Annotated in this window: 51 protein-coding genes, 1 tRNA gene and 3 rRNA genes (1 of these 55 running past the window's edge); 22 read left to right on the top strand and 33 right to left on the bottom strand. The window is 46.3% G+C overall.

Annotated features, from left to right (window positions below):
• From gpsA to RA178_RS00265, 3 genes are all read right to left on the bottom strand, one after another.
• A protein-coding gene (gpsA, locus tag RA178_RS00275; RefSeq protein WP_105250843.1) for an NAD(P)H-dependent glycerol-3-phosphate dehydrogenase crosses the window boundary here: on the bottom strand, window positions 1-825 show its 5' portion. 192 nt of this gene lie to the left of the window's left edge; only the first 825 of its 1,017 coding nucleotides appear in the window; it begins with the start codon at window positions 823-825; its stop codon lies off the left edge, out of view.
• 4 nt (window positions 826-829) lie between these two features.
• Window positions 830-1,315: a protein-export chaperone SecB gene (gene secB / locus RA178_RS00270; protein WP_006083777.1), complete on the bottom strand. Its 486-nt coding sequence runs from the start codon at window positions 1,313-1,315 to the stop codon at window positions 830-832.
• 295 nt (window positions 1,316-1,610) lie between these two features.
• Complete coding sequence (locus RA178_RS00265; RefSeq protein WP_105253030.1) at window positions 1,611-2,045, bottom strand: rhodanese-like domain-containing protein; 435 nt, start codon at window positions 2,043-2,045, stop codon at window positions 1,611-1,613.
• A 267-nt stretch (window positions 2,046-2,312) separates the two neighbouring features.
• Here RA178_RS00265 and gpmM point away from each other — a divergent pair, with 267 nt between their 5' ends.
• The 4 genes from gpmM to RA178_RS00245 are packed head-to-tail and all read left to right on the top strand — an operon-like array spanning window position 2,313 to window position 7,007.
• The gene (gene gpmM / locus RA178_RS00260) at window positions 2,313-3,857 is read left to right on the top strand and encodes a 2,3-bisphosphoglycerate-independent phosphoglycerate mutase (protein WP_306684028.1); all 1,545 of its coding nucleotides are present in this window, start codon (window positions 2,313-2,315) and stop codon (window positions 3,855-3,857) included.
• Window positions 3,858-3,867: 10 nt separating this feature from the next.
• Window positions 3,868-5,001, top strand: coding sequence for a murein hydrolase activator EnvC family protein (locus tag RA178_RS00255; protein WP_113941204.1), 1,134 nt, complete (start codon window positions 3,868-3,870; stop codon window positions 4,999-5,001).
• Window positions 5,002-5,033: 32 nt separating this feature from the next.
• Complete coding sequence (locus RA178_RS00250) at window positions 5,034-6,242, top strand: S41 family peptidase (RefSeq protein WP_105250840.1); 1,209 nt, start codon at window positions 5,034-5,036, stop codon at window positions 6,240-6,242.
• Window positions 6,243-6,251: 9 nt separating this feature from the next.
• Window positions 6,252-7,007 carry a divergent polysaccharide deacetylase family protein gene (locus RA178_RS00245; protein ID WP_306684025.1) on the top strand — a complete coding sequence of 252 codons (756 nt, stop codon included), beginning with the start codon at window positions 6,252-6,254 and terminating at the stop codon, window positions 7,005-7,007.
• On the opposite strand, the gene RA178_RS00240 is transcribed toward RA178_RS00245, so the two are convergent.
• The 6 genes from RA178_RS00240 to RA178_RS00215 form a co-directional block, all read right to left on the bottom strand.
• On the bottom strand, window positions 6,982-7,437 hold the full coding sequence (locus tag RA178_RS00240) for an Rrf2 family transcriptional regulator (RefSeq protein ID WP_105250838.1): 456 nt from the start codon (window positions 7,435-7,437) through the stop codon (window positions 6,982-6,984). The genes RA178_RS00245 and RA178_RS00240 overlap by 26 nt on opposite strands.
• 22 nt (window positions 7,438-7,459) lie before the next feature.
• A complete protein-coding gene (locus tag RA178_RS00235; RefSeq protein ID WP_131525655.1) occupies window positions 7,460-7,714 on the bottom strand; it encodes a YkgJ family cysteine cluster protein in 255 nt (84 codons plus the stop codon).
• Window positions 7,715-8,049: 335 nt separating this feature from the next.
• Window positions 8,050-8,126: transfer RNA gene (locus RA178_RS00230), tRNA-Asp, on the bottom strand.
• Window positions 8,127-8,162: 36 nt separating this feature from the next.
• A 5S ribosomal RNA gene (rrf, locus tag RA178_RS00225) occupies window positions 8,163-8,278 on the bottom strand.
• A gap of 138 nt (window positions 8,279-8,416) precedes the next feature.
• Window positions 8,417-11,319, bottom strand: a 23S ribosomal RNA gene (locus RA178_RS00220).
• 362 nt (window positions 11,320-11,681) lie between these two features.
• Window positions 11,682-13,223 (bottom strand): 16S ribosomal RNA (locus RA178_RS00215).
• The 16S, 23S and 5S rRNA genes sit together here with 1 tRNA gene alongside, the layout of an rRNA operon.
• Window positions 13,224-13,780: 557 nt before the next feature.
• Between RA178_RS00215 and RA178_RS00210 the strand changes: the two genes are divergently transcribed.
• Window positions 13,781-14,329, top strand: a complete 549-nt coding sequence (locus RA178_RS00210) for a gamma carbonic anhydrase family protein (RefSeq protein ID WP_173248524.1) — start codon at window positions 13,781-13,783, stop codon at window positions 14,327-14,329.
• A gap of 134 nt (window positions 14,330-14,463) precedes the next feature.
• On the opposite strand, the gene RA178_RS00205 is transcribed toward RA178_RS00210, so the two are convergent.
• Window positions 14,464-14,739 (bottom strand): DUF1488 family protein, encoded by a 276-nt coding sequence (locus RA178_RS00205; RefSeq protein ID WP_113941387.1) that lies wholly within the window; start codon window positions 14,737-14,739, stop codon window positions 14,464-14,466.
• A 5-nt stretch (window positions 14,740-14,744) separates the two neighbouring features.
• On the bottom strand, window positions 14,745-15,593 hold the full coding sequence (gene aroE, locus RA178_RS00200) for a shikimate dehydrogenase (RefSeq protein WP_306685440.1): 849 nt from the start codon (window positions 15,591-15,593) through the stop codon (window positions 14,745-14,747).
• A gap of 153 nt (window positions 15,594-15,746) precedes the next feature.
• Between aroE and RA178_RS00195 the strand changes: the two genes are divergently transcribed.
• Window positions 15,747-16,184, top strand: a complete 438-nt coding sequence (locus tag RA178_RS00195) for a group II truncated hemoglobin (RefSeq protein WP_173248522.1) — start codon at window positions 15,747-15,749, stop codon at window positions 16,182-16,184.
• Window positions 16,185-16,218: 34 nt separating this feature from the next.
• Here the strand turns inward: RA178_RS00195 and hemF are convergent, their stop codons facing one another.
• The 6 genes from hemF to RA178_RS00165 all read right to left on the bottom strand — a co-directional run bounded on the left by hemF (window position 16,219) and on the right by RA178_RS00165 (window position 21,256).
• Window positions 16,219-17,127: an oxygen-dependent coproporphyrinogen oxidase gene (gene hemF, locus RA178_RS00190; protein ID WP_105253029.1), complete on the bottom strand. Its 909-nt coding sequence runs from the start codon at window positions 17,125-17,127 to the stop codon at window positions 16,219-16,221.
• Between the two features lie 25 nt (window positions 17,128-17,152).
• Window positions 17,153-17,719 carry an L-threonylcarbamoyladenylate synthase type 1 TsaC gene (tsaC, locus tag RA178_RS00185; RefSeq protein ID WP_105250832.1) on the bottom strand — a complete coding sequence of 189 codons (567 nt, stop codon included), beginning with the start codon at window positions 17,717-17,719 and terminating at the stop codon, window positions 17,153-17,155.
• 147 nt (window positions 17,720-17,866) lie between these two features.
• Entirely contained in the window at window positions 17,867-18,430 is a 564-nt protein-coding gene (locus tag RA178_RS00180; RefSeq protein ID WP_105253028.1) for a DNA topoisomerase family protein, read from the bottom strand.
• Window positions 18,431-18,549: 119 nt separating this feature from the next.
• Window positions 18,550-19,023: a DUF494 family protein gene (locus tag RA178_RS00175; RefSeq protein WP_006083793.1), complete on the bottom strand. Its 474-nt coding sequence runs from the start codon at window positions 19,021-19,023 to the stop codon at window positions 18,550-18,552.
• Between the two features lie 2 nt (window positions 19,024-19,025).
• The gene (dprA, locus tag RA178_RS00170; RefSeq protein ID WP_168827568.1) at window positions 19,026-20,042 is read right to left on the bottom strand and encodes a DNA-processing protein DprA; all 1,017 of its coding nucleotides are present in this window, start codon (window positions 20,040-20,042) and stop codon (window positions 19,026-19,028) included.
• Window positions 20,043-20,125: 83 nt separating this feature from the next.
• Entirely contained in the window at window positions 20,126-21,256 is a 1,131-nt protein-coding gene (locus RA178_RS00165; RefSeq protein WP_105250830.1) for a LysM peptidoglycan-binding domain-containing protein, read from the bottom strand.
• Between the two features lie 125 nt (window positions 21,257-21,381).
• On the opposite strand from RA178_RS00165, the gene def reads away from it, so the two are divergent.
• From def to RA178_RS00140, 5 genes are read left to right on the top strand one after another with little or no spacing between them, the layout of a single operon-like run.
• Window positions 21,382-21,894 carry a peptide deformylase gene (gene def / locus RA178_RS00160; RefSeq protein WP_206766142.1) on the top strand — a complete coding sequence of 171 codons (513 nt, stop codon included), beginning with the start codon at window positions 21,382-21,384 and terminating at the stop codon, window positions 21,892-21,894.
• 8 nt (window positions 21,895-21,902) lie between these two features.
• The gene (gene fmt / locus RA178_RS00155) at window positions 21,903-22,859 is read left to right on the top strand and encodes a methionyl-tRNA formyltransferase (protein WP_306684017.1); all 957 of its coding nucleotides are present in this window, start codon (window positions 21,903-21,905) and stop codon (window positions 22,857-22,859) included.
• Between the two features lie 2 nt (window positions 22,860-22,861).
• Window positions 22,862-24,148 carry a 16S rRNA (cytosine(967)-C(5))-methyltransferase RsmB gene (gene rsmB / locus RA178_RS00150; protein WP_306684015.1) on the top strand — a complete coding sequence of 429 codons (1,287 nt, stop codon included), beginning with the start codon at window positions 22,862-22,864 and terminating at the stop codon, window positions 24,146-24,148.
• A 15-nt stretch (window positions 24,149-24,163) separates the two neighbouring features.
• Window positions 24,164-25,573, top strand: a complete 1,410-nt coding sequence (trkA, locus tag RA178_RS00145; RefSeq protein WP_105250826.1) for a Trk system potassium transporter TrkA — start codon at window positions 24,164-24,166, stop codon at window positions 25,571-25,573.
• Between the two features lie 20 nt (window positions 25,574-25,593).
• Entirely contained in the window at window positions 25,594-27,036 is a 1,443-nt protein-coding gene (locus tag RA178_RS00140) for a TrkH family potassium uptake protein (RefSeq protein WP_113941395.1), read from the top strand.
• Window positions 27,037-27,090: 54 nt separating this feature from the next.
• Here RA178_RS00140 and hemG (RA178_RS00135) read toward each other — a convergent pair whose 3' ends face one another.
• Window positions 27,091-27,645 carry a menaquinone-dependent protoporphyrinogen IX dehydrogenase gene (hemG, locus tag RA178_RS00135; RefSeq protein WP_105250824.1) on the bottom strand — a complete coding sequence of 185 codons (555 nt, stop codon included), beginning with the start codon at window positions 27,643-27,645 and terminating at the stop codon, window positions 27,091-27,093.
• 199 nt (window positions 27,646-27,844) lie between these two features.
• On the opposite strand from hemG (RA178_RS00135), the gene RA178_RS00130 reads away from it, so the two are divergent.
• A complete protein-coding gene (locus RA178_RS00130) occupies window positions 27,845-28,153 on the top strand; it encodes an ArsR/SmtB family transcription factor (protein ID WP_105250823.1) in 309 nt (102 codons plus the stop codon).
• Window positions 28,154-28,216: 63 nt separating this feature from the next.
• Here the strand turns inward: RA178_RS00130 and hemG (RA178_RS00125) are convergent, their stop codons facing one another.
• From hemG (RA178_RS00125) to pepQ, 4 genes are all read right to left on the bottom strand, one after another.
• Window positions 28,217-28,741, bottom strand: a complete 525-nt coding sequence (gene hemG / locus RA178_RS00125) for a menaquinone-dependent protoporphyrinogen IX dehydrogenase (protein ID WP_105250822.1) — start codon at window positions 28,739-28,741, stop codon at window positions 28,217-28,219.
• Window positions 28,742-28,743: 2 nt separating this feature from the next.
• Window positions 28,744-30,201 (bottom strand): TrkH family potassium uptake protein, encoded by a 1,458-nt coding sequence (locus tag RA178_RS00120; RefSeq protein WP_105250821.1) that lies wholly within the window; start codon window positions 30,199-30,201, stop codon window positions 28,744-28,746.
• 77 nt (window positions 30,202-30,278) lie between these two features.
• Complete coding sequence (locus tag RA178_RS00115) at window positions 30,279-30,893, bottom strand: YigZ family protein (protein ID WP_105250820.1); 615 nt, start codon at window positions 30,891-30,893, stop codon at window positions 30,279-30,281.
• 27 nt (window positions 30,894-30,920) lie between these two features.
• Complete coding sequence (pepQ, locus tag RA178_RS00110) at window positions 30,921-32,243, bottom strand: Xaa-Pro dipeptidase (RefSeq protein ID WP_219252095.1); 1,323 nt, start codon at window positions 32,241-32,243, stop codon at window positions 30,921-30,923.
• 490 nt (window positions 32,244-32,733) lie between these two features.
• Here pepQ and fadB point away from each other — a divergent pair, with 490 nt between their 5' ends.
• The 6 genes from fadB (at window position 32,734) to RA178_RS00080 (ending at window position 41,830) form a co-directional block, all read left to right on the top strand.
• Window positions 32,734-34,884 (top strand): fatty acid oxidation complex subunit alpha FadB, encoded by a 2,151-nt coding sequence (gene fadB, locus RA178_RS00105; RefSeq protein ID WP_306684010.1) that lies wholly within the window; start codon window positions 32,734-32,736, stop codon window positions 34,882-34,884.
• Between the two features lie 22 nt (window positions 34,885-34,906).
• Window positions 34,907-36,070 (top strand): acetyl-CoA C-acyltransferase FadA, encoded by a 1,164-nt coding sequence (gene fadA / locus RA178_RS00100; protein ID WP_014609502.1) that lies wholly within the window; start codon window positions 34,907-34,909, stop codon window positions 36,068-36,070.
• Between the two features lie 243 nt (window positions 36,071-36,313).
• Window positions 36,314-37,480 carry a diguanylate cyclase domain-containing protein gene (locus RA178_RS00095; protein WP_113941402.1) on the top strand — a complete coding sequence of 389 codons (1,167 nt, stop codon included), beginning with the start codon at window positions 36,314-36,316 and terminating at the stop codon, window positions 37,478-37,480.
• A 175-nt stretch (window positions 37,481-37,655) separates the two neighbouring features.
• A complete protein-coding gene (tusA, locus tag RA178_RS00090) occupies window positions 37,656-37,901 on the top strand; it encodes a sulfurtransferase TusA (RefSeq protein ID WP_105250817.1) in 246 nt (81 codons plus the stop codon).
• A 50-nt stretch (window positions 37,902-37,951) separates the two neighbouring features.
• Window positions 37,952-38,398 (top strand): MOSC domain-containing protein, encoded by a 447-nt coding sequence (locus RA178_RS00085; RefSeq protein WP_168827597.1) that lies wholly within the window; start codon window positions 37,952-37,954, stop codon window positions 38,396-38,398.
• Window positions 38,399-38,641: 243 nt separating this feature from the next.
• Window positions 38,642-41,830: an amidohydrolase family protein gene (locus RA178_RS00080; protein ID WP_306684008.1), complete on the top strand. Its 3,189-nt coding sequence runs from the start codon at window positions 38,642-38,644 to the stop codon at window positions 41,828-41,830.
• Between the two features lie 171 nt (window positions 41,831-42,001).
• Here the strand turns inward: RA178_RS00080 and RA178_RS00075 are convergent, their stop codons facing one another.
• A complete protein-coding gene (locus RA178_RS00075; RefSeq protein ID WP_306684006.1) occupies window positions 42,002-42,592 on the bottom strand; it encodes a DNA-3-methyladenine glycosylase I in 591 nt (196 codons plus the stop codon).
• 117 nt (window positions 42,593-42,709) lie between these two features.
• On the opposite strand from RA178_RS00075, the gene glyQ reads away from it, so the two are divergent.
• Together glyQ and glyS are read left to right on the top strand one after the other, a co-directional pair.
• Complete coding sequence (gene glyQ / locus RA178_RS00070; protein WP_006084781.1) at window positions 42,710-43,615, top strand: glycine--tRNA ligase subunit alpha; 906 nt, start codon at window positions 42,710-42,712, stop codon at window positions 43,613-43,615.
• A 10-nt stretch (window positions 43,616-43,625) separates the two neighbouring features.
• On the top strand, window positions 43,626-45,695 hold the full coding sequence (glyS, locus tag RA178_RS00065; protein ID WP_306684004.1) for a glycine--tRNA ligase subunit beta: 2,070 nt from the start codon (window positions 43,626-43,628) through the stop codon (window positions 45,693-45,695).
• Window positions 45,696-45,797: 102 nt separating this feature from the next.
• Here the strand turns inward: glyS and RA178_RS00060 are convergent, their stop codons facing one another.
• A complete protein-coding gene (locus tag RA178_RS00060; RefSeq protein WP_306684002.1) occupies window positions 45,798-46,838 on the bottom strand; it encodes an HDOD domain-containing protein in 1,041 nt (346 codons plus the stop codon).
• Between the two features lie 333 nt (window positions 46,839-47,171).
• Here RA178_RS00060 and RA178_RS00055 point away from each other — a divergent pair, with 333 nt between their 5' ends.
• A complete protein-coding gene (locus RA178_RS00055) occupies window positions 47,172-48,092 on the top strand; it encodes a 5-oxoprolinase subunit C family protein (protein ID WP_306684001.1) in 921 nt (306 codons plus the stop codon).
• A 93-nt stretch (window positions 48,093-48,185) separates the two neighbouring features.
• Here the strand turns inward: RA178_RS00055 and RA178_RS00050 are convergent, their stop codons facing one another.
• The 4 genes from RA178_RS00050 to RA178_RS00035 are packed head-to-tail and all read right to left on the bottom strand — an operon-like array spanning window position 48,186 to window position 50,431.
• The gene (locus RA178_RS00050) at window positions 48,186-48,521 is read right to left on the bottom strand and encodes a c-type cytochrome (protein WP_173496103.1); all 336 of its coding nucleotides are present in this window, start codon (window positions 48,519-48,521) and stop codon (window positions 48,186-48,188) included.
• Window positions 48,518-48,901 (bottom strand): cytochrome C, encoded by a 384-nt coding sequence (locus RA178_RS00045; RefSeq protein WP_306683999.1) that lies wholly within the window; start codon window positions 48,899-48,901, stop codon window positions 48,518-48,520. The genes RA178_RS00050 and RA178_RS00045 overlap by 4 nt, the downstream gene beginning before the upstream one ends.
• Window positions 48,901-50,127, bottom strand: a complete 1,227-nt coding sequence (locus RA178_RS00040; protein ID WP_168827620.1) for a sulfite oxidase — start codon at window positions 50,125-50,127, stop codon at window positions 48,901-48,903. Before RA178_RS00040 ends, RA178_RS00045 begins: the two co-directional genes overlap by 1 nt.
• A 1-nt stretch (window position 50,128) precedes the next feature.
• A complete protein-coding gene (locus RA178_RS00035) occupies window positions 50,129-50,431 on the bottom strand; it encodes a c-type cytochrome (RefSeq protein WP_306683997.1) in 303 nt (100 codons plus the stop codon).
• Between the two features lie 238 nt (window positions 50,432-50,669).
• On the opposite strand from RA178_RS00035, the gene RA178_RS00030 reads away from it, so the two are divergent.
• Window positions 50,670-51,332, top strand: coding sequence for a glutathione S-transferase family protein (locus RA178_RS00030; RefSeq protein ID WP_306685439.1), 663 nt, complete (start codon window positions 50,670-50,672; stop codon window positions 51,330-51,332).
• Window positions 51,333-51,444: 112 nt separating this feature from the next.
• Here RA178_RS00030 and gyrB read toward each other — a convergent pair whose 3' ends face one another.
• Genes gyrB through dnaA form a run of 5 tightly spaced genes read right to left on the bottom strand, consistent with a single transcriptional unit; the run spans window position 51,445 to window position 57,671 of the window.
• The gene (gyrB, locus tag RA178_RS00025) at window positions 51,445-53,862 is read right to left on the bottom strand and encodes a DNA topoisomerase (ATP-hydrolyzing) subunit B (protein ID WP_113941413.1); all 2,418 of its coding nucleotides are present in this window, start codon (window positions 53,860-53,862) and stop codon (window positions 51,445-51,447) included.
• 16 nt (window positions 53,863-53,878) lie between these two features.
• On the bottom strand, window positions 53,879-54,961 hold the full coding sequence (gene recF, locus RA178_RS00020) for a DNA replication/repair protein RecF (protein ID WP_306683996.1): 1,083 nt from the start codon (window positions 54,959-54,961) through the stop codon (window positions 53,879-53,881).
• The gene (locus tag RA178_RS00015) at window positions 54,958-55,188 is read right to left on the bottom strand and encodes a hypothetical protein (protein ID WP_147250508.1); all 231 of its coding nucleotides are present in this window, start codon (window positions 55,186-55,188) and stop codon (window positions 54,958-54,960) included. The genes recF and RA178_RS00015 overlap by 4 nt, the downstream gene beginning before the upstream one ends.
• The gene (dnaN, locus tag RA178_RS00010) at window positions 55,163-56,263 is read right to left on the bottom strand and encodes a DNA polymerase III subunit beta (RefSeq protein WP_105250803.1); all 1,101 of its coding nucleotides are present in this window, start codon (window positions 56,261-56,263) and stop codon (window positions 55,163-55,165) included. The genes RA178_RS00015 and dnaN overlap by 26 nt, the downstream gene beginning before the upstream one ends.
• Before the next feature lie 19 nt (window positions 56,264-56,282).
• Window positions 56,283-57,671 (bottom strand): chromosomal replication initiator protein DnaA, encoded by a 1,389-nt coding sequence (gene dnaA / locus RA178_RS00005; RefSeq protein WP_006083826.1) that lies wholly within the window; start codon window positions 57,669-57,671, stop codon window positions 56,283-56,285.

Raw genomic sequence — 57,671 nt, 5'->3', positions numbered from 1 at the left:
TGCTGTCATCACATCACAGCCTTTACCTAAGGCTAAACCGAAACGACGGTTACGGGATTGGTTGTCGGTACAGGTCAACACTAAGTCGCCTAACCCCGCCATGCCCATAAAAGTGGCCGCATTGGCCCCTAAGGCTTCGCCTAAACGCGTCAATTCAACTAAACCACGGGTAATCAGGGCTGTTCTGGCATTGGCACCAAAGCCGATACCGTCGGACATGCCCGCACCAATCGCGATCACGTTCTTTACCGCGCCGCCAAGTTGCAGTCCGGTAAAGTCGTCATTGGCGTAAACCCGCAAACGTTTAGGGCTATGTAACAGCTCGACGAGATCGTTAGTGAACGTAGGACAAGTGCCCGCAACCGAAATGGCCGTAGGTAAACCCATGGCTAATTCTTTCGCGAAGGTCGGCCCAGATAACACCGCCAGCGGATATTGCTCACCTAACACATCACGGGCCACATCTTGCAGCAAACGTCCGGTTTCAGGCTCGAGCCCTTTCGTTGCCCATACGATGCGCGCATCGCTACGGAGTAACGGTTTAGCTTGCTCAAGCACAGTACCAAACACATGGCTTGGCACGACCACTAACACATTGTTGCTGGCGGCTAAGGCTTTGGCTAAATCGGCTTCGATCTGTAAACAATCAGGAAACGCAATACCAGGCAAAAAAGCTTGGTTGCACTTGTCTTGAGCGAGCGTTTGCATGTGGACAGGATCGTGTCCCCATAACAAGGTCTTATGACCGTTGCTGGCTAAAGAAATGGCAAGGGCGGAGCCATAAGAGCCCGCCCCTAATACCGTGATATCGGCAGAGTTTTTCATGTAATTAAGCGTTAGCTTCTTCGGCAGCTGGTGCAGTCGCAGCAGCTTGACGTTGTTGCACGTATTGGGCAAACAGCGCGTCGAAGTTAACAGGTGCTAAGTTCAGTTGTGGGAAAGTACCACGACCGACTAAGCTGCCCACGGTTTCGCGAGCATATGGGAATAGGATGTTAGGGCAGTATGCACCTAATGAATGGGCCAATTGTGGCTCAGTCAAACCAGTGATAGAGAAGATACCGGCTTGTTGTACTTCACATAAGAAAGCGGTATCGCCACCGTTTTGTGCAGTCACAGTTAAAGACAGGACAACTTCATACACATCATCAGCTAATTTAGCGCTGCGCGTGTCTAAATCTAACTTAACTTCTGGGTTCCATTCTTTTTGGAATACCGCTGGGCTGTTAGGCGTTTCGAAAGACACATCTTTAGTGTAAACACGTTGGATGTTGAATTGTGGGGCTTGTTGTTCGTTGTTTGCTACTTCAGCCATAATTTCCTACCTATCCTATCAATGTTGTATCGGCTTTTCGTTGAAAGCCAATTATTATTTGAAAGCCAATTACTATATGAACGTAAATTGGCTCGGGGCTTATGTTACTCAAGGCCTATATCAGATCTCGGTATCATCCCAACTTGTACCCATATTCGGGTATCGATCGAACCAGTCTAAAAACTTACATTAAGCCCTTAGCGACCGTAGGATCAGTATGCCAAACAATGATGACTTTATTACTGCACTATCCTGTGGATTGAGTGCAGCTTAAATCATAACTGCCGCCGACAACTTATCTTTTGCTTTTTGAAACAGGCATATTTGCTGCCTGCCATTCACCCATACCACCTTTCAAGTTGTACAGGTTTTCAAAACCTTGCTTACTCAAAAGCTGAGCGGCTTGAGACGAGGTCATGCCAGCATTGCATACCAATATAATGGGACTGGCTTTATACTTTTCAAGGGCTGATATCTGATTATTTTTAATATCGGCGAGCGTAACGTTAAGTGCATCAACAATATGGCCCTTGCGGAACTCGTCATTCGAGCGCACATCAACCACTTTAGCATCCTGTCTATTCACCATAATCGTTAATTCTTGATGAGAAATACTTTTGATTTTTGACATGCTCGATTTGATGATACTCGCGACAAGCACAACAAATAATCCCACCCAAGCCAGACTGAGCATTGAGTGAGCTTTAAAAAATTCGATATATTCTTGCATGATGATTGCTCGCATAAATGGCGAAAATTCGATAAGGGCACAGAGTATACCGATTGCCTTGGCAGAATGCAGCAGTTTAGTCACAGTTCGAGATCGCACTTTTAGTGCAATTGACTCTGTACTTGTCACAAGCCATTCACAGAATCGGGCGAATTAGTGATTCGATGACCTTAATCGGGGTAAAGCGCTTTTTCATACCCCGCTAACGTAGTAATATTTGACCAATTTCAGATTTCTATCGCTTCTATAAAACTTAAAGGTATCACTATGACGACAGCTAAACGTCCGCTCGCGTTGTTGATCCTCGATGGCTGGGGCTACCGTGAAAACACGCATAATAATGCGATTTTCCACGCCAAGACTCCGGTACTCGATCGTCTCAACGCTAAATATCCCCATAGTTTGATTTCAGGTTCTGGCTTAGATGTTGGCTTACCTGATGGCCAGATGGGAAATTCTGAAGTTGGCCATATTAACTTAGGCTCTGGCCGTGTGGTTTATCAAGAACTCACTCGTATCAGTAAAGCCATTGCAGATCATGAGTTTGAAAAAAATCCTGCACTATGTGATGCGGTAGACTCAGCCATCAAAGCTGGCGGAGCTGTGCACATTATGGGCTTGCTTTCTCCCGGTGGCGTCCACAGCCATGAAGAGCATATCGAAGCTATGTGCCGTATGGCCGTTGCGCGCGGTGCAACTCAGGTTTATCTGCACGCTTTCCTCGACGGACGCGATACGCCACCGCGCAGCGCTAAGGGCAGCTTGAGCCATTTTGATGATCTGTTTACTACATTAGGCCATGGCCGTATCGCATCGATTATTGGTCGTTACTTTGCTATGGACAGGGATAATCGTTGGGATCGCGTGTCGCAAGCCTACGATTTAATCACCCAAGGCAAGTCAAAATTCCAATACGACAAGGCCGTTACAGCATTAGAAGCGGCTTACGAACGTAACGAAAACGACGAATTCGTTTCTTCATCGGCGATCACAGATGCCAACGGTCAAGTTGCGACCTTAAAAGACGGCGATGCCCTGATTTTTATGAACTTCCGTGCTGACCGCGCCCGTCAAATCACCCGTAGCTTTATTCACCCAGACTTCGATGGTTTCGAACGCGCTGTAATGCCGAAAATGCACTTCGTCACTTTGACTGAGTATGCTGGCGACATCACAGCACCTATCGCTTATCCATCTGAAAACTTAGTGAATACCTTAGGTGAAGTGCTGCAGAAACAAGGTCGTACTCAGCTGCGTATCTCTGAAACTGAGAAATACGCCCATGTGACTTTCTTCTTTAACGGCGGTAAAGAAGAGCCATTCGAGGGAGAAGATCGCATCCTAATCAACTCGCCTAAAGTGGCAACTTACGATCTACAGCCTGAGATGAGTTCAGCTGAGCTGACTGATAAGTTAGTCGCAGCAATTGAATCAACTAAGTACGACGTGATTATCTGTAACTACCCCAATGGTGACATGGTTGGCCACACGGGTAATTTCGATGCCGCCGTTAAAGCTTGTGAAGCTGTCGACGCTTGTATCGGCCGTGTGGTTGATGCGCTGGCGAAAGTGGGCGGAGAATGTATTATTACCGCCGACCACGGCAATGCCGAGCAAATGACCGACGAAACCACAGGTCAGGCTCACACGGCCCACACCAGTGAACTCGTGCCTTTCGTCTTTGTTGGACGCGATGCGACCATAGATGAAGGTGGTAAACTCAGCGATGTTGCACCTACCATCTTGACCTTGATCGGCGAAGCCATTCCAGCTGAGATGACGGGCAAACCCTTAATCCACATAAAAGAGTAACCGTTACCTAGTGAGCACTCGACTCCTTGTTAAAGCCAGCATTATTGCTGGCTTTATGATGTTATCTTTCTCGGCACACGCTTCTGATTTGGAGAAGCGTAAGTCCGAGTTAAAATCAATCCAAACGCAAATAAATCAACAACAAAGCGCATTAAAAACCACCAGTAAACAAAGAGAAAAACTGCTGTCATTGCTGCGTAGCGATGAAGAAGCGATTGCGTCAGCTGCCAAAAAAGTCAACAGCACCAAAAATAGCTTAGCGCAAATCGACACTAAACTTGCCGAGCTAAAACAACGTCAAGATGAGTTAGAAACGCTTAAGGTGACTCAACAACAAACACTGTCGAAACAGCTATCGAGCGCCTATCTTGCCGGTAATCACGATTACACTAAGATGATGCTTAATCAGCAAAGTCCCGCCACTATCGAGCGTATGTTGGCTTATTACCAATACCTCAATAAAGCGCGGATGAAGTCGATCAACGAATTAAAGCAAACCTTGACCGAGCTAGATGAGATCAAGGTGTCGCAAACGAGTAAGCAAAAGCAATTAACCAAACTCGTGGCCGAACAACAAGTACAAGCTAAACGTTTGAGCCAAGAGCAAGATCAGCGTCAACTGACCATCAAAGAGCTGCAACGCACCTTAAATTCTAAGGGTGCAGAGCTTGAGCAGTTGCAAATTGAAGAGGCCAGCTTAAAGCGCGTCGTTGAACAAGCGCTGCGGGCCATGAAAGATAATCCCTCGATGGAAGGCTTTGGTAAACAAAGTGGCAAACTTAAATGGCCGACAAAAGGTCGTGTGAGTGCTAGCTTTGGTAGCCAACGTTCCGGTCAAGTCGTGTGGAAAGGCACTATGTTGTCTGCACCAGAAGGGCAAAATATTCGAGCCGTTTCAGGTGGTAAAGTCATTTATGCCGACTGGTTACGCGGTTTTGGTCTTGTCATGGTCATCGATCACGGTAAAGGTTATATGAGTCTTTACGGTCACGCTCAAACCCTACTAAAAAGCCCTGGTGAGATGGTAAAAAGTGGTGAAGCGATTGCTTTAGTCGGACGTTCAGGTGGGCAGAGCGAGCCTGGCCTATACTTTGAAATAAGGCACAAAGGGCAAGCCGTCGATCCAGCGAAATACTGTCGCTAATCATAACGGTCCCCTTATCACAGGGGACCGTTATGAAATACATGATCCGCTATATCAGTTGCGTTGGATTAGGTCTCACTTTAGGCCTATCCATCAGCCTCTCCAGCCAAGAGAATGCTAAATCCTACCGCGACAACTTTGACTATCCATTACTACAAGATGTACTTGAAACGGTTGAAACTTACTATATCAAAACCGTTCCCAAAGAAGAGCTAGTGCAAGCCGCCATCAAAGGCATTTTTGAACATCTCGACCCCTATTCCAGCTTCCTGAATCATCAAGAATTACTCGATCTTAAAGATTCGAATCGCGGCGAGTATTTTGGTTTCGGTTTCGAAGTCGCGGCCCAAAAAGACCACATCAGCATCATAGCCCCCTTTGCCCATTCTCCCGCAGAGCAAGCGGGAATACGTGCGGGCGATATTATTATTAAACTTAACGACACCCTAGCGACTGAAACGAATCTAGCCGATATCCTTACTGAAATAAAAAGACATAGTCTCAATAATCAGAGTATTAACTTAGAGCTAAAACACAGTAATGACGATGCCACCTTTAAAGTGTCACTCAAGCCAAGCAATATCACTATAGAGTCGGTCAGCACTCAACTGCTTGATGGCAATATTGGCTATGTCAGATTAAGCAACTTCCAAGAAAACTCTACCGAAGATATGGTGCGCTCGCTCAGCCAATGGCAAAACAAACCACTCACAGGACTTATCTTAGATCTACGTAATAATCCCGGCGGCCTACTCGACCAAGCAGTTAAAATTGCGGATCTATTTCTCGCCAAAGGACGCATAGTCTCGACCTCTGGCCGCTTCTTCGACGCCAACTCTGACTACTATGCCTCACCGCAAACCATGCTGACTAACGTGCCTATGCTAGTGTTAATCAACAAAGGCTCGGCCTCTGCATCCGAAGTTCTCGCCGCCGCATTACAAGAAAATGGTCGTGCTAAACTCTTAGGTGAGACCAGTTTTGGCAAAGGTACAGTACAAAGCCTGATCCCCATCTTAGAAGATGGTAATGCGATTAAACTCACAATTGCCCAGTACAATACTCCTAGAGGTGAAAACATTCACAACATTGGGATCATCCCCGACATAAAAATTGCCGCCGAAACTGGTTCCGGCGTTGGTAATTTAGCTATAATCGACGCCCTATCAGCCCATGCATCACTGGCCCAAGATCATCAAGTGACCTCTGCCATTGCATGGATACAGCACCATGATGAATAAGAAGAAATTGTGCGCTTACTTTATTCCTTAGCCCTATTGGCCCTAAGCATTTCTCAAAGCTATGCAGCCCAGCTTGCACTCATTATTGATGACATAGGTTATCGTCATACAGATAAAGCCGTGCTGGTACTGCCCAGTACAGTAACACTCTCAGTATTACCTCATACCCCACTTGGCAAAGAACTCGCTAACGCAGGACACCAAAAAGGCCACGAAATTATGCTACATCTTCCCATGCAGGCGCTTAATGGTAAGACATTAGGTCTGGGGGGGTTAACCAATACGATGACTGAGGCACAAATTCGCACCAGTGTTATTGATGCGATTAACAGCGTTCCCTTTGCCAAAGGTGCCAATAACCACATGGGGAGTCTATTAACTCAACTGGACGATCCCATGCTCTGGGTCATGGAAACACTCAAACAAAAGCAGCTGTATTTTGTCGATAGTATGACAACACGATTCACTAAGGCAGGGGATAACGCAGATAAGCTAGGCATTCCTTTACTAAAACGCCAACTGTTTCTAGACAATGATACTAGTGCCAATGCACTCGAGAGACAATTTAACTTAATGATAAGTCAGGCACATACCCAAGGTAGCTTGGTGGCGATTGCCCATCCTTATCCAGAAACTATGCGCTTCTTAGAAGCTAACCTACACAGACTTAAAACCGAGGGGATTGATCTAGTGCCAGCATCGAGTTTGCTCCCCATCGGTATTGCACTTAAAAGTGGTACTAATCCAGTTGCAGTACTGAAATAGAAAAGTCTGGCAGCAAGGCGACTAACTCATCACGGTTACTCACAATATCCAGCAAAGTATATTGATCCAGCACATTCAAATAAGCTTCAACAGCCTGGGCTAACACGCCTTTAAGCTTACATGCTGGTGTAAATCGGCAGTAAGGTTTGCTGCAATCAATCGGGGCGAGTGAATTTTCTAACACTCGAACTAACTGGCCTAGGTTAATCTCACTCGCAGGCTTGCCCAAACGGAAACCGCCCATCTTACCGCGGATGGTTTCAAGGTAACCCATCTTGCCTAAATGATGCACTATCTTAGAGACATGATTTGGTGACAGATCAAATACCTGCGTAATTTCAGCAATCCTAAATAAAGTTGTTCTATCTGGCTGAACCGCTAAATACATCAGGGTACGAACGCCAAAATCGGTATAACGAGTTAACTGCATATTTCACCTGTCAGCGATAAACTTAATGAGAGGTCTGAGATTCGAGTTGGGTAATCAACCAAATCGCCTCTTCGTTCGAATGACCACAAACATCTTCAGATGCATCGAAATCACTACAAACCGCAGGACGATCAGGCGAGCCGAAAATCAAACATAAATTGGCATCGCTCAATTGCACACAACGCTCACCCGCCGCCTTACCCTTTGGCATACCCGGAATACTGCTGCTTATTGAAGGCGCAATACAGCAAGCACCACACCCAAGACGACAATTCATTTTCGTTACTCATGAAAGACATAAGGCATTATACCGTTTAATTTGTCTGAGATCAGTGTCACAGGTCAATACTGCCAAGTCGCGCACAGGAGGTTTTCAGAACGTGAAAGAAACAATATCGATAAAGTGGAATAAAGATCGGCAAAAAAGTAGGTTTTGATTTTTAACATTGAAGCGAAAGCTTCATATTCTGATAAGGATTTCGTCTACATGATGGCCGAGTATGAGGATAACCATGTACTTCGAGCCCGAAGCATGTGCGTCACGGACACGGATTATCCACGACGCCATAACGAAAAAAGCCTCATCTTTCGATGAGGCTTATCTCTTAATGTTGGCGGAGCGGACGGGACTCGAACCCGCGACCCCCGGCGTGACAGGCCGGTATTCTAACCAACTGAACTACCGCTCCTTTAGCTTAACGTCTACACGTTAACCTAAATTAGGCGCTTGGCGATGACCTACTCTCACATGGGGAGACCCCACACTACCATCGGCGCGTTTGCGTTTCACTTCTGAGTTCGGGATGGGATCAGGTGGTTCCACAAGGCTATTGTCACCAAGCAAATTCTGTTTATTACCGTGTCCATCTCTGGACCACGTTAATAATAATTCGGAAAGCTGATTTGCTTTGTTTGAGTTCACACTTCATTAAGTGTCGATATTCTGTCTAAGGCTTTCAGTAAAACCCATCTGGGTTGTATGGTTAAGCCTCTCGAGTCATTAGTACATGTTAGCTCAACGCCTCACAACGCTTACACACCATGCCTATCAACGTCCTAGTCTCGAACGGCTCTTTAGAGGAATTAAATTCCTAGGGATGACTCATCTTAGGGCTCGCTTCCCGCTTAGATGCTTTCAGCGGTTATCGATTCCGAACGTAGCTACCGGGCAATGCCATTGGCATGACAACCCGAACACCAGCGGTTCGTCCACTCCGGTCCTCTCGTACTAGGAGCAGCTCCCTTCAATCATCCAACGCCCACGGCAGATAGGGACCGAACTGTCTCACGACGTTCTGAACCCAGCTCGCGTACCACTTTAAATGGCGAACAGCCATACCCTTGGGACCGACTTCAGCCCCAGGATGTGATGAGCCGACATCGAGGTGCCAAACACCGCCGTCGATATGAACTCTTGGGCGGTATCAGCCTGTTATCCCCGGAGTACCTTTTATCCGTTGAGCGATGGCCCTTCCATTCAGAACCACCGGATCACTATGACCTACTTTCGTACCTGCTCGACGTGTATGTCTCGCAGTTAAGCTGGCTTATGCCATTGCACTAACCGTACGATGTCCGACCGTACTTAGCCAACCTTCGTGCTCCTCCGTTACTCTTTGGGAGGAGACCGCCCCAGTCAAACTACCCACCAGGCACTGTCCCTAATCCCGATAAGGGACCTAGGTTAGAACATCAAAACTACAAGGGTGGTATTTCAAGGACGACTCCATCATGACTAGCGTCACAACTTCATAGTCTCCCACCTATCCTACACATGTAGGTTCAATGTTCAGTGCCAAGCTATAGTAAAGGTTCACGGGGTCTTTCCGTCTAGCCGCGGGTATACGGCATCTTCACCGCAATTTCAACTTCACTGAGTCTCGGCTGGAGACAGCGTGGCCATCATTACGCCATTCGTGCAGGTCGGAACTTACCCGACAAGGAATTTCGCTACCTTAGGACCGTTATAGTTACGGCCGCCGTTTACCGGGGCTTCGATCATGAGCTTCTCTTGCGATAACCCAATCAATTAACCTTCCGGCACCGGGCAGGCGTCACACCGTATACTTCCTCTTGCGAGTTTGCACAGTGCTGTGTTTTTGATAAACAGTTGCAGCCACCTGGTATCTGCGACTCCCGTCAGCTTAGAGAGCAAGTCTCATCACCAACAGGAGCGTACCTTCTCCCGAAGTTACGGTACCATTTTGCCTAGTTCCTTCAGCCGAGTTCTCTCAAGCGCCTTGGTATTCTCTACCCGACCACCTGTGTCGGTTTGGGGTACGATTCCCACTAACCTGAAGCTTAGAAGATTTTCCTGGAAGCATGGCATCAACTACTTCAGTCCCTTAGGACCTCGTCATCAGCTCTCAGTGTGTACATTTAAGTACGTGTCCCCGGATTTGCCTAAGAACACCACCTACCACCTTAAACGCGGACTACCAACGCCGCGCTAGCCTAGCCTTCTCCGTCTCTCCATCGCAGTTAGCGGAAGTACAGAAATATTAATCTGTTTCCCATCGATTACGCCTTTCGGCCTCACCTTAGGGGTCGACTCACCCTGCCCCGATTAACGTTGGACAGGAACCCTTGGTCTTTCGGCGAGGGGGTTTTTCACCCCCTTTATCGTTACTCATGTCAGCATTCGCACTTCTGATACCTCCAGCGTGGGTTACCCCTTCACCTTCAACGGCTTACAGAACGCTCCTCTACCGCGCACAGTAAACTGTGCACCCGTAGCTTCGGTGACTAGCTTAGCCCCGTTACATCTTCCGCGCAGGCCGACTCGACTAGTGAGCTATTACGCTTTCTTTAAATGATGGCTGCTTCTAAGCCAACATCCTAGCTGTCTAAGCCTTCCCACATCGTTTCCCACTTAGCTAGTACTTTGGGACCTTAGCTGACGGTCTGGGTTGTTTCCCTTTTGACGACGGACGTTAGCACCCGCCGTCTGTCTCCCGAGTAGTACTCATTGGTATTCGGAGTTTGCAAAGGGTTGGTAAGTCGGGATGACCCCCTAGCCTTAACAGTGCTCTACCCCCAATGGTATTCGCTCGAGGCGCTACCTAAATAGCTTTCGAGGAGAACCAGATATCTCCCGGTTTGATTGGCCTTTCACCCCCAGCCACAAGTCATCCGCTAATTTTTCAACATTAGTCGGTTCGGTCCTCCAGTTGATGTTACTCAACCTTCAACCTGCCCATGGCTAGATCACCGGGTTTCGGGTCTACACCTTGCAACTAAACGCGCAGTTAACACTCGGTTTCCCTACGGCTCCGCTATTCGCTTAACCTCGCTACAAAATGTAAGTCGCTGACCCATTATACAAAAGGTACGCAGTCACGGTCTCAAGAACCGCTCCCACTGCTTGTACGTATACGGTTTCAGGTTCTATTTCACTCCCCTCACAGGGGTTCTTTTCGCCTTTCCCTCACGGTACTGGTTCACTATCGGTCAGTCAGGAGTATTTAGCCTTGGAGGATGGTCCCCCCATATTCAAACAGGATGTCACGTGTCCCGCCTTACTCGTTTTCATCAATGGTTAGTTTTCATGTACGGGGCTATCACCCTGTGCCGCTGCGCTTTCCAACGCATTCCACTAACACCCCACTGACTTAAGGGCTAATCCCCGTTCGCTCGCCGCTACTAGGGGAATCTCGGTTGATTTCTTTTCCTAAGGGTACTTAGATGTTTCAGTTCCCCTCGTTCGCCTCGCAACACTATGTATTCATGTTGCGATAACAGCTTATGCTGCTGGGTTCCCCCATTCGGACATCGTTAGCTCAAATGCTTGTTACTAGCTCGCCAACGCTTTTCGCAAGTTACTACGTCCTTCATCGCCTCTGACTGCCAAGGCATCCACCGTATACGCTTAGTCGCTTAACCATACAACCCAAATGAGTTTCACTCATCTGCGCCGCATTGCGACCAGCTTGGTTTTACTTGTCTCACTTCTGACCAAAGAAGTGGACGCGCCTTAGACGTAAACTATTCAATAAAGAATAATTTACTTTTGAATATTCAAGACACTTAATAAAGTGTTTGAGAACTCATGTTCAATGCTTGCGCATTAAACGTTTTGTAATTAATCACATGACAGACTCATGCAATTAAATACTATCAGCTTTCCAAATTGTTAAAGAACAATGCGTACCGGCTAGCGGCGCATTTAGCTCTGACTTCTCCTAAGAGAAGATAAACAAGCAATCTGTGTGAACACTCAACAAACATTAAGTTAGTCGTATAGGTAAGGAGGTGATCCAGCCCCAGGTTCCCCTAGGGCTACCTTGTTACGACTTCACCCCAGTCATGAACCACAAAGTGGTGAGCGCCCCCCCGAAGGTTAAGCTACCCACTTCTTTTGCAGCCCACTCCCATGGTGTGACGGGCGGTGTGTACAAGGCCCGGGAACGTATTCACCGTGGCATTCTGATCCACGATTACTAGCGATTCCGACTTCATGGAGTCGAGTTGCAGACTCCAATCCGGACTACGACGAGCTTTGTGAGATTAGCTCCACCTCGCGGCTTTGCAACCCTCTGTACTCGCCATTGTAGCACGTGTGTAGCCCTACTCGTAAGGGCCATGATGACTTGACGTCGTCCCCACCTTCCTCCGGTTTATCACCGGCAGTCTCCCTAGAGTTCCCACCATTACGTGCTGGCAAATAAGGATAGGGGTTGCGCTCGTTGCGGGACTTAACCCAACATTTCACAACACGAGCTGACGACAGCCATGCAGCACCTGTCTCACGGTTCCCGAAGGCACTAAGCTATCTCTAGCGAATTCCGTGGATGTCAAGAGTAGGTAAGGTTCTTCGCGTTGCATCGAATTAAACCACATGCTCCACCGCTTGTGCGGGCCCCCGTCAATTCATTTGAGTTTTAACCTTGCGGCCGTACTCCCCAGGCGGTCTACTTAATGCGTTAGCTTGAGAGCCCAGTGTTCAAGACACCAAACTCCGAGTAGACATCGTTTACGGCGTGGACTACCAGGGTATCTAATCCTGTTTGCTCCCCACGCTTTCGTGCATGAGCGTCAGTCTTTGTCCAGGGGGCCGCCTTCGCCACCGGTATTCCTCCAGATCTCTACGCATTTCACCGCTACACCTGGAATTCTACCCCCTCTACAAGACTCTAGTTCGCCAGTTCGAAATGCTATTCCTAGGTTGAGCCCAGGGCTTTCACATCTCGCTTAACAAACCGCCTGCGCACGCTTTACGCCCAGTAATTCCGATTAACGCTCGGACCCTCCGTATTACCGCGGCTGCTGGCACGGAGTTAGCCGGTCCTTCTTCTGTAGGTAACGTCACAGATATAGCGTATTAAACTACACCCTTTCCTCCCTACTGAAAGTGCTTTACAACCCGAAGGCCTTCTTCACACACGCGGCATGGCTGCATCAGGGTTTCCCCCATTGTGCAATATTCCCCACTGCTGCCTCCCGTAGGAGTCTGGGCCGTGTCTCAGTCCCAGTGTGGCTGATCATCCTCTCAGAACAGCTAGGGATCGTCGCCTTGGTGAGCCATTACCTCACCAACTAGCTAATCCCACCTAGGTTCATCCAATCGCGGAAGGCCCGAAGGTCCCCTCCTTTCCCCCGTAGGGCGTATGCGGTATTAGCAGTCGTTTCCAACTGTTATCCCCCTCGACTGGGCAGATCCCTAGGCATTACTCACCCGTCCGCCGCTCGCCGCCTCAGGAGTAAACTCCCTTGCGCTGCCGCTCGACTTGCATGTGTTAGGCCTGCCGCCAGCGTTCAATCTGAGCCATGATCAAACTCTTCAATTAAAGTTTTGTTGCTTCCGTCTTACGACTTCAGCGGCTCAATGAATTCTGATTTTTTGTTTCTAACTAAAGAAACAAACTGTACATATTACTATGAACACTCATTGTTACATTGATTTAAATTTTTGACTGCCAACCCGAAGGCTAAGCAGTTTCGATTAACTCAACACCTGTGAGTGTCCACACAGATTTCTTGTTTTATCTTGTTAAAGAGCAACTCAATATTCGTAAGAGAACTTGAGTACCACACTGAGCGTCGAACGCTTCCAGTTGGCTAGGGCTGCGTATTCTACGCATTTCCCGTTTCGCGTCAAGGAGTTTTTACAACTTCTTGCTGCGCTTGAATTAAGCGCTTAAAAGCGACTCAATTCAACCTAACTCGTCAGCTGGCTTTCGCTGTCTGCCGTGTCAGTGGATGCGCATTATAGGGAGATTGAGAAAGTCCGCAACCCCTATTTTTAAGATAATTGTCATTTTCTCACTGTTCGTTGGATATTTGACCTGACCCGCTAGTTTTTAACCTTTATAATGCTAAAAACCACTCAATTAGGGACTTTTCTATGTCAGGGCCACTCAGAACTTACCAAGGTATTCATCCTCAATTAGGCAATAACGTATATGTAGATGAAGCTTCGGTGCTTGTTGGCGATATTGCGTTAGATACTGATGCCAGTATTTGGCCTATGGTGGCGGCGCGTGGTGATGTTAACCATATTCGTATTGGTAAACGCTCGAACGTACAAGACGGTAGCATATTGCATGTAACGCGTAAGTCAGCTGCTCGTCCCGATGGTCATCCACTGATTATTGGTGATGATGTGACTATTGGTCACAAGGCTATGCTTCACGGTTGCAAAGTCGGTAACCGAGTATTAGTGGGCATGGGTGCGATTATTCTCGACGGTGCGATTTTAGAAGATGATGTGATCTTAGGTGCGGGTTCTTTAGTGCCACCGGGCAAGGTATTACAGAGTGGCTATTTATATGTAGGCAGCCCAGTTAAGCAGGCTCGCCCATTAACGACTGCCGAAATTGCCTTTTTGCCAGAATCTGCCGACAACTATGTCAGACTGAAAAACGAATACTTAGTTGAGTTACAAAACATCTAATCACTTATAGCCAATCTCTTATAGTTAGTCGCTTAGTGTCACTATAGCTATATAATAAAGGCGGTAGAGACTCATTGAGTCTCTACCGCCTTTTGCTATTCGCTGATTCAGAAAACTATCTAAGTTCGATAAGTTTAGCCTAAGTGTACTGCCCCAAACTCATCAAACTCTTCGGCTTCAATTAAGTCTTCCGCCATTTCTTCGGCATCAAATCTCACCGCATCAAACAATGCCAGCATAGCGGCGGCTTCATTGGCACTCGGCTGTTCAGAGAAATCATTCAGCTCGGCTAACTTATTCACACTGATATAGCACTTGATGTTCATCCCCTGTGACTGCGCGATAAAGCAGACTCGCTTGTGGGCGTCGTCCCAATATTGCAGTTCGGGGAAAAGAATACTTTGATTCATGCTTCCTACTTAGGCTCGGCCATGAGTTTATCCCGCAAAAGATTTAATACCACTTGAGTGTCGGGCTCGATACCTCGCCATAGGGTAAAACTCTTAGCCGCTTGTCCGACTAACATGCCGAGCCCATCAATAACCTTAGCTGCACCTTGAGATAGCGCCCATTGGTTAAACGCGGTGACCGAGGCGCCATACATCATGTCATAACAAACAGTTTGGGTGGTGATGATATGCGCTGGCAAAGTTGGCAACTCGCCCGCAAGACTGGCCGAGGTTGAATTGATGATGACATCGAACTCGCCCACAAGCTCATTCATTTCTACGGCGGTGACTCTATTTGCGAAAGCACCGTTATCCACCGAAGTAAAGATATCGACCAGAAGCTGTGCCTTAGTGTGAGTGCGATTACTGATGATCAGCTGCGCAATTCCCGCATTTAATAACGGCAGAATACAACCGCGCGCCGCACCACCAGCACCAATAAGTAACACGCGCTTATCTTGCAGTCTGCCTAAGTTAGCGATGAGATCGGCCACCAGCCCTAAGCCATCGGTGTTATCACCGCGAATAGTGCCATCGGCCAATAAACTTAAGGTGTTTACCGCGCCAGCAAGCTTGGCCTCTGGGCTGAGACTGTCACACAGCGCAAAAGCTTGCTCCTTAAAAGGCACTGTCACATTCGCGCCCTTGCCGCCCGCATTGAAAAACGCCGTCAGTGAGTCTTCAAAACCATCGACCGGAGCAAGAATGGCTTCATAGGTTAATAACTCTTGGGTGGGCGCGGCAAATTGTCCATGAATGAACGGCGATTTACTGTGGCTAATTGGATTGCCAAACACTGCGTATCTGTCTGTCATAGCGATATTAAATTTTAGGTTCAATGGCTTTGCAGTCTACCGCGCTTTTGAGCCTAGGCAAGACGAATTATGTTCAACTAAATTTCACGTTGGGTTTCACGCTATAATGCGCCATCGGCTCAATACTCTCTATTTTAGTGAACGACTATTCCAATGAACTGGCTTAAAAAGATTTTTAGCAAACACACTCCACCGCAGGATGATCGCGATCCGAGCCAATCTAACGCTTACGACTTAATCGGCGGCGAAAAAGTGATCCGCGCTATCACCAAATGTTTTTATCAGAAGATGGCAAGCTCCGCAGAAACGACAACACTGCTTGCCATTCATAGAGCGCCAATTGCGGAATCAGAGCAGAAGTTGTTCGAATTTTTAAGTGGTTGGCTCGGCGGGCCACAGCTCTACCAGCAGAAATATGGTCATCCCGCATTGCGAGCACGACACATGCATTTCGCCGTCGATGAGGCGATGCGGGATCAATGGCTGTTCTGTATGAAATTTGCGATTGAAGAAAACATTAATAAGCCAGAGCATCGAGCCGCCATCTTTGAGGCGATTTCAACTCTGGCTGATCATATGCGTAATCAATAAAGTGGACATCGCATCCACTCTTTAAGATTAATGGCTAAACCCAGTCACGGGGTTTGAGGTAGTTATCGTACAAATCTGCCTCAGGGCTTCCCGCCTCTGGTGTATAAGCATATTGCCAACGTACTAATGGCGGCATCGACATTAAGATAGACTCGGTACGGCCGCCCGTCTGTAGGCCAAACAAAGTGCCTCTGTCGTAGACTAAGTTGAACTCAACATAACGACCACGACGATAGAGTTGGAACTGACGCTCACGCTCACCGAATTCAGTCTCTTTACGACGCTCGACAATCGGCGCATAGGCCGTTAAGAAGCCATTACCTACAGCTTGCATAAAGCTAAAGCTTTGCTCGAATCCTGCTTGATTCAAGTCATCGAAAAACAATCCACCCACGCCGCGGGTTTCATTACGATGCGGTAGGAAGAAATACTCATCGCACCATTTCTTATACTTGGGATAAACCTCATCCCCGAAAGGCGCGCAAATATCCTTAGAAGTCTGGTGCCACTCGCGCACATCTTCCTCGAACGGATAATAAGGCGTTAAATCAAAGCCACCGCCAAACCACCACACGGGATCGGCATCCTCTTTTTGAGCGATGAAGAAGCGCACATTGGCATGAGTCGTTGGGATATAAGGATTATTAGGATGAATCACTAAAGAAACGCCCATAGCTTCAAAACTACGGCCCGCTAACTCAGGGCGATGCGCCGTAGCCGACGCAGGCATAGCAGCACCAGTCACATGGGAAAAGTTAACCCCAGCTTGCTCGAACACTGCACCTTGGGTTAATACTCGGCTAGTACCACCACCACCTTCAGCGCGAGTCCATGAATCGGCGGCGAACGTGGCTTGGCCATCCAGCGCCTGTAAACCAGCACAAATTCGGTTTTGTAGATCGATTAAAAACGCTTTTACCACTGCAACATCAGGCACACTCATCTTGTTATCCTTATTATTGGTTTGCTCATTGTCCATTTCGTAAAATCTTGCCGCTTCGCGCATCGATAATGGTCGAGGGCTGACGTTGCTCACCGAGTTCACCTAATACGAGTGCATCAATTTTACCTGTAAAATCTGCGAGAATTTCATCGGCAGTTAATGCAGGATCTTCACCCGCAAGGTTAGCGCTAGTCGACACTAAAGGTTTATTGAGCGCGCGGCACAGGGCTTGCACCCCAGTATGGGCTGATACTCGCACTGCAATAGAGTCAAATTCACCACAGAGGTATTTTGAAACCTGCGCTTTGATTGGCATTACAAAGGTAAAAGGCCCCGGCCACTTGGAAAATGCAAACTCGAGCTGCTCAGCCGTTAATTGCGATTCATCAACATAAGCTAAAAGCTGCTGAAAATCACTGGCGACTAAGATCAGTCCCTTTTGCCATGGGCGCTGTTTTACCGCCAATAACTTTTGGATAGCGGTGTCATTATCGGGGTCGCAACCTAGGCCATAAACGGCCTCAGTTGGATAAGCGATAACACCACCGTTAAGCACAATATCTTTTATGTCAGATGGGTGCAGCTGCAACATCTTAGGATCACCTTTTGAGTATTGTCGATTTCAACAATCAAATTATTGGATAAATTCGAATACTGACCGCCCCATCAGCGGTCAACCGAGGATTATACGCAAGCCACTTTCATCGGCCAAATATTAAGATGCAGGTCACACAATAAACTAAAGTGGTCTTTTGTATTTACAGCTTTTTTGCGGGCATTCTAAACGCATCCCAGCCGCACCTTTACGCTCGACTAAGATCCCAAAACCACAACTCGGGCAAGCTTCAGCAACCGGAGGATAATTCACAATAAACTTGCACTTAGGGTAAGCACTGCAGGCATAAAAACTCTTTCCGAAGCGACTCGTTCTGTGCTCAAGCTTACCCGCTTTGCATTCAGGGCAAGGAATGTCAGGCTTATCACTCGCTTGATCCTGTTTTTCAATATGCGTGCAGCTAGGATATTGCGTACACCCAATAAAGATCCCAAAGCGCCCTGACTTTACTGCCAGTTCGTGACCGCATTCAGGACATACAGAACCTTCAATCACTTGAGTTTCAATAGATTCGTGCTGCACTAAGGGTCGAGTGTAATTACAGCTAGGGTAATTATTACAGCCAATAAAACCGCCGTGCTTACTGTGTTTAACCGATAACTCGCTGCCACATTCGGGACAAAGTTCGTATTCTTTTTCCAGTGCGTGTTCGTGGGCACTAAATAATTGTTCATCAATCTTAGACATAATCATTCACCACCTGTCGTAGCGCATTAGGATATCAAGCGCAGTGCCATCAAGGAATTTATGGCATCAAAAAAGGAGGTCTTAGCCTCCTTTCTCTCATAATTCATCTTTCACAACAATTAAGAATGCAGTCGGCCTTCGGGCTGTTCGAAGATTAAATCTTCCATTTGCTCATAAGCGGACTCATGGCCAGGAGCATTAAACAGCACCATTAAGATAACCCATTTGAGATCTTCTAAAATCAGGGTTGGTTCATCCAACTCCATAACTCTATCGATCACCATTTCACGGGTTTCGACATTCAGCACTTTAACTTGCTCTAAAAACAGCAAGAAACCGCGGGATTCCACATCCAGCTTGTCCATTTCGTCCTTTGTATAGATACGAAACGAATGCTGATCGTGATTACAAAGATAAGGTTTATCCCCTTCTTGTAATTCAGCTAAGCGCTCCAACCAAGTTAACGCTTTTAAAATCTCGGATTGATGAAATCCGGCACGAGTGAGTTCCTTGGTTAACTCGTCTTCATCAACTAGTAGTTCAACTTCACTGTGAACATAGTTTTCAAATAGATACATGAGGATATCAAACATGGCTAGCTCCTCTTTACTCTGACGTAACCACCGGGTACTGCTATTACCCAACCTTGCAACTCAAGTTCAAGCATTTGTTCTAACACCAGATCTATCGTTTTTCCACTATGTTCAACGACTGCATCAATTGATGTAGTTTCATAACCTACACTAGCTAACAGAGACGAAAATGGCAAATTACAAATCTCGTCTTGCTGTATATGGTGGCATAACTTCAATTCTTCAAGGTGGAAAGCGGTTAAACTTGCCAACTCTTCCACTATATCGGCAGCGGTTTCCACAAGCTTTGCTCCATCACGTAATAAATCATGACAGCCTTGATGGTAACCACCTAAGATTGAGCCCGGAACGGCAAACACCTCACGCCCTTGTTCCATCGCCAACCTAGCAGTGATTAAAGAGCCGCTTTTGCGACAGGCTTCAACCACAAGAGTACCTAAAGATAGACCGCTAATAATGCGATTTCGTTTCGGAAAATTACCCGCAAAGGGACCAGTATCAGGCCAAAACTCGCTAAGTATACAGCCTTGCCGCTGAATATCATGATAAAGCTGTCGATGTTTTCGTGGATAAATGATCTCTATGCCCGTTCCTAGTACGGCAATAGTGCGCCCTTGATGGTCAACACAGGCTTTATGGGCCGCCCCATCAATCCCCATCGCCATGCCGCTACAGATACCAAATCCCATTGAGGACATCTCAGCAGCCAGTTGGTAAGCGACCTGCAATCCGCCTGGAGAAGCATTACGACTGCCAACAATAGCAAGATAAGGAAGGGCTAACGCCTCTAAGCAACCTTTAACGAACAGGACGGCGGGCGGATCTGAGAGTTGTTTTAATAATGGTGGATAAAGCGGATCAGAGAAACAAAGCAGATGATGATCGGCGGCTTGCTGTTGCCATTCGAGGGCGACATCCACTTTTTGATAATCAATAACAAGGCTATGGAGCAGATGATCAGATAAAGGTAGCGCTTGTCTCTCATGCTCTAACCTTTGTCTGAGGTCGTCCACTTCCATGTGCGTTAATAATTGTTGGATCCGAGCGGGTCCTAGCCCAGATACAGCACAAACAACTAACCAATCGACCAAATTTTCAGAGATTATAGACCTCTTAAGGCTAAAGATTCTGGGGCGATTAACTTATCGTCGACACGAACAGGCCGCTCGGTGGAGACAATCAAACCTAAGCTCGCCTTATCAAACACTTTAAACACTAACAACTTACCATGATAAACATCCGGCATCTTAACTGCACGATCCGAAGAGACTGACGCCATTAGGTTATCATAGGCAGTACGTTCAATTGCAGGAACTGGCATACCGTCATTGTTGATAACAATAACCTCACCATCACGGTAAATAGAAAATACCACCCCAGGCTCGACGCCATCCTGAGTGCCTTTATCTAAGTACACGACATTCAACTTACCCGCTTCACGCAAATTTGATTCTGTCGCTAACACTAAAGCCGGTATCTTTAATTCCGCAGGTTTAGGAGTAAAGTAAGCTGACATCAAGGAATCACTTTCCATCGGCAATACTCTGAAGCCCGCTTTGGTTTCGCGAAAGCTCGTTAGCAACTTAATTTTTGAAACCTTACCAGACTCAATCACTTGCCCAGTAGACGACAAAATGGCTTCTTGTCCTAACGCTTCGCCTGACTCTTTATTGAAAAACTCGCGACCGCGTTCGTAAATACCATATTTTTGGTTTATTGGCAGTTCAGCATCAATATAAATCACATCACCCACAATATGGTGACGCGATGGACTTTCACCTGCCAGCACCATAGGTTGCTCAGTAAGCCAGTGAGTCTCGACGACCCGATTCTGCACTAAATATTGTTCAATCAAGGCTAAATCAACGGCTGGAATAGCATTACTCTTAGCAATGACACGTCCCTCGGGACTCTTTTTTACATGGGGTTTAGCACTATCGACAGTAGCACCATTACGCACAAGGCGGGGCTGACCATCAATAAATACCAGAGTGAGTTGATCGCCAGGGTAAATAAGGTGGGGGTTAGCTATCTGTGGGTTTACATCCCAAAGACTCGGCCATTTCCATGGGTCATTCAGAAACGCGGCGGAGATATCCCAAAGAGTATCGCCCTTTTTCACTACATATGACTCAGGATGCCCCGCCTTAAGCGTCAGGGTATCTGCGGCAACAAACGTGCAATTGAATGTCATTAACGCGAGTAAAATTAACCGTTTCATGGGTATTTCCATGTTGTTTAACTCTTAGTTTGAGCTTTTACTGTTATTGGTAGGCACTAAAGATTAAAATTAACTCATTAGCATCAGTCAGTATAACTAACTGGCAGAGATTTGACAGACTTGTTAAGAGTTTATGTATGACACTATTAAAAGTATTACAATTCCCTGACGAAAGATTACGAACACAAGCCACACCCATCACAGAGTTTAATGCCGAGCTGCAGACTCAAATTGATGATATGTTCGAAACCATGTACCAAGAAAAAGGTATCGGTCTGGCCGCGACCCAAGTTGATTACCATAAACAACTTATTGTCATGGACTTACAGGATGAAGTCGAACGACCAAAAGTGTTTATCAACCCTGAAATTATCGCCAGCAGCGGTGACTTCTGCAATGAAGAAGGTTGCCTGTCGGTTCCGGGGATTTACGCCAAAGTCGATCGCGCCGAATTTGTCACGGTAAAAGCCTTAGACAGGCACGGTAACGAATTTATAGTTGAAGCCGATGAGTTATTTGCCATTTGTATTCAACACGAAATGGATCACCTCAAAGGCAAATTGTTTGTCGATTATTTGTCGCCGCTAAAACGTCAGCGGATCAAACAAAAACTTGAAAAAGCCGCCCGATTGGACGCCAAAGAAGCATAGGATCAGATTTGAAACCACTCAACATCATCTTTGCCGGAACACCGGATTTTGCCGCTCGCCACTTACAAGCACTTTTAAACTCACACCACAATGTGATTGGCGTTTACACTCAGCCCGATAGACCCGCTGGCCGCGGCAAGAAACTGACCGCCAGCCCAGTAAAAGAACTCGCTATCGCCAATAGTATTCCAGTGTTTCAACCCGGCTCATTACGTAAAGAACCCGCGCAACAAGAACTTGCCGCACTCAACGCCGATATCATGGTGGTCGTCGCCTACGGCCTGATCTTGCCAAAAGTCGTATTAGATACACCGCGTTTAGGTTGTATTAACGTTCATGGTTCTATTTTGCCACGCTGGCGTGGTGCCGCACCGATCCAACGCGCGCTTTGGGCCGGCGACAAAGAAACTGGCGTAACCATTATGCAGATGGATGTGGGTTTAGATACTGGTGACATGCTGCTTAAAACCTATCTGCCGATCGAAGATAACGACACGTCAGCCAGCCTTTACGAGAAACTGGCAGAACAAGGTCCCGTTGCCCTATTGCAAGCCCTCGAGGGTTTAGCAAACGGTACCTTAGCCGCTGAAAAACAAGATGAAGCCTTAGCAAACTACGCAGAAAAACTCAGCAAAGAAGAAGCCAGACTCGATTGGAATAAATCCGCTAAACAGTTATGGCAAGAAGTCCGTGCCTTTAATCCTTGGCCTGTGAGTTACTTTGAGCACCAAGGTAACACTATAAAAGTGTGGCAAACTCAAGTCAGCGAAACCACCAGCGCAGCCGCTCCAGGTACTATTATCAGCGCCAGCAAAAAAGGCATAGACGTCGCCACCGCTGATGGTGTGTTAACCCTGCTGAGTATGCAGCTACCAGGGAAAAAGCCACTCAATGTTGCCGATATTCTCAATGCTCGAGGTGAATGGTTTAGCCCGAATACTCGCCTCGCAAACGAGGCACAATAATCATGAACTTGCGCGCGCTAGCTGCGAAAGCCATCTTCGAAGTATTAGAAAAAGGCGTGTCACTCTCAGTGGCACTGCCCGATCAACAAAAGCACCTTGCCAGCGGCAAAGATAAAGCCCTACTCGCCGAGCTCTGTTACGGCGTGATGCGCACTCTGCCGCAAATAGAGAAACGCATCAGTGAATGCCTAGCGAAACCACTCAAAGGTAAGCAAAGGATTATCCACCAGCTGCTGATCATAGGTTGCTATCAACTTTACTTCACTCGCATTCCAAGCCACGCCGCGATTTCAGAAACCGCCGAAGCCTGTCGCCAGTTAAAATTTGAAGGCATGGTCAAAGTGGTTAATGGTGTACTGCGCAATATTCAGCGCCAGCTATCGCCGCTAAGCACAGAAACAGATACCTTAAGCTATAACACACCCGCTTGGTTAATTAAGCGCTTAAAAGAAGCCTATCCCGAGCAGTGGCAAGACATCATTCAACAAAGCCATGAACGCCCGCCCATGTGGCTGCGTAACAATCGCTTATCCCAGAGCCGTGCCGAATACCTCGCAGCTTTAGCCGAAATCGACATTGAAGCGAGCGAAGGCAGCAGTGCCGATGCCATTATCCTAGCGCATCCAAAGGATGTCGCCACACTGCCACACTTTCATGAAGGTGCTGCATCAGTGCAAGATGGCGCGGCACAATGGGCGGCGACCTTACTTGCCCCGCAAGCGAATGAATTAATACTCGATGCCTGCGCGGCACCCGGTGGCAAAAGTTGTCACTTACTCGAACTTGAGCCGAGTATCAAATTAGTCGCTGTTGATTTTGATGCTAAACGCCTTGAACGTGTGCAACAGAACCTTAACCGCTTATCATTAAAAGCGGAGCTTATCCATGGTGATGCGGCCAACATAGACTCATGGTGGCAAGGCGGACAATTTGATCGTATCTTACTGGACGCGCCTTGCTCGGCCACGGGAGTGATCCGCCGCCATCCCGATATTAAATGGTTGCGAAAAAACCATGACATTGAAGAATTGGCTGAACTTCAACAGCAAATTCTCGATCATTGCTGGAAGTGGCTAAAACCCGGTGGCACGCTTCTTTATGCCACTTGTTCGATTTTACCGCAGGAAAACCGCGACCAGATCAGTGCGTTTTTAGATAGAACGGTAGATGCTAAACTAGACACACTTGTCCAGCAAAATTCGCCACAGGATATAGGTTGGCAAATCACGCCAGGACAAGACAATATGGATGGGTTTTATTATGCCCGTTTATTGAAAGCGACTGATTAGGAAGTAAGCAAGGCCATGAAAATTATCATATTAGGTGCGGGTCAAGTTGGGGGAACCTTGGCCGAAAATTTGGTGGGTGAGAACAATGACATCACCATTGTCGATTATGACAAATCCAGATTACGCGCCCTGCAAGATAAATATGACCTTCGCGTCGTAGCGGGCCATGCCGCTCACCCTGATGTTCTCAGAGAAGCAGGCGCAGAAGATGCCGACATGCTTATCGCCGTAACCAATAGTGATGAATGCAATATGGCTGCCTGCCAGATTGCCTATACCCTTTTTGGTACGCCGACTAAAATTGCCCGTATCCGCTCAGAACCGTATTTGGCGATGCGCGATAAACTCTTTATCGACAGTGAAACCAAAAATAGCGACGGTCGCCCCCGCGGCGGCTTCGTAATCGATGAATTAATCGCCCCTGAACAGTTAGTGACCGCTTACATCCAGCGACTCGTAGAATATCCAGGCGCATTACAAGTGCTTGAATTTGCCGAAGGCCGCTTGAGCCTAGTGGCTGTTCGAGCCTATTACGGCGGCCCACTGGTGGGAAATGCATTAGCGGCACTTCGCGAGCATATGCCCAATATTGATACCCGGGTCGCGGCGATCTTCCGCCAAGGCCGCGCTATTATGCCTCGCGGAACGACCATTATCGAAGCCGATGATGAAGTCTTCTTCGTTGCAGACAGTCGCCATATTCGCGCTGTCATGAGCGAAATGCAAAAGCTCGATAACTCCTACCGCAACATTATGATCGCCGGTGGCGGTAACATAGGCCTAGGTTTAGCAAAACGCCTTGAGCGCACCCACTCGGTCAAACTGATTGAGCATAAATTAGAACGTGCAGAAGCCTTATCGGAGCAGCTGGAAAATACCACAGTGTTCTGCGGTGATGCCTCAGATCAAGAATTACTGCTCGAAGAACACATAGACCAAACCGACGTATTTATTGCGGTCACCAATGACGACGAAGCCAATATTATGTCCGCCCTGCTAGCAAAACGTATGGGCGCGAAAAAGGTCATGGTGCTTATTCAACGCGAAGCCTATGTGGATATAGTGCAAGAAGCCAACATCGATATTGCAATCTCACCACAACAAGCGACGATTTCAGCACTATTAACTCATATTCGTCAGGGTGATATCTGTAACGTTTACTCTCTACGTCGTGGGGCGGCCGAGGCAATTGAAGCCATCGCCCACGGAGATGCCAGCACTTCTAAAGTCGTTGGCAAAGCCATTGGTGATATTAAGTTGCCACCGGGGACAACGATTGGTGCCATTGTCCGCAATGATGAAGTGCTGATGGCCCACGACAAAACCGTGATAGAGCAAGGGGATCACGTGATCTTGTTCTTAGTGAATAAAAAGTTTGTCGGCGAAGTCGAGAAGCTTTTCCAACCAAGTGCTTTCTTCTTCTAAGAACCTTAGTAAGCCAACTTATGCTGAACTTTAGACCGCTATTGTTTATTTTAGGGCTGTTTTTGTCCATGCTGACAGCTTTCATGCTGATCCCACTGCTCCTCGCCGCATACAAAGGTGAGGAAACCGTGGGCTCTTTTATGGTGTCGGCATTAGTCACAGGCATTAGCTCAAGCCTGTGTTTACACAATGGCCAGAGCAAAAGCATTAACCTCAATATCCGCGATATGTTCCTACTAACCAGCCTAACGTGGTTGATCGTAAGCCTATTCGCGGCCATGCCATTTACCCTTTATCACGGTATTGGTTATACCGACGCCTTCTTTGAAACCATGTCCGGCATCACGACCACAGGTTCTACTGTACTCTCAGGGTTGGATACTATGGATCACAGTATCTTAATCTGGCGCTCTTTATTGCAATGGCTAGGTGGGATTGGTTTTATCGTAATGGCGGTGGCGATTCTGCCCTTCTTAAACGTTGGCGGGATGCGGCTATTCCGCACTGAATCATCCGATTGGAGCGATAAAGCAGTGCCTCGCACCCAAAGCATGGCTAAGTATTTATTCTTTATATATATTTTACTAACGAGTATCTGCTGTGTTGCCTATCATCTGGCGGGAATGACTTGGTTTCAGGCCATCAATCATGCAATGACCACCCTCTCGACTGGTGGCTACTCGACCTCAGATAGCTCAATGGCGGCGTTCTCCAACTCTGCACACTGGGTTGGGATTTTCTTTATGGCAGCAGGTGGCTTGCCACTACTCATGTTTGTACAAACCATACAGCAAAGGGATCTACGGATTTGGAACGATGCTCAGGTCAAAGGCTTCTTATTTTTCCTCACATTTGTATCTTGTTCTATTGGCTTCTGGCTGTGGCAAACCCGCGACATTGAGCTTCTAGATGCACTGCGTTTATCCAGCTTTAACGTGGTATCGGTAGTCACCACTACAGGTTATGGCTTAACGGACTACGGTGCTTGGGGCGCCTTTGCCAATATCGCCTTCCTGTTTTTAATGTTTGTCGGTAGTTGCTCTGGTTCCACTTCGGGCGGGATTAAGATCTTCCGTTTTCAAATTGCTGGGGCCATTATGCGCGAGCAATTGAAACAGCAATGTCATCCAAACGGTATCTTTAGGGAACGTTACAACAACCGCATCATCAGTGATGATATCGTCCGATCTCTGATCACTTTCGTACTGCTGTTTGTGATGGTGATTGTAGGCTTGTCAGTGATTTTAGTGCTCACGGGTCTCGATCCTATGACCAGTTTCACGGGCGCGATTACGGCAGTCACTAACGTGGGCCCTGGTTTAGGCCCGATTATTGGACCTGTAGGTAACTTCTCAACGCTACCCGATGTCGCTAAATGGGCGTTGTCACTCGGCATGCTCCTCGGTCGTTTAGAAATCTTAACCGTGGCGGTATTGTTCCACCCGAGTTTCTGGAAGTACTAATTCAGTAGAGCTTGAATACTAAAAAGGCGCTTAACGTGTTAAGCGCCTTTTTTATTAAGCAGTTGCAGTAACGTCAGCTAATTCCAACAGATGATCAGCATAGACTTTCACATCAGCCCAGTCGGTATAATCGATAACTGACTTAGGATCAGTTGGACCCTTGGTCATCTTCATAATCAACTGAATCGCCAATCTGTCATACCAAGGCCATGAAGGATAATCCACTTTGCCCGCAATAATTTTAAGATCAGCAGGCGTCCATGGCGATAATGCAATGAACTTTTGCAGATATTTATTATTTGCAGGGATACGTTTTTCAGGATTTCTCGCCACAACATTGACGCAGAAAAAACTGTTTGGCAATGCGCCCAGAGCCTGTGCATGCTGCTCAATAAATTGAAAAACGCTCTTATCATAGGTGCCATAGAGCACGCAGGCACCTAAGGCAACGACATCATAATCAGGCCAATTAATACAAGTCGCGGCAGCACTGTTGATATCGATGAGGTCAACCTTAGCGTCACGAAATCTTAATTGCTCGGCAATTGCACTGGCAATCTTGGCCGTATGGCCACCACGGGTAAAATAAAGTACGAGGACGCGTGTCATAGGCAATTTCCGATCCACTGAGTAATACCACCATTGTGGCAAGGCTACGTTAAATAAACCTCTGATAGGATCACAAATCAGTCGTATCTCATATTCTGAGATGCAAAAATTGAGATCTGCATTGCCGAGCAGTATGATTGCGTAAACACATGTGTTCAATTAGAATTATCTAATCAAAAGCGATAAAGTGAGTGACCTTATGCAAAATGATATAGATGTAGATGCAATGGTAACTAATGCGGAAAGTGCGGCTAAATGGCTCAAGGCCATAGCGAACCCTTATCGCCTAATGATTTTATGTCTATTACTAGACAAAGAGTTGAGCGTAACCGAGCTCAACGCCACAGTGCCATTAAGCCAGTCGGCCCTATCCCAGCATTTAGCCGTATTACGCGCAGAAGATCTGGTGGATACCCGTAAGAGCTCGCAAATTGTTTACTATAAACTCAAGAACGAGCAAGTCACCCAAGTGATTTCGATTCTGCATAGCCGCTACTGCGCGGCCTAACACTGCAAAATTAGCCTAAATTTAAGCCCTAACCTCTTGCAAGTGATTAGGGCTTAATGGTTTTTAATGTTGGCTAAAACGGTTACCGAAGGCATCGACTTTTGCCCAATCGGTAAACTCAAAAGTGCCTGTGATATCCGTTGGCCCTTTAGTCAACCACATGATAAAACGTATCATGGTCCGATCGAAGAAACCGTATTTAGGGTAATCAATCTTGCCTGCAAACACTTCTAACAGCTGGGGTTGCCACAGTGAAAGCTTGAGAAACTTTTGCATATAAGGATTGGTTTCAGGCGTATTTTTTAAGGATTTGCGCGCCACTACGTTAACGGTAAAAAAACCATTAATCTTAGTATCTAGCACTGCATGGTGGCGATTCACATACTGATAAAGCTCTGGTCTATGTTTACCATAACGAATACTGGCACCAATCAGCACTTTATCAAAATCCACTAGACTCAACGCTTCCGCCTGCTCTAATGTGGCGAGCGAAACCTGCTCTCCCGCCTGTTCAGCAATCGTCTTCATTTTTTGGCAAATTGCCAATGTTTGGCCATCTATCGTCGAATAGATTATTAACGTCTGCATGATTAATTCTTCCAAAAAGTTGGCGTAAACAAAATCAGTAAGGTAAATACTTCGAGGCGACCAAACAGCATAGCCACGACCAATACCCACTTGGCTCCATCACCAATACTGGCATAATTGCTCGCTACCTCACCTAAACCTGGGCCTAAGTTGTTTAAGCATGCCGCCGTGGCACTAAAAGCCGTAATATCATCTAATCCCATCGCCATGAGTGCAAGCATACAAATCACAAACACCAGCGCATAGGCAGAAAAGAATCCCCAAACAGCATCAACCACGCGATCGGGCAAGGCTTTAGAGCCAATCCTAATCGAAAACATTGCCTTAGGGTGAACGAGTCGTTTCAATTCACGGGAACCCTGTAACAGCAGTAAAATTACTCGAATGACCTTAATCCCACCCGCCGTTGAGCCACCACAGCCACCGATAAAACTCGAAAACATTAATAGTATGGGTAAAAATAATGGCCACAGATGGAAGCTATCAGTGCCAAATCCAGCCGTAGTGGCAACTGAAACTGCCTGAAATAAAGCATGATCTAAGGTTTCTTCTGGCGAATCATAAATACCAGAACGATAAAGCGTGAAGAAACAAATCGCTGTGAGAATAAGTTGAATCGCCACCAGCATCTTAAATTCAGCATCTTTAAAATAGACTCTAACGTTAATCCCACGTCGTGAAAATGCCGCAAAATGCACGCTAAAGTTAACCGCAGAAACAATTAAAAAGAACACACAAATAAGGTTAATAGTAGGACTATCGAAATAGCCCATGCTGGCATCGTGGGTCGAAAAACCTCCGATGGCAATGGTCGAAAATGAATGACAAATAGCGTCAAAAATACTCATGCCCGCCCACCAATAAGCCGTCGCGCAGGAAATCGTTAGCAGTAAATAGATATACCACAGTGCTTTAGCAGTTTCGGCTATCCGCGGGGTCATCTTACTGTCTTTCACAGGCCCCGGAATTTCAGCGCGATAAAGCTGCATTCCTCCCACACCGAGCACAGGTAAAATAGCCACTGCAAGCACAATAATCCCCATGCCACCAAGCCATTGCAGCATATGGCGGTAAAACAAAATGGCCTTAGGTAGGAAATCGAGCCCGACAATGACAGTGGCTCCGGTGGTAGTTAACGCAGAAAAAGATTCAAAGAAGCTGTCTGTCCAGCTTAAGTCTGGCTGACTCGAAAAGATAAACGGCAAGGCACCAATAGAACCCAGTACAGTCCAGAACAGCACGACAATCAGGAAGCCCTCTCGAGTACGCAATTCTTCTTTGCAGTGGCGGTTTGGATACCAGAGCCAAAAACCAATAAATAGGCTAACAAAAAATGCCTGCATAAACGCCGTGCCGCCGCCATCGTTATACCAAACAGCGATCAGTGCTGGTGGCAGCATAGTGATTGAAAATAAACCAATCAGCAGGCCTATGATTCTAATTATGGTTTTATATTGCATTACGCGAGTTCAATTATTCCATTGGCTGTAAAGGTATTTTCAGCATTTGGGCTATTTTGGCATAATTTACGCAGGCATCACAGCTCAAACTCGGGCCTCAAACTTCCTTGACTCAGTGTCGCCAGTGACTCACAAAGCCATGCCTGTTGCTCTCGCCCTATCTCAAACACAATATCGACCGCTGCGGCAAATTGCTTATCGATGATCACGGCATCCACTTGCTGTAATAGATGCTCGACATCGCGCAGCTGCGCATAATCACAATGCAACTTGGCGGGATACCGTAACTGTTTGAGTCGCGTCGGTAATTGAATCAAGCCTTGCCTTAAGCCCGACGTATAAGCCCGAACGAGTCCACCTACGCCTAGCTTAGTACCGCCATAGTAACGCACGACAACAGCGCCAACTTCGCCAATATGTGCCCCTTGCAACACAGCTAACATAGGGCGGCCTGCACTGCCAGCGGGCTCACCGTCATCACTCGAACCAATCAAGACGCTATCATCCGGTGCGCCAGCAACAAAAGCTGAGCAATAGTGGCTTGCGCCGGGATAGTCACGCTTTATGTCAGTAAGTACTAACTTTAATTTATCGACACTATCGCAATGAAAGAGAAAAGAGATAAAGCGACTATGCTTTATCTCTTCTTCAATGACGATTTCATCACAGGGAACGTTATAACTTTCGAGCACGAATTCGCCCTAATCTATTTTCAAACATCAATCGGCTAAGCCGAGCTCACGGGTCATATTCTCGTTTCTATCTTGATGCACTATGACGTTATCTTCGATACGAATACCGCCAAAAGGCCTTAACTCATCAACGGTTTGCCAGTTGATCTGCAGGCCACGACTATCTTGTTTAAGCTCATTAAGCAAAGTATCTATGATGTATAACCCAGGTTCCATAGTCAGTACTTGGTTTGGCGCTAAAATGCGGGTGCAGCGCAAGAATGGGTGGGCCTCGGGCGCCGCGATATGGGTACCGCGCTCATCGTGGGAGAAGCCACCCACGTCATGCACTTGTAAACCTAACATGTGGCCTAAACCATGGGGGAAGAAAGCACTGGTAATGCCTTGATCAACCAAACCTTGGGCATCCCCCGTGGCTAAATCAAAATCCAATAGCATTTGCGCGACTTTAGCGTGAGTAGCTAAGTGTAAATCAGGATAACGCACGCCGGGGCGCATCATGTCGATAAGCTCAAGCTGCGCCTTATTCATCGCAGCGATCAACTCATCGAAACGATTCTTCTCGAATGCATAGGTTCTAGTGATATCAGACGCATAGCCAAAGTAACTCGCGCCCGCATCGATAAGAAAAGACAAACGTTTCGCGGGGCTTTGATGCTCAAGCGCGGTGTAATGCAAAATCGCCGCATTTTGATTAAGAGCGATAATATTGCCGTAGGGCACTTCATTTTCGCTCTGGCCCACGGCAGATAAATAATGCTGTTGGATCTCGAACTCACTCGCACCGTTATAAAACGCATTTTTAGCCGCCAAATGTCCCTGCACCGCAATTTGGTTGGCGCGGCGCATACACTCCAATTCATATTCAGTTTTAGTGGTTCTGTGGTAATGCAAATAGCTCATCACAGCATCGGGATTGCGACTGGTAAAACCCAGCACTTCGGCTACATCTAAATGCTCACCCAAATAAGCCCAATTAACTGTGTCTTTAGGTAACAGCTCAGCGACCTTATCGGCCTTAGTTAACAGCTTAATATCAAAATGCTCGGTCCAGAACATATCCGGCACATCGGATACTTTGTGCCAAAAATCCACAGGACGATAAAAAATCAGCTGCGGCTTATCGCGACCATTGACGACTAACCAGCAATTCGGATTATCCAACACTGGCAACCATGCCTTGAAGTGCGGGTTTGCTTTAAAGGGATAATTGATATCATCCAAAAACATCCGATGCGGCTGACCCGAATGGATCACTAAACCAGACAAGGCTTCTCGAGACAAAATCTCTGCGACTCGGCGGTTTAACTCGGCAATATGGGCACAATAGTGATGAGCCAACTGATCCATTTGTCATCTCCTGCAATGAATAAAAGTTAATATTATGAGCCAAATTTGCCCACATAATCTTAATCTGATCATGAACAACAGATTCAATCAAAACGTTAAACTGTCACTCAATCTAAAATACATGGCTGCTCAATAAAGAACATTAAAGCGATAACATCATGATTATTTTTAATAATTCTATTCAACCCTAGCATTGCTACAGCGTTTAAACGTCTAAGGAAAACAGCCACAAAGACCTATTTATCCACAAAGTGATTTAACGCATTCTAGGTGTTCTACACTCTGTGCAGTGTATCACAAAGGTGAAAAATCACTCTAGCCGACAAGAAATTAAACAGTCGTTTAAATTGGGTGTTGTAATTTATCGAATTTCGAAGCACACTGGCACACAACTGGTCAAATGATGGCCGAAGCTGCTGTGAGATAGAGAGTCGTACTAGCACCAACACATAATGGTGGGTATCACTTTTAAGCCAAAAGGAAGCAAGCAATGATCTACCAAAGTCCTACAATTCAAGTTGAGTTACTCGAGGATAATATTGCCAAGCTGTGCTTTAACGCACCCGGTTCGGTGAACAAATTCGACAGAGAAACCCTCGCTTCGCTCGATGCCGCATTAGACAGCATCAAGCAAAATTCCAATATCAAAGCGTTAGTGCTGACCTCAAGTAAAGATACCTTTATTGTGGGTGCCGACATTACCGAATTTTTAGGCCTATTCGCACAAGATGACGCCGTACTGCTCTCTTGGGTTGAACAAGCCAACGCTGTCTTCAACAAACTCGAAGACTTACCTTTCCCAACAGCATCTGCAATCAAAGGCTTTGCCTTAGGTGGCGGCTGTGAAACCATTCTGGCAACGGATTTTCGTATCGCAGATACCACAGCCAAAATCGGTTTACCTGAAACTAAACTCGGCATCATCCCAGGCTTTGGCGGCACAGTTCGTCTGCCACGTGTGATTGGTGCAGATAACGCACTTGAATGGATCACCACAGGTAACGACCAACGCGCTGAAGATGCACTGAAAGTCGGTGCTGTGGATGCTGTGGTTGCGCCAGAAGCATTAGAAGCGGCTGCGATTCAAATGCTCAAAGATGCTGTTGCTGAAAAGTTGGATTGGCAAGCGCGTCGTAACCGCAAGCTGTCTGCACTAACACTGCCAAAACTTGAAGCTATGATGTCATTCACCACAGCTAAAGGCATGGTGTTTGCTGTTGCGGGTAAACACTACCCTGCACCAATGGCCGCAGTAAGCGTGATTGAGCAAGCATCGACTAAAGGCCGCACCGAAGCACTCCAAATCGAGCATCAAGCCTTTATCAAACTGGCTAAAACTGACGTAGCTAAAGCGCTTATCGGTATCTTCCTTAATGATCAATTCGTTAAAGGCAAAGCGAAAAAAGCGGGTAAATTAGCCAAAGAAGTGAAAAACGCTGCCGTATTAGGTGCTGGTATTATGGGCGGCGGTATCGCCTACCAAAGCGCCAGCAAAGGCACACCGATTGTCATGAAAGACATTGCCCAGCCAGCATTAGATTTAGGCCTCAATGAAGCCGCCAAACTGCTGTCTGCCCAAGTTGCTCGTGGTCGTTCAACGCCAGAAAAAATGGCCAAAGTGCTGAACAACATCACGCCTTCATTAGATTATGCTGCGCTCAAACACAGTGATGTCGTCGTTGAAGCCGTTGTTGAACATCCAAAAATTAAAGCACAGGTTTTAGCCGAAGTTGAAGGCTATGTGAGTGAAGATGCAATTATCGCGTCAAACACCTCAACGATTTCAATCAACTTGCTCGCTAAGAGCATGAAGAAACCTGAGCGTTTCTGCGGTATGCATTTCTTCAACCCAGTGCACAAAATGCCGTTGGTAGAAGTTATCCGTGGTGAGCACAGTTCTGAAGAAACCATCGCCTCTGTTGTGGCTTACGCCAGCAAAATGGGCAAAACCCCAATCGTGGTAAACGATTGCCCAGGCTTCTTCGTTAACCGCGTACTCTTCCCTTACTTTGCAGGCTTTAATGGCTTACTTGCCGAAGGTGGCGACTTTGCTGCAATCGACAAGGTAATGGAAAAACAATTCGGTTGGCCAATGGGCCCTGCTTACCTGCTCGACGTAGTGGGTTTAGACACAGGTCATCACGCCCAAGCCGTTATGGCTGAAGGTTTCCCTGATCGAATGGGTAAATCAGGCACTGATGCGATTGATGTGATGTTTGAGAACAAACGTCTTGGCCAGAAAAATGGCAAAGGTTTCTATGTCTATTCCGTCGATAGCCGTGGCAAGCCGAAGAAAGATGTCGATCCAACAAGCTACGGTCTATTGAAAGCTGCCTTTGGCGAGTTAAAAGCCTTTGAAGCCGATGACATTATTGCTCGTACTATGATCCCTATGATCATCGAAACCGTGCGCTGTTTAGAAGAAAGTATTGTCGCATCACCAGCCGAAGCGGATATGGGCCTAGTTTATGGCTTAGGTTTCCCGCCATTCAGAGGCGGCGTGTTCCGTTATTTGGATACCATGGGTGTCGCAAACTTTGTAGCCTTAGCAGACAAATATGCTCACTTGGGCGGTCTGTATCAAGTCACAGATGCAATGCGTACATTAGCAGCCAATAACGGTAGCTACTACCAAGCCTAATTAGCGGGAAAGGAATTTAATCATGAAACAAGCTGTTATCGTAGACTGTATTCGTACTCCGATGGGCCGCTCAAAGGCTGGCGTATTTCGTAATGTACGTGCAGAAACTCTGTCTGCCGAATTGATGAAAGGTCTGTTGCTGCGTAATCCGCAACTCGACCCAAACCTAATTGAAGACGTGATTTGGGGTTGTGTGCAACAAACCCTAGAGCAAGGCTTCAACATTGCCCGTAATGCTTCACTATTAGCCGGCATTCCAAAGACCGCTGGCGCAGTGACGGTTAACCGCCTATGTGGTTCGTCAATGGATGCTATCCATCAAGCGGCGCGTGCGATTATGACTGGCATGGGCGACACCTTTATTATTGGTGGCGTAGAACACATGGGCCATGTGCCTATGAGCCATGGTGTCGACTTCCACCCAGGTCTTGCTAATAACGTGGCAAAAGCCTCTGGCATGATGGGCTTAACCGCTGAAATGCTGGGTAAACTGCACGGTATTACCCGTGAACAGCAAGATGCTTTTGCAGTACGTTCTCATCAACGTGCTTATGCTGCGACGATTGAAGGCCGTTTTGCCAAGGAAATCTATGGCATTGAAGGTCACGATGCTAACGGTGCCTTAATTAAAGTCCTGCAAGACGAAGTGATCCGCCCAGAAACGACTATGGAATCTCTAGCAGCACTGCGTCCGGTATTTGATCCAGTCAACGGTACTGTCACTGCGGGTACTTCTTCTGCACTGTCTGATGGCGCTTCAGCCATGTTAATCATGGAAGAATCTAAAGCGCGCGCACTTGGCTTGCCGATTCGTGCACGTATTCGCTCTATGGCGGTTGCGGGTTGTGATGCGGCGATCATGGGTTACGGCCCAGTTCCTGCCACGCAAAAAGCGCTGGCTCGTGCCGGTATCACAGTTGCCGATTTAGATGTGATTGAACTTAACGAAGCGTTTGCTGCTCAGTCTTTACCTTGTGTGAAAGATTTAGGTTTAGCGGATGTGGTTGACGACAAAATCAACCTCAACGGCGGCGCGATTGCACTAGGTCACCCACTGGGTTGTTCAGGTGCGCGTATCTCTACGACGCTGATCAACTTGATGGAAGACAAAGACGCGACCTTAGGTTTAGCGACTATGTGTATTGGTTTAGGCCAAGGTATCGCCACCGTGTTCGAACGCGTTTAATTCGTTAATCAAATAATCATCAAAGCCGGAACTTGTTCCGGCTTTTTTATGCCAAATCTTCTGCCATCATAAATATTAATATTTCTCATTTCTTCTGCTGTTCATTTGAAAATCAGTCCGTTATCGACTTAACTACAAGGGCATTACTGGCTATTGTGGACGACAACAGGCAAGCAATCATCAGCCAAATCTAGGCAGTGTAGTGCAAGGATGCAATTCGTTGTTTTACCAGAGGAATGCCAGATGCTACAAACGGAACAGACCCTTTTCGAACAAATGCGGATCACTGAGCTGGAGATCGAGTCTCGTAAGGCGCTCTTCTCTTTTACTGGGGCGGACGTAAAGGCACTGCAATCCTTTAAGCCCATCATTGAAGAAAACATAGATAAAATCGTCGACGACTTTTACGGCTTACAAACCAGTGTGTCAGAAATTGCGCTCCTGATTGGAGACTCAGACACCCTTGCCCGCCTACGTACCGCACAGAGAAGATATGTGCTTGATTTATTTAATGGTGTTTATGATCTTGAGTACGTAAACAATCGCCTGCGGATTGGGTTAGTCCATAAACGCATTGGTGTTGAGCCCAAACTTTACCTGTCTGCGGTGCACACACTCAAGGAGTTGATCTATGCCGTGATCAACGGCTCAGTACAAGATGTACGTCAAGCCGAACGTATTCGAGCCGCAATTGATAAACTGGTGCTGTTTGATGTCACACTAGTATTCGATACTTATATTCGCAGTTTAGTCTCCGAGATTGAGAACGCTAAAGATAAGGCCGAGAAATATGCCCAAAGCATGGAAAGCAAAGTCAAAGAGCGAACACAGCAGTTAGAAGAACTCTCGCAAACCGATCCCTTAACAGGTTTGCTCAATGTAAGGCACTTGCAAGAAACCGCAACTCGCATACTCAGAGCTGCCCAAAGACGCGCCGAGCCCGTATGTGTCATCTATTTAGATGTAGATGATTTTAAATTATTTAATGACACTCAAGGCCATAGATCAGGTGATGAAGTACTTTGTGCCGTCGCAAAAGCGATTAAAGAAACCACTCGTGCTGAAGATCATTGTTTTCGATATGGTGGAGATGAGTTCTGTATCATCATGCCTAACTGTCGTGAGGAACAAGCTCGAGAGAATTTCATCACTCGGTTTAATCAAAAAATAAAACTCAGTCTAAACAATATTTCCTTAAGTTTTGGCATTACAGATACTGGCCCCTATGAATATGAAGAAGCCAATAGCTTAATTCATAAAGCCGATCAAAAAATGTATAGCTACAAACGGGCGTCCAAATTGCAGCAACAAACTATGGCAGCTGCAAATGATTTAGCACCAGAGAATAGTACAGCTGTTATCCATCCAATCTCTCAATCTCAAAGCGCTGCTGATAAAGCCGTTGAGTAATGTTAATTACCATAAGCCATAAGTTTGTTCCACGTGGAACATTTTATCTCTAGCTTTGGTAACGACAAAAAGCACACCAATCAAACCACATCACAAATTGCGACCGCCAACTTGGTTTATCATGGGGGCTGGAGTAACATTAGCTAATTCTGCTTAACCGTTCAGTAGAGGTAATATGAACGACGCTTTCTCAACAGCACAGCATAGACTCGATGCACTTGGCTTACGTTGCCCAGAACCTGTAATGATGGTGCGTAAAACGGTAAGACAAATGGCTGCAGGCGAGACACTGCTGATCATTGCCGATGACCCTGCAACGACACGCGATATTCCAAGCTTCTGTGAGTTTATGGATCACACCCTTATCGCCAGCGAAACGGCTCAGACGCCATACCAATATTTGATCAAAAAAGGACTTTAAGTCGTATCGTTTTAGCGACTTAATCATTAAAAAAGGATGTGAGGGGAACTATGCCAAAACTGCTGGCAATTGCCTATAAAACTGTAAAGCGCGGCCCAATGAATGAGGTTCTCTGTGCCAATGTCACCCAGTTAAATGGTGTAGAGAAAGATGTATTTGGTCGTCCTGGCAAACGCCAAGTCACTGTGCTTTCCAAACTACAATGGCAACAAGCCTGTCGTGCTATCGAGGCAGAATTACCTTGGACGACTCGCAGAGCAAATCTGCTCGTTGATGGTCTGGTATTTAGCAGTGCAGATGTTGGTAAACATTTACAGATTGGTGAGTTACTACTTGAAATTACAGGTGAGACCGATCCCTGTAAAAAAATGGAAATTGCACATGTCGGTTTAGAAGCCGCACTCACCCCAGATTGGCGAGGAGGTGTTACATGCAGGGTATTAAATGATGCCATGATCCACCTAGGTGATGAGATAGCAATTTTCTTTCCTAGCTAATCCAATCAGCCTATCTCAGCTAGTTCTCCATACTCCTCTATAAATGAACCAAATAACTTGGTTCTATTTCTGTTGTCCCAATCCTAATATAAATATCAGCTTTCTAGCTCGAACATCAATTGAAACAGTATTTACGTTTTCCTTCCTATCTATTTATGCGATAACTACACCAAGTATTAACAAAACTTTATCTTGTGATTAATACCGATCATGTAGCCCATAAGAACGATAACAGGAAGTGACATGTTTAACTCTAAACTTACCCCGCTTTATATTGCCCTCACTCTTGGGATGAATACCCTCGCAGTTAACGCCACAGAAACGAAAGAATCGACTTGGAATGTTAACGCTCCAGCGAATGCTCCCTTAGTGCAAGTAAAAGTTGATGTTAATGAAGGCACTTGGATGAACTTAAGTGTCAGTCCAGATGGTAAGCATATCGTCTTCGACTTACTCGGTGACATCTACCAAATTCCAGTAACAGGCGGTGAAGCTAAGCCATTGGCCCAAGGCATAGCTTGGCAGATGCAGCCCGTCTATAGCCCAGATGGCAAGCACATTGCTTTTACGTCCGATGGCGATGGAGGTGATAACATTTGGATTATGGATGCCGATGGTAAAAACCCAAGAACCGTCACCCAAGAAACCTTCAGGCTACTAAACAGTCCAGCGTGGAGCCCAGACTCCCAGTATCTGGTTGCCCGTAAGCACTTTACCGCCAGCCGCAGTTTAGGTGCGGGCGAAGTGTGGCTATACCACGTTGCGGGTGGTGAAGGCGTTAAATTGACCGAACGTCCTAATGATGAGAAAGATTTAGGTGAACCCGCGTATTCACCCGATGGTCGCTATATCTACTTTAGTCAGGATGACACGCCGGGTAAAACATTCCATTACTCAAAGGATTCGGTCAACGGTATCTACAAAATCAAACGCTACGATACTCAAACTGGTGAGATTGAAGTATTAATCGAAGGCACGGGTGGCGCGATTCGGCCAACGCCGAGCCCAGACAGCACTAAGCTCGCCTATATTAAGCGCGATGATTTTCAATCTTCACTCTACCTGCTCGACCTTAAGTCTGGTGAAACCACTAAACTGTTTGGAGAGCTAGACCGTGATATGCAAGAGACTTGGGCGATTCATGGCGTCTACCCGACAATGGCGTGGACTCAAGATAACAAGGATATTTTCTTCTGGGCGAAGGGAAAGATTAATCGTCTGAATGTTGCCAGTAAAACACTCACAGATATCCCCTTCAGCGTAAAAACTGAGTTAGCCATACAGCCCTCGGTGCGCTTTAAGCAAGATATCGATAAAGACGTTTTCGATGTAAAAATGCTACGTATGGCGCAAGTCTCACCGGATGGTAACAAAGTCGCCTTCGAAGCACTGGGTAAGATTTGGTTAAAATCCTTACCCGATGGCAGAATGTCACGCTTGACTGAGCTAGACAAAAATATTGCCGAACTTTATCCCCAATGGTCGCGCGATGGTAAAAATATTGTTTTCACCACGTGGAATGACCAAGACCAAGGCACAGTGCAAATGATTAGCGCCAAAGGTGGCAAACCTAAGCAGCTAACATCTGATCCAGGAAAGTATGTCGAACCCACCTTTTCACCCAATGGTGAACTCGTAGTGTATCGTAAAACTCAAGGCGGTAACCTCACACCAAGAACTTGGTCGCAGGAACCTGGGCTATATAAAGTCGATATAAAAGGTAAACAAAATAGCAAGATCAGTGCCGATGGCTATCAAGCTCAATTCGGTGCTAATGCCGATCGCGTCTTTTTTATGAATAGCAGCGAAGATGAAACGCCGCAGTTATCATCCATCAACTTAGACGGCTTCGATAAACGGGTTCATTACAGCAGCAAACATGCAACTGAATTCAGGGTTTCACCCGATGGTGAGCAACTCGCCTTTGCTGAACGCTTTAAAGTTTGGGTAACACCTTTTGCAAAACACGGTGAGACAGTTGAGATTGGCCCCAATGCCAGCAATCTACCCGTAAGCCAATTGAGTGCCCGTGCGGGCGAAAGTATCAGTTGGAACAGTAAAAACGACCAACTATATTGGACTCTTGGCCCCGAGCTGTACCAAGCCAAGGTTGACACTCAATATCGCGACAAAAATGAAAAGGCACAACCAAGCATTATCGATTTAGGCTTTACCGAAAAGGCCGATGTTCCACGTGGAACAATCGCGTTTGTCGGTGGTAAAGTGATTACGATGGAAAATGACCAGGTGATTGATAATGGTGTGGTCATAGTCAAAGACAATCATATTGTCGCCGTAGGCGATGCCAATGTTGCGATTCCTAAGGATGCGCAGATCATCGACATCAAAGGCAAATCCATTATGCCAGGACTATTCGATGCCCACGCCCATGGACCGCAAGCGGATGATGAAATCGTGCCACAACAGAACTGGGCGCTGTATTCAGGCTTATCCTTGGGTGTCACCACGATTCACGATCCCTCGAATGACACCACAGAAATCTTTGCCGCATCTGAGCAACAAAAAGCAGGTAATATTGTTGGCCCACGAATATTCTCCACCGGCACTATACTTTATGGTGCCAATGCGCCTGGCTACACATCGCACATAGACTCACTAGATGATGCCAAATTCCATCTTGAACGCCTGAAAAAAGTTGGAGCCTTTAGCGTAAAAAGCTATAACCAACCGCGCCGCAATCAGAGACAGCAAGTCATAGCCGCAGCACGTGAACTCGAAATGATGGTCGTGCCTGAAGGTGGCAGCTTGCTGCAACATAATTTAAGCATGGTCGCCGATGGACATACTACGATTGAGCACTCACTCCCCGTTGGTTCAATCTATAACGATATCAAACAGTTTTGGAGCCAGACTCAAGTTGGTTACACGCCAACCTTAGTGGTTGCCTATGGTGGTATTTCTGGTGAAAACTACTGGTATGATAAAACCGATGTGTGGGCACATCCACGTCTATCCATGTATGTGCCAGCCGATATTTTGCAAGCGAGATCAATGCGACGCCCCCATGCACCAGAGAGCCACTACAATCATTTCAATGTTGCTAAGGTGGCTAACGAGCTCAATAAGTTAGGTGTTCACCCTAATATCGGCGCTCACGGCCAACGTGAGGGTTTAGCAGCACACTGGGAAATGTGGATGTTTGCCCAAGGCGGCATGAGCAATATGGAAGTGTTGAAAACGGCCACCATTAATCCAGCGACGACCTTTGGCATGGAGCGGCAACTCGGTTCTATCAAAGAAGGTAAGCTCGCAGACTTGATCGTTATTGATGGTGATCCATTAGCCAACATTCGTGTCACCGACAAAGTCACTCATACTATGGTCAATGGTAAGTTATTTGATGCAGAGACTATGAATGAACTTAATGGGGATAAAGCACAGCGTAAGCCGTTTTTCTTTGAGAAACTCTAAGGGCTACTTTCAAGTCTAAGGAGAATAGCTTTCCTGTTGAGACCGTTTAAGTTTAACAAGATGAGTTCCAGCGAAGCTCAAAAAGCATGTTCCACGTGGAACATGCTTTTTTGTATTTGGATACTCTACAAGAGTTTTCTTTAATATCAGTCAGCTCAACGATTAATGATTCTAGTGGCTATGCTCAACACAAGAATCGACACAGGCCTGATAAGCAATACACTCGACAAGGTGATCGTTCACCATACCCACCGCCTGCATAAAGGCATAACAAATGGTTGGGCCGACAAAATTGAATCCGAGTTTCTTCAACGCTTTTGACATGGCTTCAGATTCTGGTGTTTGTGCAGGAACCTGCGACATTGCCGTAATCTGATTAACTATGGGTTTTCCGCCCACAAAGCTCCATAAAAATGCAGAGAAATCCTTCCCATCTGCAGTATAGGCTAAATAACCTTTAGCATTCTTGATGATAGAGTTCACCTTCAAGCGATTGCGCACTATACCGGGATTCAACATGAGCTCCTCTACCTTCGCCTCATCGAAAGTCGCAATAATCTCAGGTTCAAAATTAGCAAAGGCCTGTTCATAGTTTTGTTGCTTCTTCAGGATAGTTATCCAAGATAATCCGGCCTGTTGACCATCTAAACACAACTTAGCAAACAGCTCCTTTGGATCATAAACAGGTCGCCCCCACACGTTGTCGTGATACTCACGATACAAGGGATCATCACTTACCCAGCCACAGCGGATCTCTTCCATGGTATATAACCTTATTGTTTTAATTAAGAAGGTAAAAAATAACCTACATAAGCAGATATCTACAAGGTATAATCGAACCCATTTTCTATTCAGGCTGACGGCAGTAGACAAGTAGACATGACGACAAAACACGACGTAAAAACATTTCAGGGTTTCATTCTCACCCTGCAGGAATATTGGGCACAGCAAGGCTGTGCAATAGTTCAACCTCTAGATATGGAAGTCGGTGCTGGTACATTCCACCCACAAACTTTCCTACGCTCTTTAGGGCCTGAACCTATGAGCAGTGCCTATGTGCAGCCATCGCGCCGCCCTACGGATGGTCGTTACGGTGAAAACCCTAACCGTCTGCAGCACTACTACCAATTCCAAGTCGTGTTGAAGCCTTCACCTGACAATATTCAAGAGCTATATTTAGGCTCACTACAAGCACTGGGTATTGATACTCAAATCCACGATATCCGCTTTGTAGAAGATAACTGGGAATCACCAACACTAGGTGCTTGGGGCTTAGGCTGGGAAGTCTGGCTTAATGGCATGGAAGTGACTCAGTTTACTTACTTCCAACAGGTCGGCGGCATCGAATGCAGCCCAGTCACAGGTGAAATCACCTATGGCCTAGAGCGTCTGGCCATGTATATCCAAGGCGTAGATAGTGTTTATGATCTCGTATGGACCGATGGTCCACTAGGCCTAATCACCTATGGCGATGTGTTCCATCAAAACGAAGTCGAGCAATCGACCTATAACTTCGAGCACGCCGATGTGGACTTTATGTTCACCCTGTTCGATCAGTGCGAAAAAATGTGTCAGCATTTATTGTCGCTAGAAAAACCTTTACCTCTGCCCGCCTACGAGCAAGTGATGAAAGCCTCACACGCCTTCAACCTGCTCGATGCCCGCCATGCCATTTCAGTGACTGAACGTCAGCGTTACATCTTACGTGTTCGTACTATGGCGAAAGCGGTCGCTGAATCTTATTATCAGGCACGCGAAGCGCTTGGCTTCCCAATGTGTAAGTAGAGGTAAAAACATGAATTTTGAAAACTTACTCATAGAGTTAGGTACGGAAGAATTACCCCCTAAGTCACTGCGTAAACTGGCTGAATCCTTTTTAGCTAACTTTACTGAAGAACTCACCAAAGCCGATTTAGCGTTCAGCTCAGCCGTTTGGTACGCAGCGCCACGTCGTCTGGCAATTAACGTCACTGAACTTGCCCTTGCGCAAGCTGACAAAGTGGTTGAGAAACGTGGCCCCGCCGTGAGTTCAGCATTCGATGCTGAAGGCAAACCGACTAAAGCCGCTGAAGGTTGGGCACGTGGTAATGGCATTACCGTTGAGCAAGCCGAACGTTTAGTCACAGATAAAGGCGAATGGTTAGTCCATAACGCCAAAGTTGAAGGCGTCGAAACCAAAAGTTTGATCGCCGCTATGGCGCAACGTGCCCTCGATAAATTGCCCATTCCTAAGCCAATGCGTTGGGGTAATAATAAAACCCAATTTATTCGCCCCGTTCATACTGCCACTATCTTGTTAGGCAGTGAGTTGATTGAAGGTGAATTGCTGGGTATTAAATCGGCGCGCACTGTTCGCGGTCACCGTTTTATGGGCCTAAAGCAGTTTGAATTAGCCCATGCTGATCACTACCTTGCCGACCTAAAAGAAAAAGGCAAAGTCATCGCCGATTACGAAAGTCGTAAAGCGTTAATCAAAGCCGATGCCGAAAAAGCCGCGGCTAAGATTGGTGGCACAGCGGATATCGAAGATAGCCTGCTTGAAGAGGTCACCTCTTTGGTTGAATGGCCTGTGGTATTGACCGCTAGCTTCGAAGAAAAATTTCTAGCCGTACCGTCTGAAGCTTTGGTCTATACCATGAAAGGCGACCAAAAATACTTCCCAGTCTTTGATGATGCAGGCAAGTTACTGCCAAACTTTATCTTTGTGGCCAATATCGAATCTAAAGATCCCGCGCAAATTATCTCTGGTAACGAGAAAGTCGTTCGTCCACGTCTTGCCGACGCCGAGTTCTTTTTTAATACCGATAAAAAACACACGCTGGAATCGCGTTTACCAAGTCTTGAAACCGTCCTGTTCCAACAGCAGCTCGGTACCTTAAAAGACAAAGTGAATCGTATTTCTGCCCTAGCCGCCTTTATTGCCGAGCAAACTGGCGCGAATGCGGTTGATGCAGCTCGTGCAGGTTTGTTATCTAAAACCGATTTGATGACCAAGATGGTGATGGAGTTTACCGACACTCAAGGCACTATGGGCATGCACTACGCCCGCCTCGATGGTGAAACCGAAGCCGTTGCGGTTGCAATGGAAGAGCAATACAAGCCTAAGTTCTCTGGCGATACAGTGCCTAGTGCTGGTGTATCTTGCGCAGTCGCATTAGCAGACAAGCTCGATACTTTAGTCGGTATCTTTGGTATTGGCCAAGCACCAAAAGGCGCAGCCGATCCCTTTGCCCTACGCCGTGCCGCCATCGGTGTGCTGCGTATTATCGTTGAGAACAAACTGCCACTGGACTTAGTAACGCTGATTGCTAAAGCTCAGGAGCTCCACGGTACTAACTTAAGCAACGCCAATGCAAGCGACGAAGTGTTAGAGTTCTTAATGGCTCGCTTCCGCGCTTGGTATCAAGATAAAGGTATTGGTGTTGATGTGATCTTAGCCGTGCTAGCACGTCGCCCAACACGCCCAGCTGATTTTGATAGTCGTATCAATGCGGTATCACACTTTAGAAGCCTAGAAGCTTCTGGCGCACTTGCAGCAGCGAACAAACGTGTATCTAACATTCTGGCTAAGGTTGAAGGCGCTTTACCGACAACGATCAATGCAAGTTTGTTGACCGAAGCCGCAGAGCAAGCATTGGCGGCCAAATTGAACGAGCTGCAACCGCAATTGGCGCCTTTGTTTGCCAATGCCGATTACCAACAAGCCTTAACCTTGTTAGCTGCCCTACGTGAAAGCGTGGATCAGTTCTTCGAAGATGTAATGGTTATGGCGGATGATGAAGCTTTGAAAAACAATCGTTTAGCATTGTTGAATAATCTACGCGAGCAGTTCCTGCACGTAGCGGATATATCACTACTGCAATAACGATACTAAGGTTTTTTAAATTATCGCTTTATAAAAAAACGCGCTCAATAGCGCGTTTTTTATTGTCCTGATTTCTTATACCAAACGTATTAAATTGCCCAATCAGAACTGCAGCAGTTTTTGATGTAAGCTATCAAATTGAGTTTGATCTAAGTTAACTTGCTGCAGTAAATTCGCCAGTATCTCAGGGGATAATTGCCCTGCTTGATGCAGCATAGAAATCTCGCTAATCACATTCGCCCGCCATACCACTGAGGCGAGCCCCGCTTGCGGGCGCGAGTTCACACTGGCAAGCTTGTCTAATTCTGTTTCAAAGGTATTGGGTAACTGCCAATGCTTAGCAAGCAATGAACTCAAGGTTAACGATTTCGTCGTCATCACTTGTCTAAATAATCCAGAATTAGGCTGTTCTCCCGGCTCTGCCTGTACAAACGCATCGAGTAGCATTTTAAAAATGGCCAACTTGCCGACATCGTGTAATAGGCCCAATAAAAAAGCCGTATCTTGATCTTCATCGCTTAACTCACTGGCAAGAAAAGCAACCTGCATCGAATGGCGCCAAATTTCAGCCCCAAAACGACGAAAATAGATTGGTTTGATATCCAACATTTCACGCACTAAACAAGTGGTGACAAATTTTCTCAACTGTTCGCGCCCAAGCTGTACCAAAGCCTGCTGTAAACTGGTGATATCCCTATCGCTACGTTTAAACGCGGGAGAATTACACAGCTTAAGCACCTCAATACTCAGTAAAGGGTCTCGCTCAATAAGCGCTAATAGATCCTTAATATCAAACTGAGGGTCGGACAATTTACGATCTAACTCCAATACCTTTGACGGCAGCTTTAACACTTTTTCGGCGATGACTTGTGGCGATGCTAAGGCCTGCTCTATCTCCGCCATGACTCTACGTTCAAGATTATTCGCTACACCGCCAGTGTCCTTAACCCGTGTCGGAAATAACAAACTATAAAAGAGTGCAGATAAATCGACAGATACCACGCTAATGTCTTCGAGAGGTTTAGCTGGCTTTCGCGCAGGTTCAAGCGACTTACCTAAGTCCGTCGTTGAAAAACTTTTGGGTCTCTCAACGGTCGCCGTATCGCGAATATTAAAGAGTTTATTAAAAAGTGATTTAATCAAGAAGCATCAACCTGTCATTATAAATAATTGTTAAAAAGTCAGTTAAATATTGCCCATCATAAATCCATTTTGATCAGCTCAAGCCGTGTATTAAGACATTGTAGACAGGCTAATACTTAGCTTAAGTGTAACATATTCAATTCATTTCGGACTTCTTCTATCCCACCATTACTGCTTTTACAAAGACAATCTTGGTTACAAGTTGAAACCTCAAAAAACTTACATTTCAGCATCATTTAACTGACAATATGCCTACCATTCCTAAAGGGATACATATTTTGTCTCCCTTTAATTGATTAACAATCTACTCGCGAGCTAACAACGGAAAATTTGATGATCGAGGTAATAAAAGCGGGTGCACTAACCACAGTTCAAGATATCGGACGCATGGGATATCGACATTTAGGCGTAACCCAAGCTGGTGCCTTAGATAGACCTGCACTGTGTTTAGCAAACCGCCTACTCTCAAATCCAGACAATACACCCGTACTGGAATTGACCTTCGGCCAATCGATTTTTTTGTTTAAACGTGATGCTTGGATTGCCTTAACCGGTGCCGATTTCGATGCCCGCATAGACAATAAACCCATAGTTTGCGGCTGGCGTTACTTTATTAAGGCAGGACAAAAACTCAGTCTTAGAGGGGGGAATAAAGGCATGCGTGCCTATGTTGCGATTGATGGCGGCGTTAAAGTGCCGTTAGTGATGGATTCTGCTGCTACTGATTTAACCTCAGGTATCGGTGGATTTCATGGTCGCGCATTAGAAGCTGGCGATAACCTGACCTTAGGTTCAGCTCATCCACTAAGAAGGCAGGTTGGCGCAATTCAAAAAAGCTGGAATGGGCATATTCGCGCACTCGCAACAAAGCACACCCAAGCCTTCTCGTTGAAATCGCAGCAAACATTCTGGCAAACACAGTGGCAACTTTCGGCAGAAAGCAATCGTGCAAGTGCAATACTCAACGGGGAAATATTGACCTTAGCAAAACCATTTCCCGTTCAATCCCATACAGTCAAGCCCGGAGTCATTCAAGTGTCAGCTTCGGGGCAACCTTTAGTGTTACTTGCCGATGCTAAGACCACCAGCAATCATCCTCAAATCGCCGTGATTATTGAAGCCGATCTATGGAAACTCGCGCAAACTCGCCCTGGGCAGACAGTTAAATTCGAATTGGTTGACGATGAACAAGCCGCAACGGCGCAAGCAGAATGGCATGACTACTTCTATCGACTACAACGTAGCCTAGGTTAACGAACCACTACATAATCAAATCTACAAAATATCACCCCGTATTCCCTACTAAACCCTATATCGGTTTAATTCAAATAACACACTATGCTCGCGCTAATTCGCACTTAGGTTCGGTGTAACTTGCTGGCTATAAAACAGCGCCACATCTTGTAATTGCTCAGAGCTTAACGCGCTGACTTGTGATTGCATCAAAGGATCGAGTCGTAAACCGGTTTTAAAATCGACGAGCTGTTTATTAAGATAAGCTAATTTTTGTCCCTTTAAGTTTGGGAATTGCTTGGCCATAGCGATCACCGCATTGCCATGGCATGACTCACACTGTGCCGTAGCCAATGCCTGACCTCGCTCTATATCTGATTGATAAACCTCTCCATTAACCTCTGTGGATAAGCCACATAGCGCAATTAAACTTATGATAATCGCTTTCATTTTGGTTCCTTAGGGAAAGGGTTAACTAGCACAGGCTGCAGGCTCGGTTCTAAAGGTAGACGTCTGAAGATCGTCATATCCATTTCAGCCTGCCCATAATGAGTGCTTAGATAACTCAAGGTCGGCTCCCAAGTATCCGACAAGTCCCATAAACCCTGAGTGTCTATCATCCACTGCAAAGTCTCTTTCCAAAAGGCTTTATCACCGCGATTTTGGGTAACTATCATACTGGTATGGCAGGCATTACATTGATAATTCACTAACTCCCAGCCAGGAGCCATGATCAAACCCGATTTAGGGTCCACTGGATACTCAGCAGCTAGCGAAATACTGGATGCCACTAACCCAAGCAATATCAGTTTATTGATATGTGACTTCATCACACCACCCTAACGGCAATACGGTGGCAGCCGTTAAACATATATCCCTTAGGATTCCATTGCGGTTGTACGACAGGCTGACTATCACCTTCACTATCGGTCGCTTTGGCCCAGATTTCATAATAGCCCTGCGACGGTAATTGCAATTCAATCTTCCATTGCTGCCATGCTGTTATGTTTTTAGGTTTTTCTAATTCAGCGGCAAACCAACGGGTGCCATAATCGTAACTGACTTCCACCTTAACCACTTCCCGTAATCCCGCCCAAGCATGGCCTGCGATAGTCATCTTTTGACCCACAGCTAATTCGGTTCCAGATTGGGGTTGAGTGATCAATGACTTCACTATCATTTCTTCAATGATTTTATAGTCTTTATCATCAACAGACTCACCTGGCGCTATCGGATATTTAGGGAGTTGATACGCTGGTGCTTCCATTTTATGTCCATCATGGACTTTATTACGCACACTGATCCCCGTCGCTGCTTTTTGCGAAACGGATCCTGGCCGTCCACCAAACACAATACGTAAGGGATATCCATGTAGATAAGGAATGTCCTCACCATTCATCGACCATGCAATAAGCCCAAGCTCTTCGAGCGCCGCCTTTATTGGTACGCCGCGTGAAATCGCCTCACCTTTGCCGCTCAAATGCCGATCAACACCGTGATGGCCTGTGTAAACAGCATCAGCTTTAATACCGCAATCCTTAAGCACATCACTCACTAAGACACCTGTCCACTCAGAACAAAATACGCCGGCATTATTCCATTGATTGCCTTTAGTGCTAGGAAAGAAGCCTGAACGGCTATTACCACCACATTCAATCAGTAACTGCAATGTGTAATGCTTAAAACGGCGCTTAAGTTCATCAATTGTGTAGGTTTTTGGGGTGATAACAGACTCACCATCCACTTGAAAAGTCCAAGTTTTAGCATCTAACGCCTTAAAGTCAGGCACTATGCCATTCCAACGGATAAACGAGGCATCGGCAGGCGTCACAGCTGGAGCGAGCTTATGCTCCGGCGGAAACGCATTAAGTGGATGAGTGTTTAACACTTTGAAATAACTCGGCAAGTCCTCACCCTTAGTCCAAGTTAATGCTGATATATCCAGAGGAATGACCTCTGCGGGAAGCTGATCGGCAAATACCCACTTAACGGGTAAGGCAGATAAAACAGAAGTCGCTACCGCACCTTTAATAAAAACCCGACGATTAAGATCCATATTATTTATCCTTTCCGAGGTAAAAGTAATCCGCCATCAGCTGCATATCAGCCTCAGTCAAGAGTTGGGCGACTTTAGTCATAGTGGGATCTTGGCGATCCCCCGTCTTAAAGGCTCGCAGTTGCTTCAATAGGTATTCTGAGTTTTGCCATCCGATGTTAGGAATATGCTCAAAACGACTCACACCGGACTCGCCATGACAGGCCTTACACATATTCAATAACTTATTTGCCTCATCGGCGTTTGCCACCGCCGATAGCATAAAAATCAGTGCACTTACGGGGTAAATCACTCGCTGCCACATCCATTTATCTCGCCAATTAGCCTTTATCTCGACAGAATCCATCGAACAAAGTAATTAAGATATGGTTAAATTATCTCAATGCTGTGGGTCGTTTAAATTCAATAAAAGTGACTCGTAAGCTCAAGAGAAATGAAGCGTATTAGCGGATGTAGAAAGGGTAAAATATTCATTAGTCATAGGTGAAATGAGTCCATATAGTAGCTTTGCAGAAACACTGCATTTCACTCAAGGACAAACAATGGATCTTTATATCGGCAATAAAAATTACTCTAGCTGGTCACTGCGAGCTTGGTTAATGGCCGCAAAATCTGGCGTGCAGTTCAACGAAGTATTACTGCAACTCGATACCGACAGCTTCTATCAGCAACTCAAAGCCATTTCGCCGACGTTAAAAGTACCGACATTAGTCGATGGTGACATTACGGTATGGGATTCACTATCAATTTGTGAATACCTCAATGACACCTATCTTGCCGGTAGCGCATGGCCGCAAGATACTAAACAAAAAGCCAAGGCTAGATCGATTGCCAGTGAAATGCATTCAGGCTTTAATGCCGTGCGTAACGCTCTACCAATGAACATACGCGCGAGGCGCTATGTTGAGCTCACTGATGCGGTCCGCAAAGACATTGAGCGCATCGATGCGATTTGGTCTGCACAGATGGCCGAGTTTGCCCCATCACATGCCGAAGGTACTTGGTTATTTGGCCAATGGTCGATTGCCGACATGATGTTTGCCCCTGTGGTTATGCGTTTTCTTACCTACGATATTGAAGTCTCGCAGGCAAGCCGTGCCTATATGCAGCATGTGATCAGCTGTCCGGAAATGCAGGCGTGGATTAATGCGGCTAAAGCAGAGACTGAAATTGTTGCAGCGGATGAAGCGGGTATTGATCGATAAAGAGATAAATCATAGAGATAAAAAAGGGAAAGCCTTGGCTTTCCCTTCATCATTCAAGTACTAACGCGTGTCACTTAACACGCATTACACGTCTAATATTATACATCTAGCATTAAACGTCTAAGTTAGCCACGTTCAATGCGTTAGCTTCGATGAACTCACGACGAGGTTCAACTTGATCACCCATCAAACAAGTGAACAACTGATCGGCACCTACGGCATCATCAATCGTGACTTGCAACATACGGCGTGATTCAGGATCCATTGTAGTTTCCCACAATTGCTCTGGGTTCATCTCACCCAATCCTTTATAACGTTGAATGTATAAACCGCGTTTGGCTTCAGAAATCGTCCAATCTAGCGCTTCGAGGAAGCTGCCGACTTCTTTAACACGATCGCCGCGTTGTACATAGCCGCCTTCTTCAATCATGCCATCTAACGCCGCACCTAACTTACCGATACGTTGATAATCGCTTGATTGGAAGAAGTCATAAGTAAACAGATAGTTAGTATCGATACCGTGCTTACGAATGGTGATCTTAGGCAGATACACTTTACGCTCAGGATCGAGAATCGGCTCAGCAGAATACAGTACACCGCTGTTTTCCATTTCCACCAGCTCATGGATAAAGGCATCGATCCACTCTTTCATCTTGCCTTCATCGGCCAACATCTCGTTGGTGATCATTGGATGGTAAAGCATACGGTTAGTAATGTGCGTTGGATAGCGCTGCTCTAAACGAGCCACAATGGCTTCCACTTCACGATACTGAGTCACTAAACGCTCTAACGGCTCACCTGACATACCAATCGCACCTTGCGTTGGATACACAACAGTGCCATCCAATGCTTGAGTCGTGAGGTATTGAGTCAATGCTGGCTCATCTTTCAAATACTGTTCTTGCTTGCCCTTTTTCACTTTAAATAAAGGCGGCTGAGCAATATACACATAACCACGTTCAATCAATTCAGGCATTTGACGGAAGAAGAAGGTCAACAGCAAAGTACGAATGTGCGAGCCGTCGACGTCAGCATCCGTCATGATGATGATGTTGTGATAACGGGTTTTATCTGGGTTATATTCGTCGCGACCAATACCACAGCCAAGTGCCGTGATCAGTGTGGCCACTTCTTGAGAAGACAACATCTTATCGAAGCGGGCCTTCTCAACGTTTAGAATTTTACCTTTCAGTGGCAGAATCGCTTGGTTCTTACGGTTACGTCCCTGCTTAGCGCTACCGCCAGCAGAGTCACCTTCCACTATGTAAATTTCTGAAAGACCAGGATCTTTTTCTTGGCAATCAGCCAGCTTACCTGGCAAACCACCTAAATCGAGTGCGCCTTTACGACGGGTCATTTCACGAGCTTTACGCGCCGCTTCACGGGCACGGGCCGCATCGACAATCTTACCGACGATCAACTTCGCATCAGCTGGGTTTTCCAGCAGATAATCGTTCAGCTTCTCACCCATGGTTTGTTCAACCGCGGTTTTCACTTCACTAGAAACCAGTTTGTCTTTGGTTTGCGAGCTGAACTTAGGATCTGGCACTTTAACAGAGATAACGGCAGTCAAGCCTTCGCGGGCATCGTCGCCAGTCGCGCTGGTTTTGCCTTTCTTGTTATAGCCTTCGTTTTCCATGTAGCTGTTGAGGTTACGTGTCAACGCACTACGGAAACCGACTAAGTGAGTACCACCATCACGCTGTGGGATGTTGTTGGTAAAACAGAAAATATTTTCTTGATAACCGTCATTCCACTGCATAGCCACTTCAACGGTAATGCCATCTTCACGCTCTTGCATAAAGTGGAATACATCTTTGTTGACTGGGGTTTTGTTACGGTTCAGGTAATCGACGAATGCGCTAATACCGCCTTCGTATTTAAAGAATTCATTTTTATTGTCGCGTTCATCAACCAGACGAATACCCACGCCTGAGTTAAGGAAAGACAGTTCACGCACACGCTTTGCCAGAATTTCAAAGTGAAACTCAACATCGCTGAAGGTATCTTCACTTGGCCAAAAACGGATTTCGGTACCAGTTTTAGTCGCGTCACCAATCTCTTTGATCGGCGCATCAGGTACACCGTGAGTATAAAACTGCTCGTATACTTTGCCAGCACGACGAATGGTCATTTGCAGCTTTTTAGATAAAGCGTTTACAACCGATACACCCACGCCGTGGAGACCGCCAGACACTTTATAGGAGTTATCGTCGAACTTACCGCCGGCATGCAATACCGTCATAATAACTTCTGCCGCCGATACGCCTTCTTCCTCATGGATAGAGACCGGGATACCACGGCCGTCATCCTTAACAGAAACCGAACCATCTACATGGATAGTAATCGTAATATCGCTACAGTGGCCGGCTAAGGCTTCATCGATAGAGTTATCGACTACTTCGAACACCATATGATGTAGACCCGTACCGTCGTCGGTGTCACCAATATACATCCCAGGTCTCTTACGTACTGCATCAAGGCCCTTAAGGACCTTAATACTCGAAGAATCGTAACTATTCTCTGACATATTATTCTCTCAATGGTTATTCAATTACCGTTACACGTCCCTGTTCCACATGAAACATCCTACTGGGAGGCGTGTGTAACGAATCGACTATTGCAGCAGGATCAATGGCGGTCACAAAAACTTGTGCTCCGGTATCCGTTAACTGCTTAAGCAATAGCTGCCTATGCTGTGCATCCAACTCGGACGGAAGATCGTCCACAAGATAAATACTGTTTTTATCTATTTGTTGTTTGAGCAACTTTCCCTGTGCAATACGCAGTGCACAGACTAATAATTTCAATTGACCACGGGACAGGGCATCCTGCGCCGGCAAAGTGCCTACACGAAGTCTAAGGTCAGCTTTATGGGGACCGCTGACGGTATGACCTGTGGCCAAATCTCTGGAATATTGGTTTTCGAGTAGTTCTGCAAAATCCGTTTTACTATCCCAGCCGCGCGTAAATGAAACCTTCACATCTACACTCGGTAAAAACTCCCCGATTATACCCTTAAGTAGCTCATTTAACGAGTCTACATAATGGTTTCGTATTTCGGTGACCTGCTCGGCATAGCGCACAAACTCTTGGTCCCAAAATTGAATATGACTGTAAGCTGAACTGTTCCTAAGTAATTGATTTCTTTGCTTAAGAACGCGACGAACATTCGTCCAAGCGCCATAAAACTGTGGGTCAGCATGAAATGCGCCCCAATCAATAAATTGTCGACGGGATTTTGGGCCTTCAAACAGTAAAGAAAAGCTTTCAGGTGTGATCACTTGAATAGGTAAAGCTTCGGCTAAGGTCGACAGACGTTTGACTTTTTCGCCGTCGATTTTCACTTCCGTCTCACCATTGCGAAATCGGCGTAAACCAATTTTACTGTCACCGCGCGCTAAATTTAAAGTCGCAAATAGCGTTAACTTATCGTCATCGTGATTAATCACTCGTTGGGATAAATGACTGCGAAACGAGCGCCCCATACCGAGGAAATAAATGGCTTCTAAAATACTGGTTTTTCCGCTGCCATTTTGACCATAAATCACGTTAATCCCAGGTGCTGGGATTAACTGTGCGGACTGAATGTTGCGAAACGCTTCGATATTGAGACGGGTCAGGCTCATGCATTACTCATTAAGCCGCGTAAACGGCGTAGGCAAGGATTCATAGCACTTAACGAGCAACTCAATCGCTGCCACAGGCTAAGACTATCAGTAAATGAGTGAAGGAATGGCCAATGCTGTGCATTAAACACTGTGCCGCCGTTAAGCGGCATAGACATCAAAGACAGAGGTACAGACACGGGTAACGTAAAAATCGATGGTTTATAAGCGCATCGGCATAACCACATACATGGAATCTTCTTCCAAATGGTTTTCGATTAGGGCGCTGGAGTTACCATCAATGAGCGTGATACGCACATCATCGGACTTAAGGTTGTTGAGCACGTCCAGTAAGTAACTGACGTTAAAACCAATTTCTAAGGCCTGATTGTTGTATTCCACATCGATGATTTCTTCCGCTTCTTCCTGTTCAGGGTTATTAGCGGTGATCTTGAGCAGACCATTTTCGAGTTGAATACGCACACCACGGAATTTTTCATTGGATAAAATAGAAGCCCGCGTCAGCGCTTGCTTCAGGTGATTACGACTCGCAATCACAATTTTATCACCGCCCTTTGGCAATACACGGCGATAATCAGGGAAGCGACCATCGACTAATTTACTGGTAAATACTGTGTTAGCCGTGGTGGCACGAATAGCATTATCACCAATAGCAATGGTGATATCGAGATCGTCAGACTCCAATAAGCGCGCCATTTCAATTACGCCTTTACGAGGCACAATGACTTGTTTTTCCGGTAATTGTGCTTCAATCGTACGATGACTTAAGGCTAAACGATGGCCGTCGGTCGCTATCGCACGCAACACATTACCTTCAGTTTCAAACAATAAACCGTTGAGGTAATAGCGTACATCTTGGTTAGCCATTGAAAACTGCGTCGAGTCGATAATTGACTTCAACACGCCCTGCTTCAAGCTAAATTCAATCTCAGCTTGGAAGGCTTCAACGTTGGGGTATTCTTCTGCGGGCAAAGTCGCTAAGGAAAAACGGCTACGACCTGAACGCAGCAACCATTTATTATCTTGTTGTTCGACTTTCAGTTCGCTTTGTTCTGGCAAAGACTTAACAATATCGAGCAGTTTCTTCGCCGGAACCGTAGTACGACCTTCTTCGATATCACCGTGAACCACTGCTTGGCCCACGAGTTCGACTTCTAAATCTGTACCAGTCAGCTTAAGTGAGTGACCACTTACTTCTACAAGGAGGTTAGACAAAATGGGCAAGTTATGGCGTCTTTCTACCGCACCACACACCAATTGCAACGGCTTTAATAGGGCATCCCTATCAATTGAGAATTTCATCGTGTCCAAATTCCTTGTTTTAAGAAGATAAGGTTCTAATCAAATTAGCATAATCTTCTTTAATGTCGTGGCTCTCTTCCCGTAGCTGAGCAATCTTACGACAGGCATGCAACACTGTGGTGTGATCTCGACCACCAAAAGCATCACCAATTTCCGGCAAGCTTTGGTTAGTTAATTCTTTGGATAACGCCATTGCAACTTGCCTTGGGCGCGCGACACTGCGTGAACGACGCTTAGACAACATATCAGCCATCTTGATCTTGTAGTATTCAGCTACGGTTTTCTGAATATTGTCTATAGTGACTAATTTTTCTTGAAGTGCCAAGAGGTCACGTAAGGCTTCACGAACAAAATCAATAGTAATTGGCCGACCCGTGAAGTTAGCGTTGGCGATAACGCGGTTTAATGCCCCTTCTAGCTCGCGTACGTTTGAACGTAAACGCTTAGCAATAAAGAAAGCCACTTCATCGGGCAAGTTAATGCCGCTCTCTTGAGCTTTACGCATCAAAATCGCTACGCGGGTTTCTAACTCTGGTGGCTCAATTGCCACAGTTAAACCCCAACCGAAACGCGATTTCAATCTGTCTTCAACACCGTCGATCTCTTTTGGATAACGATCTGAAGTCAAAATAATTTGGTGATTTCCTTCAAGCAACGCATTGAAGGTATGGAAGAATTCTTCTTGGGATCTGTCTTTATTGGCAAAAAATTGAATATCATCGATAAACAAGGCATCGACGCTACGGTAATAACGTTTAAATTCTTCGATCGCGTTGTTTTGCAGCGCTTTAACCATGTCCTGGACAAAACGCTCGGAATGCATGTAAACCACTTTGGCATTAGGATTATTTTTAATGATCCCGTTACCGACAGCGTGCAACAAGTGAGTCTTACCTAGACCTGTTCCGCCATATAAAAATAGTGGGTTATAAGCACCACCCGGATTTTCAGCCACTTGTAACGCCGCAGCCTTACCTAATTGGTTAGACTTACCTTCTACGAAGTTATCAAACTGGTAGCTCGGATTAATGTTACTGCGGTGATTCGCGTTCGCCATAGGCTCGGCTTGGACATTAAACGTCGTGCCTACCGTCGCTTTAGTTTGGGTATTCGCTACACGAGTTGGCGCAATCGGTGCTGGAACACTAGGCTTTTTCGCCGAAGGACGACTACCTATATCGAAACGCAATTTAGGCGCGTCGCTACCCATTTGCTCAGTAAAGAACTGATTAATGATATTGATGTACTTATCTCTGACCCAATCAAGCACGAAGCGGTTGGGCGCATAAAGCACCAGAGTATCTCCATCCATTTCGGCTTGTAACGGTCTGATCCACATACTGAACTGCTGAGCAGAAAGCTCATCTTGCAGTCGTCCGATACATTGTTGCCAAAGTGAAACAGCCAC

Source organism: Shewanella oncorhynchi, assembly GCF_030848765.1.
Taxonomy (GTDB): domain Bacteria; phylum Pseudomonadota; class Gammaproteobacteria; order Enterobacterales; family Shewanellaceae; genus Shewanella; species Shewanella oncorhynchi.
This window is presented reverse-complemented; position numbering and strand designations above follow the sequence as displayed.

Excerpts from the sequence above, each read along its gene's own strand:
- tsaC (WP_105250832.1), bottom strand. The coding sequence starts at position 17,719 with ATGTTGCAGCTGCACCCATCTGACATAAAAGATATTGTGCTTAACGGT.
- RA178_RS00180 (WP_105253028.1), bottom strand. The coding sequence starts at position 18,430 with ATGTCTAAGATTGATGAACAATTATTTAGTGCCCACGAACACGCACTG.
- RA178_RS00235 (WP_131525655.1), bottom strand. The coding sequence starts at position 7,714 with ATGAATTGTCGTCTTGGGTGTGGTGCTTGCTGTATTGCGCCTTCAATA.
- hemF (WP_105253029.1), bottom strand. The coding sequence starts at position 17,127 with ATGAGTGTGCCTGATGTTGCAGTGGTAAAAGCGTTTTTAATCGATCTA.
- fadA (WP_014609502.1), top strand. The coding sequence starts at position 34,907 with ATGAAACAAGCTGTTATCGTAGACTGTATTCGTACTCCGATGGGCCGC.
- RA178_RS00075 (WP_306684006.1), bottom strand. The coding sequence starts at position 42,592 with ATGGAAGAGATCCGCTGTGGCTGGGTAAGTGATGATCCCTTGTATCGT.
- RA178_RS00080 (WP_306684008.1), top strand. The coding sequence starts at position 38,642 with ATGTTTAACTCTAAACTTACCCCGCTTTATATTGCCCTCACTCTTGGG.
- RA178_RS00055 (WP_306684001.1), top strand. The coding sequence starts at position 47,172 with ATGATCGAGGTAATAAAAGCGGGTGCACTAACCACAGTTCAAGATATC.
- RA178_RS00045 (WP_306683999.1), bottom strand. The coding sequence starts at position 48,901 with ATGAAGTCACATATCAATAAACTGATATTGCTTGGGTTAGTGGCATCC.
- RA178_RS00050 (WP_173496103.1), bottom strand. The coding sequence starts at position 48,521 with ATGAAAGCGATTATCATAAGTTTAATTGCGCTATGTGGCTTATCCACA.
- RA178_RS00140 (WP_113941395.1), top strand. The coding sequence starts at position 25,594 with ATGCTGAACTTTAGACCGCTATTGTTTATTTTAGGGCTGTTTTTGTCC.
- glyQ (WP_006084781.1), top strand. The coding sequence starts at position 42,710 with ATGACGACAAAACACGACGTAAAAACATTTCAGGGTTTCATTCTCACC.
- hemG (WP_105250824.1), bottom strand. The coding sequence starts at position 27,645 with ATGACACGCGTCCTCGTACTTTATTTTACCCGTGGTGGCCATACGGCC.
- recF (WP_306683996.1), bottom strand. The coding sequence starts at position 54,961 with ATGAGCCTGACCCGTCTCAATATCGAAGCGTTTCGCAACATTCAGTCC.
- aroE (WP_306685440.1), bottom strand. The coding sequence starts at position 15,593 with ATGACAGACAGATACGCAGTGTTTGGCAATCCAATTAGCCACAGTAAA.
- pepQ (WP_219252095.1), bottom strand. The coding sequence starts at position 32,243 with ATGGATCAGTTGGCTCATCACTATTGTGCCCATATTGCCGAGTTAAAC.
- hemG (WP_105250822.1), bottom strand. The coding sequence starts at position 28,741 with ATGCAGACGTTAATAATCTATTCGACGATAGATGGCCAAACATTGGCA.
- glyS (WP_306684004.1), top strand. The coding sequence starts at position 43,626 with ATGAATTTTGAAAACTTACTCATAGAGTTAGGTACGGAAGAATTACCC.
- RA178_RS00130 (WP_105250823.1), top strand. The coding sequence starts at position 27,845 with ATGCAAAATGATATAGATGTAGATGCAATGGTAACTAATGCGGAAAGT.
- RA178_RS00250 (WP_105250840.1), top strand. The coding sequence starts at position 5,034 with ATGAAATACATGATCCGCTATATCAGTTGCGTTGGATTAGGTCTCACT.
- dprA (WP_168827568.1), bottom strand. The coding sequence starts at position 20,042 with ATGGAAGTGGACGACCTCAGACAAAGGTTAGAGCATGAGAGACAAGCG.
- RA178_RS00085 (WP_168827597.1), top strand. The coding sequence starts at position 37,952 with ATGCCAAAACTGCTGGCAATTGCCTATAAAACTGTAAAGCGCGGCCCA.
- gyrB (WP_113941413.1), bottom strand. The coding sequence starts at position 53,862 with ATGTCAGAGAATAGTTACGATTCTTCGAGTATTAAGGTCCTTAAGGGC.
- RA178_RS00240 (WP_105250838.1), bottom strand. The coding sequence starts at position 7,437 with ATGCAGTTAACTCGTTATACCGATTTTGGCGTTCGTACCCTGATGTAT.
- rsmB (WP_306684015.1), top strand. The coding sequence starts at position 22,862 with ATGAACTTGCGCGCGCTAGCTGCGAAAGCCATCTTCGAAGTATTAGAA.
- RA178_RS00175 (WP_006083793.1), bottom strand. The coding sequence starts at position 19,023 with ATGTTTGATATCCTCATGTATCTATTTGAAAACTATGTTCACAGTGAA.
- RA178_RS00195 (WP_173248522.1), top strand. The coding sequence starts at position 15,747 with ATGAACTGGCTTAAAAAGATTTTTAGCAAACACACTCCACCGCAGGAT.
- RA178_RS00265 (WP_105253030.1), bottom strand. The coding sequence starts at position 2,045 with ATGCAAGAATATATCGAATTTTTTAAAGCTCACTCAATGCTCAGTCTG.
- gpmM (WP_306684028.1), top strand. The coding sequence starts at position 2,313 with ATGACGACAGCTAAACGTCCGCTCGCGTTGTTGATCCTCGATGGCTGG.
- RA178_RS00205 (WP_113941387.1), bottom strand. The coding sequence starts at position 14,739 with ATGAATCAAAGTATTCTTTTCCCCGAACTGCAATATTGGGACGACGCC.
- dnaN (WP_105250803.1), bottom strand. The coding sequence starts at position 56,263 with ATGAAATTCTCAATTGATAGGGATGCCCTATTAAAGCCGTTGCAATTG.
- trkA (WP_105250826.1), top strand. The coding sequence starts at position 24,164 with ATGAAAATTATCATATTAGGTGCGGGTCAAGTTGGGGGAACCTTGGCC.
- def (WP_206766142.1), top strand. The coding sequence starts at position 21,382 with ATGACACTATTAAAAGTATTACAATTCCCTGACGAAAGATTACGAACA.
- RA178_RS00120 (WP_105250821.1), bottom strand. The coding sequence starts at position 30,201 with ATGCAATATAAAACCATAATTAGAATCATAGGCCTGCTGATTGGTTTA.
- RA178_RS00095 (WP_113941402.1), top strand. The coding sequence starts at position 36,314 with ATGCTACAAACGGAACAGACCCTTTTCGAACAAATGCGGATCACTGAG.
- RA178_RS00035 (WP_306683997.1), bottom strand. The coding sequence starts at position 50,431 with ATGTGGCAGCGAGTGATTTACCCCGTAAGTGCACTGATTTTTATGCTA.
- RA178_RS00015 (WP_147250508.1), bottom strand. The coding sequence starts at position 55,188 with ATGTGGTTATGCCGATGCGCTTATAAACCATCGATTTTTACGTTACCC.
- RA178_RS00165 (WP_105250830.1), bottom strand. The coding sequence starts at position 21,256 with ATGGAAATACCCATGAAACGGTTAATTTTACTCGCGTTAATGACATTC.
- RA178_RS00210 (WP_173248524.1), top strand. The coding sequence starts at position 13,781 with ATGTCAGGGCCACTCAGAACTTACCAAGGTATTCATCCTCAATTAGGC.
- secB (WP_006083777.1), bottom strand. The coding sequence starts at position 1,315 with ATGGCTGAAGTAGCAAACAACGAACAACAAGCCCCACAATTCAACATC.
- fadB (WP_306684010.1), top strand. The coding sequence starts at position 32,734 with ATGATCTACCAAAGTCCTACAATTCAAGTTGAGTTACTCGAGGATAAT.
- RA178_RS00030 (WP_306685439.1), top strand. The coding sequence starts at position 50,670 with ATGGATCTTTATATCGGCAATAAAAATTACTCTAGCTGGTCACTGCGA.
- RA178_RS00040 (WP_168827620.1), bottom strand. The coding sequence starts at position 50,127 with ATGGATCTTAATCGTCGGGTTTTTATTAAAGGTGCGGTAGCGACTTCT.
- tusA (WP_105250817.1), top strand. The coding sequence starts at position 37,656 with ATGAACGACGCTTTCTCAACAGCACAGCATAGACTCGATGCACTTGGC.